Annotated in this window: 53 protein-coding genes (1 of these 53 only partly in view); 27 read left to right on the top strand and 26 right to left on the bottom strand. The window is 60.0% G+C overall.

Annotated elements, in window-relative coordinates:
• The 7 genes from KFS80_RS13035 to KFS80_RS13065 form a co-directional block, all read left to right on the top strand.
• Positions 1-139, top strand: partial view of a 3'-5' exonuclease gene (locus KFS80_RS13035; protein ID WP_212545018.1) — the end only. 569 nt of this gene lie to the left of the window's left edge; the window shows 139 of its 708 coding nt (coding positions 570-708); its start codon lies beyond the left edge, outside the window; its stop codon occupies positions 137-139.
• Between the two features lie 332 nt (positions 140-471).
• Positions 472-948: an RNA polymerase sigma factor gene (locus KFS80_RS13040; RefSeq protein ID WP_218959295.1), complete on the top strand. Its 477-nt coding sequence runs from the start codon at positions 472-474 to the stop codon at positions 946-948.
• Entirely contained in the window at positions 945-1,919 is a 975-nt protein-coding gene (locus KFS80_RS13045; protein WP_212545019.1) for a FecR domain-containing protein, read from the top strand. Before KFS80_RS13040 ends, KFS80_RS13045 begins: the two co-directional genes overlap by 4 nt.
• Positions 1,920-2,127: 208 nt before the next feature.
• Positions 2,128-4,554, top strand: a complete 2,427-nt coding sequence (locus KFS80_RS13050; protein WP_159815409.1) for a TonB-dependent siderophore receptor — start codon at positions 2,128-2,130, stop codon at positions 4,552-4,554.
• Positions 4,555-4,628: 74 nt separating this feature from the next.
• On the top strand, positions 4,629-5,759 hold the full coding sequence (locus KFS80_RS13055) for a PepSY-associated TM helix domain-containing protein (protein ID WP_212545020.1): 1,131 nt from the start codon (positions 4,629-4,631) through the stop codon (positions 5,757-5,759).
• A complete protein-coding gene (locus KFS80_RS13060) occupies positions 5,756-5,935 on the top strand; it encodes a hypothetical protein (protein WP_159815411.1) in 180 nt (59 codons plus the stop codon). Before KFS80_RS13055 ends, KFS80_RS13060 begins: the two co-directional genes overlap by 4 nt.
• Positions 5,936-6,111: 176 nt before the next feature.
• Positions 6,112-6,741 (top strand): glutathione S-transferase, encoded by a 630-nt coding sequence (locus KFS80_RS13065; protein WP_212545021.1) that lies wholly within the window; start codon positions 6,112-6,114, stop codon positions 6,739-6,741.
• Positions 6,742-6,922: 181 nt separating this feature from the next.
• On the opposite strand, the gene creD is transcribed toward KFS80_RS13065, so the two are convergent.
• The 4 genes from creD to rloA2 all read right to left on the bottom strand — a co-directional run bounded on the left by creD (position 6,923) and on the right by rloA2 (position 11,136).
• Entirely contained in the window at positions 6,923-8,290 is a 1,368-nt protein-coding gene (creD, locus tag KFS80_RS13070; protein WP_212545022.1) for a cell envelope integrity protein CreD, read from the bottom strand.
• Between the two features lie 176 nt (positions 8,291-8,466).
• Positions 8,467-9,885, bottom strand: coding sequence for a two-component system sensor histidine kinase CreC (gene creC, locus KFS80_RS13075; protein WP_212545023.1), 1,419 nt, complete (start codon positions 9,883-9,885; stop codon positions 8,467-8,469).
• Positions 9,885-10,565, bottom strand: a complete 681-nt coding sequence (gene creB / locus KFS80_RS13080; protein WP_212545024.1) for a two-component system response regulator CreB — start codon at positions 10,563-10,565, stop codon at positions 9,885-9,887. The genes creC and creB overlap by 1 nt, the downstream gene beginning before the upstream one ends.
• Positions 10,566-10,632: 67 nt before the next feature.
• Complete coding sequence (rloA2, locus tag KFS80_RS13085) at positions 10,633-11,136, bottom strand: retropepsin-like aspartic peptidase RloA2 (RefSeq protein WP_053124525.1); 504 nt, start codon at positions 11,134-11,136, stop codon at positions 10,633-10,635.
• A gap of 257 nt (positions 11,137-11,393) precedes the next feature.
• On the opposite strand from rloA2, the gene KFS80_RS13090 reads away from it, so the two are divergent.
• The gene (locus tag KFS80_RS13090; protein ID WP_212545025.1) at positions 11,394-12,281 is read left to right on the top strand and encodes an acyltransferase; all 888 of its coding nucleotides are present in this window, start codon (positions 11,394-11,396) and stop codon (positions 12,279-12,281) included.
• Between the two features lies 1 nt (position 12,282).
• Here KFS80_RS13090 and KFS80_RS13095 read toward each other — a convergent pair whose 3' ends face one another.
• A complete protein-coding gene (locus KFS80_RS13095; RefSeq protein WP_212545026.1) occupies positions 12,283-12,840 on the bottom strand; it encodes a DUF2780 domain-containing protein in 558 nt (185 codons plus the stop codon).
• A 148-nt stretch (positions 12,841-12,988) separates the two neighbouring features.
• On the opposite strand from KFS80_RS13095, the gene KFS80_RS13100 reads away from it, so the two are divergent.
• Positions 12,989-13,624, top strand: coding sequence for a sigma-70 family RNA polymerase sigma factor (locus tag KFS80_RS13100; protein ID WP_212545027.1), 636 nt, complete (start codon positions 12,989-12,991; stop codon positions 13,622-13,624).
• Positions 13,621-14,295 carry an anti-sigma factor gene (locus KFS80_RS13105; RefSeq protein WP_212545028.1) on the top strand — a complete coding sequence of 225 codons (675 nt, stop codon included), beginning with the start codon at positions 13,621-13,623 and terminating at the stop codon, positions 14,293-14,295. The genes KFS80_RS13100 and KFS80_RS13105 overlap by 4 nt, the downstream gene beginning before the upstream one ends.
• 254 nt (positions 14,296-14,549) lie before the next feature.
• Here KFS80_RS13105 and fdhA read toward each other — a convergent pair whose 3' ends face one another.
• From fdhA to KFS80_RS13145, 8 genes are all read right to left on the bottom strand, one after another.
• Positions 14,550-15,749 (bottom strand): formaldehyde dehydrogenase, glutathione-independent, encoded by a 1,200-nt coding sequence (gene fdhA / locus KFS80_RS13110; RefSeq protein WP_008086916.1) that lies wholly within the window; start codon positions 15,747-15,749, stop codon positions 14,550-14,552.
• A 187-nt stretch (positions 15,750-15,936) separates the two neighbouring features.
• Positions 15,937-16,794 (bottom strand): formyltetrahydrofolate deformylase, encoded by an 858-nt coding sequence (gene purU, locus KFS80_RS13115; RefSeq protein WP_008086918.1) that lies wholly within the window; start codon positions 16,792-16,794, stop codon positions 15,937-15,939.
• A 217-nt stretch (positions 16,795-17,011) separates the two neighbouring features.
• Entirely contained in the window at positions 17,012-17,644 is a 633-nt protein-coding gene (locus KFS80_RS13120) for a sarcosine oxidase subunit gamma (protein ID WP_053124537.1), read from the bottom strand.
• A gap of 132 nt (positions 17,645-17,776) precedes the next feature.
• Positions 17,777-20,794 carry a sarcosine oxidase subunit alpha gene (locus tag KFS80_RS13125; protein WP_212545029.1) on the bottom strand — a complete coding sequence of 1,006 codons (3,018 nt, stop codon included), beginning with the start codon at positions 20,792-20,794 and terminating at the stop codon, positions 17,777-17,779.
• Positions 20,791-21,120: a sarcosine oxidase subunit delta gene (locus tag KFS80_RS13130; RefSeq protein WP_007913119.1), complete on the bottom strand. Its 330-nt coding sequence runs from the start codon at positions 21,118-21,120 to the stop codon at positions 20,791-20,793. Before KFS80_RS13130 ends, KFS80_RS13125 begins: the two co-directional genes overlap by 4 nt.
• Positions 21,121-21,134: 14 nt before the next feature.
• The gene (locus KFS80_RS13135) at positions 21,135-22,385 is read right to left on the bottom strand and encodes a sarcosine oxidase subunit beta (RefSeq protein WP_003206307.1); all 1,251 of its coding nucleotides are present in this window, start codon (positions 22,383-22,385) and stop codon (positions 21,135-21,137) included.
• A gap of 20 nt (positions 22,386-22,405) precedes the next feature.
• Positions 22,406-23,659 (bottom strand): serine hydroxymethyltransferase, encoded by a 1,254-nt coding sequence (locus tag KFS80_RS13140; RefSeq protein WP_008086924.1) that lies wholly within the window; start codon positions 23,657-23,659, stop codon positions 22,406-22,408.
• Between the two features lie 257 nt (positions 23,660-23,916).
• Positions 23,917-24,627, bottom strand: a complete 711-nt coding sequence (locus KFS80_RS13145; RefSeq protein ID WP_212545030.1) for a TraX family protein — start codon at positions 24,625-24,627, stop codon at positions 23,917-23,919.
• Positions 24,628-24,753: 126 nt separating this feature from the next.
• On the opposite strand from KFS80_RS13145, the gene KFS80_RS13150 reads away from it, so the two are divergent.
• The 3 genes from KFS80_RS13150 (at position 24,754) to KFS80_RS13160 (ending at position 27,757) form a co-directional block, all read left to right on the top strand.
• Entirely contained in the window at positions 24,754-25,794 is a 1,041-nt protein-coding gene (locus KFS80_RS13150) for a threonine aldolase family protein (RefSeq protein ID WP_008084160.1), read from the top strand.
• Positions 25,795-26,098: 304 nt separating this feature from the next.
• Positions 26,099-26,632 carry an REP-associated tyrosine transposase gene (locus KFS80_RS13155; RefSeq protein WP_212545031.1) on the top strand — a complete coding sequence of 178 codons (534 nt, stop codon included), beginning with the start codon at positions 26,099-26,101 and terminating at the stop codon, positions 26,630-26,632.
• A gap of 300 nt (positions 26,633-26,932) precedes the next feature.
• A complete protein-coding gene (locus KFS80_RS13160; protein ID WP_212545032.1) occupies positions 26,933-27,757 on the top strand; it encodes an SDR family oxidoreductase in 825 nt (274 codons plus the stop codon).
• A gap of 211 nt (positions 27,758-27,968) precedes the next feature.
• Here the strand turns inward: KFS80_RS13160 and gbcB are convergent, their stop codons facing one another.
• A complete protein-coding gene (gene gbcB / locus KFS80_RS13165) occupies positions 27,969-29,069 on the bottom strand; it encodes a glycine-betaine demethylase subunit GbcB (protein ID WP_053124547.1) in 1,101 nt (366 codons plus the stop codon).
• A 294-nt stretch (positions 29,070-29,363) separates the two neighbouring features.
• Between gbcB and gbcA the strand changes: the two genes are divergently transcribed.
• Positions 29,364-30,659: an aromatic ring-hydroxylating oxygenase subunit alpha gene (gene gbcA, locus KFS80_RS13170; RefSeq protein WP_212545033.1), complete on the top strand. Its 1,296-nt coding sequence runs from the start codon at positions 29,364-29,366 to the stop codon at positions 30,657-30,659.
• Positions 30,660-31,417: 758 nt separating this feature from the next.
• On the opposite strand, the gene KFS80_RS13175 is transcribed toward gbcA, so the two are convergent.
• From KFS80_RS13175 to KFS80_RS13205, 7 genes are all read right to left on the bottom strand, one after another.
• Entirely contained in the window at positions 31,418-31,984 is a 567-nt protein-coding gene (locus tag KFS80_RS13175) for a GNAT family N-acetyltransferase (RefSeq protein ID WP_212545034.1), read from the bottom strand.
• 202 nt (positions 31,985-32,186) lie between these two features.
• On the bottom strand, positions 32,187-32,957 hold the full coding sequence (gene etfB / locus KFS80_RS13180) for an electron transfer flavoprotein subunit beta (protein WP_212545035.1): 771 nt from the start codon (positions 32,955-32,957) through the stop codon (positions 32,187-32,189).
• A gap of 9 nt (positions 32,958-32,966) precedes the next feature.
• Positions 32,967-34,187 (bottom strand): electron transfer flavoprotein subunit alpha, encoded by a 1,221-nt coding sequence (etfA, locus tag KFS80_RS13185; protein ID WP_212545036.1) that lies wholly within the window; start codon positions 34,185-34,187, stop codon positions 32,967-32,969.
• On the bottom strand, positions 34,187-36,136 hold the full coding sequence (dgcB, locus tag KFS80_RS13190; protein ID WP_212545037.1) for a (Fe-S)-binding protein: 1,950 nt from the start codon (positions 36,134-36,136) through the stop codon (positions 34,187-34,189). The genes etfA and dgcB overlap by 1 nt, the downstream gene beginning before the upstream one ends.
• A gap of 162 nt (positions 36,137-36,298) precedes the next feature.
• The gene (gene dgcA / locus KFS80_RS13195; protein WP_212545038.1) at positions 36,299-38,359 is read right to left on the bottom strand and encodes an NADH:flavin oxidoreductase; all 2,061 of its coding nucleotides are present in this window, start codon (positions 38,357-38,359) and stop codon (positions 36,299-36,301) included.
• Between the two features lie 15 nt (positions 38,360-38,374).
• Complete coding sequence (locus KFS80_RS13200; RefSeq protein ID WP_053124559.1) at positions 38,375-38,905, bottom strand: DUF5943 domain-containing protein; 531 nt, start codon at positions 38,903-38,905, stop codon at positions 38,375-38,377.
• A gap of 107 nt (positions 38,906-39,012) precedes the next feature.
• Positions 39,013-39,990 carry a dipeptidase gene (locus KFS80_RS13205; RefSeq protein ID WP_008083166.1) on the bottom strand — a complete coding sequence of 326 codons (978 nt, stop codon included), beginning with the start codon at positions 39,988-39,990 and terminating at the stop codon, positions 39,013-39,015.
• A gap of 234 nt (positions 39,991-40,224) precedes the next feature.
• Between KFS80_RS13205 and KFS80_RS13210 the strand changes: the two genes are divergently transcribed.
• The 4 genes from KFS80_RS13210 (at position 40,225) to KFS80_RS13225 (ending at position 41,714) form a co-directional block, all read left to right on the top strand.
• A complete protein-coding gene (locus KFS80_RS13210) occupies positions 40,225-40,626 on the top strand; it encodes a lysozyme inhibitor LprI family protein (protein ID WP_008083168.1) in 402 nt (133 codons plus the stop codon).
• A gap of 102 nt (positions 40,627-40,728) precedes the next feature.
• Entirely contained in the window at positions 40,729-41,052 is a 324-nt protein-coding gene (locus KFS80_RS13215; RefSeq protein ID WP_212545039.1) for a helix-turn-helix domain-containing protein, read from the top strand.
• A 29-nt stretch (positions 41,053-41,081) separates the two neighbouring features.
• Positions 41,082-41,498, top strand: a complete 417-nt coding sequence (locus tag KFS80_RS13220; protein WP_158959954.1) for a DUF3010 family protein — start codon at positions 41,082-41,084, stop codon at positions 41,496-41,498.
• A gap of 15 nt (positions 41,499-41,513) precedes the next feature.
• Positions 41,514-41,714 (top strand): DUF3010 family protein, encoded by a 201-nt coding sequence (locus KFS80_RS13225; RefSeq protein WP_338109602.1) that lies wholly within the window; start codon positions 41,514-41,516, stop codon positions 41,712-41,714.
• Positions 41,715-41,798: 84 nt separating this feature from the next.
• On the opposite strand, the gene KFS80_RS13230 is transcribed toward KFS80_RS13225, so the two are convergent.
• Positions 41,799-42,743, bottom strand: coding sequence for a GlxA family transcriptional regulator (locus tag KFS80_RS13230; RefSeq protein WP_212545040.1), 945 nt, complete (start codon positions 42,741-42,743; stop codon positions 41,799-41,801).
• Positions 42,744-42,949: 206 nt separating this feature from the next.
• On the opposite strand from KFS80_RS13230, the gene KFS80_RS13235 reads away from it, so the two are divergent.
• The 6 genes from KFS80_RS13235 (at position 42,950) to KFS80_RS13260 (ending at position 48,437) form a co-directional block, all read left to right on the top strand.
• Positions 42,950-43,894 carry a choline ABC transporter substrate-binding protein gene (locus KFS80_RS13235; protein ID WP_053124565.1) on the top strand — a complete coding sequence of 315 codons (945 nt, stop codon included), beginning with the start codon at positions 42,950-42,952 and terminating at the stop codon, positions 43,892-43,894.
• Positions 43,895-44,003: 109 nt separating this feature from the next.
• Positions 44,004-44,891, top strand: coding sequence for a 3-dehydrocarnitine:acetyl-CoA trimethylamine transferase CdhC (gene cdhC / locus KFS80_RS13240; RefSeq protein ID WP_053124567.1), 888 nt, complete (start codon positions 44,004-44,006; stop codon positions 44,889-44,891).
• A gap of 173 nt (positions 44,892-45,064) precedes the next feature.
• Positions 45,065-46,030, top strand: coding sequence for an L-carnitine dehydrogenase (locus KFS80_RS13245; protein WP_011336297.1), 966 nt, complete (start codon positions 45,065-45,067; stop codon positions 46,028-46,030).
• Positions 46,031-46,163: 133 nt separating this feature from the next.
• Positions 46,164-46,640, top strand: coding sequence for a thioesterase family protein (locus KFS80_RS13250; RefSeq protein WP_212545041.1), 477 nt, complete (start codon positions 46,164-46,166; stop codon positions 46,638-46,640).
• A 24-nt stretch (positions 46,641-46,664) separates the two neighbouring features.
• The gene (locus KFS80_RS13255; RefSeq protein WP_212545042.1) at positions 46,665-47,828 is read left to right on the top strand and encodes a gamma-butyrobetaine dioxygenase; all 1,164 of its coding nucleotides are present in this window, start codon (positions 46,665-46,667) and stop codon (positions 47,826-47,828) included.
• 345 nt (positions 47,829-48,173) lie between these two features.
• On the top strand, positions 48,174-48,437 hold the full coding sequence (locus KFS80_RS13260) for a hypothetical protein (RefSeq protein ID WP_007962640.1): 264 nt from the start codon (positions 48,174-48,176) through the stop codon (positions 48,435-48,437).
• A 163-nt stretch (positions 48,438-48,600) separates the two neighbouring features.
• Here KFS80_RS13260 and gbdR read toward each other — a convergent pair whose 3' ends face one another.
• The 3 genes from gbdR to KFS80_RS13275 all read right to left on the bottom strand — a co-directional run bounded on the left by gbdR (position 48,601) and on the right by KFS80_RS13275 (position 51,840).
• Entirely contained in the window at positions 48,601-49,704 is a 1,104-nt protein-coding gene (gene gbdR, locus KFS80_RS13265; RefSeq protein ID WP_007949927.1) for a choline metabolism transcriptional regulator GbdR, read from the bottom strand.
• 514 nt (positions 49,705-50,218) lie between these two features.
• The gene (locus KFS80_RS13270; RefSeq protein WP_212545043.1) at positions 50,219-51,595 is read right to left on the bottom strand and encodes an L-serine ammonia-lyase; all 1,377 of its coding nucleotides are present in this window, start codon (positions 51,593-51,595) and stop codon (positions 50,219-50,221) included.
• Between the two features lie 65 nt (positions 51,596-51,660).
• Complete coding sequence (locus KFS80_RS13275; RefSeq protein ID WP_053124581.1) at positions 51,661-51,840, bottom strand: hypothetical protein; 180 nt, start codon at positions 51,838-51,840, stop codon at positions 51,661-51,663.
• Positions 51,841-52,031: 191 nt separating this feature from the next.
• On the opposite strand from KFS80_RS13275, the gene KFS80_RS13280 reads away from it, so the two are divergent.
• From KFS80_RS13280 to choV, 3 genes are all read left to right on the top strand, one after another.
• Positions 52,032-52,979 carry a choline ABC transporter substrate-binding protein gene (locus KFS80_RS13280; RefSeq protein WP_212545044.1) on the top strand — a complete coding sequence of 316 codons (948 nt, stop codon included), beginning with the start codon at positions 52,032-52,034 and terminating at the stop codon, positions 52,977-52,979.
• A gap of 66 nt (positions 52,980-53,045) precedes the next feature.
• Positions 53,046-53,891, top strand: coding sequence for a choline ABC transporter permease subunit (gene choW / locus KFS80_RS13285; RefSeq protein WP_008085763.1), 846 nt, complete (start codon positions 53,046-53,048; stop codon positions 53,889-53,891).
• Positions 53,888-55,066, top strand: coding sequence for a choline ABC transporter ATP-binding protein (gene choV, locus KFS80_RS13290; RefSeq protein WP_053124583.1), 1,179 nt, complete (start codon positions 53,888-53,890; stop codon positions 55,064-55,066). Before choW ends, choV begins: the two co-directional genes overlap by 4 nt.
• A 190-nt stretch (positions 55,067-55,256) precedes the next feature.
• Here the strand turns inward: choV and betT are convergent, their stop codons facing one another.
• Complete coding sequence (gene betT, locus KFS80_RS13295) at positions 55,257-57,254, bottom strand: choline BCCT transporter BetT (RefSeq protein WP_053124585.1); 1,998 nt, start codon at positions 57,252-57,254, stop codon at positions 55,257-55,259.
• Positions 57,255-57,427 lie beyond the last annotated feature (173 nt).

Here is a 57,427-nt window from a genome sequence, read left to right on the forward strand (position 1 = left end):
GAGCGCCGATGCGCTGGCCACGGCGGAGTTGGCGTTGATTCTGTTTAGCCGGGCGCGGGGGCAGCAGATTCATAGTCCGTTGAATTTGCAGCAGCGGTTGAGCCAGTGGAAGCGTCGCCAGCAAGCTCCATCGTTTTAAAAGCACCCTCACCCCAGCCCTCTCCCGGAGGGAGAGGGGGCCGACCGAGGTGTTCGAAGCTTTGCATCGACCTGAGGGATCCAGTCGATTATGGATTCAGCAGACATCGTTCACGTCGGCGTATTGCGTCAATATCCCCCAATCAGTCCCCTCTCCCCCCGGGAGAGGGTTAGGGTGAGGGGAGCCCTTCAGCGGCCCACCCGACCAGTGGCCAATTGCTAACCATTCCCACCTCTGCGAGAATCGCGAACAATTCGCGTTAGTTAATATTTCCCAATCGGTGATATTCGGTGCCTGCAGCCCAAAGCCCTCACAGTGAACTCGTTGGTGCGATGTATCGCGACCATCGCGGTTGGCTATTGACGTGGCTGCGGCGCAATGTGGCCTGTCCGCAACGTGCCGAAGACTTGAGTCAGGACACCTTCGTACGCCTGCTCGGTCGTGATGAGTTGCTGACACCCCGCGAACCGCGCGCCTTTCTGGTGGCGATCGCCAAAGGCCTGCTGTTCGATTACTTCCGCCGCGCCGCGCTGGAACAGGCCTACCTCACCGAACTAATGCTGATCCCCGAAGGCGAACAACCGTCGGTGGAAGAACAGCAACTGATCCTCGAAGACCTCAAGGCCATCGACCGCTTGCTCGGCAAACTGTCGACCAAGGCTCGTGCCGCCTTCCTTTATAACCGCCTCGACGGCCTCGGCCATGCCGAGATCGCCGAGAAGCTCGGCGTTTCGGTGCCGCGTGTGCGCCAGTACCTCGCGCAAGGTATCCGTCAGTGCTACATCGCCCTGTACGGTGAGCCGACGTGAGCCCGGCCAGTTCCAGACCGGTTCAGGCCCACGTGCTGGACGCGGCGATTGCCTGGCAGTTGACCCTCGATTCAAGCAGTCCGCTGGAGCGCGAAGAATTCGCCAAATGGCACGCGGCCAATGAAGAACACGCCCGGGCCTGGCGCCAGTTGGGCATGCTTGATCAGCGTTTCAGCGTGGCCAAAGGCCCGGCCCGCAGCGCTCTGCTGCAATCCCGGGAAAGCATCCGTCGCCGGGTGCGCAAGTTGGGCAGTGGTCTGGCGAGCGTTGTGGTGGTTGTCGGCGTGGCATTGTTTGCTGGCGAACGTTATCTGCCGCTGGATTACTGGCTCGCCGATCAGCGCACCGCCACCGGTGAACAGCGCATCGTGCGTCTGTCCGATGGCACCGTGCTCAATCTCAATACCCACAGTGCGGTGGACGTGCGTTTCGATGACAAGCGCCGACTGATCGTTCTGCAGGAAGGCGAAATCCTCGTGGAAACCGGTCACGGCGATGCGCGGCCCTTCATCGTCGAAACCCGTGAAGGCAGCATGCGCGCGTTGGGCACGCGGTTTTTGGTCAAGCGAGAAGACGAAGGTACACGTCTGAGTGTGTTGCAGTCGGCTGTCGCGGCGCATCCGCAATCGAATCCTCAGGAGCAGATCCTGCACGAAGGCCAGCAGGTGTTCATGCGCAGTGACGGGCTCGACGCGATTGTCGCCCTCACTCCCGGCGCCGACGCCTGGACGCGCGGCATGTTGGTGGTCGACAACGCACGGCTGGGCGATCTGGTGCATGAGCTTGGGCGTTATCGTCGCGGGCATCTGGGTGTGGCGCCGGAAGTGGCGGATTTGCGCATTACTGGCAGCTTTCCGCTGCATGACACCGATAAGGCCTTGAGCGCGCTGCTACCGACGTTGCCGGTGCAGATTGAGCAGCACACGCCTTATTGGGTGACCGTCGCGAAGGCAGATTCCAAGCCTGAGTGATGTGGTGCCCGAGCTATGGCTATCGCGAGCAGGCTCACTCCTACAGTTGAAATGCGTTCCCCTGTAGGAGTGAGCCTGCTCGCGATGGCGTCATCCGCCACAACGCTATTTCCCGCAAATCGAAATTATTTTCATCCAGCCCTATCACTTTTTGATTTTCATCCGGCAAGCAGGCAATTGAGAAATATTTCCATTCAGGAGCCGCCGTATGTCCCGTTCGCTAGACACCTTGTTGCGCCCCAGTCTGCTGGCCGTCGCCATTGCCCTCAGCACCCCGCTGATCAGCAGCCCGTTGCTCGCCGCTGAACAAGCGTCCAGCGTTCGCGCTTACAACCTGCCGGCGGCGCCTCTGTCGACCACCCTGAACCAGATCGCCAGCCAGGGCGGCCTCGCGCTGTCGCTGAACCCGTCGCTGGCCGCAGGCAAGACTTCGGCACCGGTCAAAGGTCAGTACGACGCGGCCGGCGCGCTGCGTGCAGCCTTGAGCGGCACCGGTCTGCAACTCGAACAAAGTACTTCCGGCACTTACAGCCTGGTCGCCGTACCTGAAGGCGTGATGGCCCTGCCGGAAACCGCGATCATCGGCGTGGAGAATCTGGAAACCGCGTGGAGCCCGGTCGAAGGCTACACCGCCACCCGCACCGCCGCCGGCACCAAGACCGACACCGCGCTGGTCGAAGCGCCGCGCTCGATCTCGGTGGCGACCCGTCAGCAAATGGACGACCGCAGCGTGCACAGCCTCGATGACGCCGTGCGCTACATGCCGGGCATCACCGCCAGCAGTTTCGGCAGTGACACCCGCGCCGACTGGTTGCGTGTACGCGGTTTTGAACCGACCCAGTTCCTCGACGGCTTGCCGCTGCCAAAAGGCGTGTACGCCAACCCGAAACAGGAAACCTGGAACCTCGACCGCCTCGCCCTGCTGCGCGGCCCAGCGTCGTCGGTGTACGGCCAGACGCCTCCGGGCGGCTTGCTGGACATGGTCAGCCGCCGTCCAAGTGCCGAAGCCAGCAGCGAAATTCAGCTGCAATACGGCAGCGACAACCATCGCCAGATCAACTTCGCCAGCACCGGCAAGATCGATGAGGCTGGTCAGTTTCTCTACAGTCTCAGCGGCGTCGTGCGCGACAGCGGCACCCAAATCGACCACGTCGACAACAAGCGTTACAACATCGCGCCGAGCGTGACCTGGAACATCGACGACGATACCAAGTTCACCCTGCTGACCCAGTTCACCCGCGACGATACCGGCATCACCAGCCAGTTCCTGCCGATTCAGGGCACCAAGATCGACATGCCGTTCGGTGACGTTTCTCACCACAAGAACCTTGGCGATCCGGATTGGGAATATTACGACCGCACTTACTACGCGCTGGGTTATGCCTTTGAACATCGTCTGAACGATGTGTGGCAGTTCAAGCAGAACTTGCGTTATACCAAGTCCGATCTGGCATTCCAGGCGCTGACTCCAGGCTCTTATCCGTTCACGATGGTGGATGATCAAGGCAACGTCGGTCGCACTTCCACGGTTGTCGATGAGGACATCAGCCAGTTCGCCGTGGACAACAATTTCCAGGCTGACTTCGCTACCGGCGATATCCGCCACACCCTGCTGCTGGGCCTGGATCACCAGCGCAGCAACACCAATTACACCTCGATTTTCGGCGATGGCTTGACCACCAACGTCGTCAATCCGATCTACGGGCAACCGATCGTACGTCCACCGCGCTCTACCGCGTTTTATGACTACGACCAGAAGACCTACCAGACCGGCCTGTACGTGCAGGATCAAATGGCTCTCGACCAGTGGCGTCTGACCCTCGGTGGCCGTGAAGACTGGGTACACACCAGCACCCAGTTCATCAACAAGGGCGATGCCACCAACACGCAGCGCGACAAAAACTTCAGCGGCAACGCGGCAATCAGCTATGTCTTCGATTCGGGCTTTGTGCCGTACCTGTCGTACGCCGAGTCCTTCCAGCCAACCGCTGGTGCCGACGCGACGTCCACCGATTCGCTCAAGCCAACCGAAGGCAAGCAGTGGGAACTGGGCATCAAGTACCAGCCACCGGGCAGCAAAACCCTGCTGACCGCTGCGGTGTATGACCTGACCCAGAAAAACGTTTCCGTAAACACCAACGTCAATGGCGTTTCGATCACCAGCCAGACCGGCGAAGTGAAAGTCAAAGGCCTGGAACTGGAAGCCGTTTCGGACGTGACCGATAACCTCAAGGTCATCGCCGCCTATACCCTGGCCAAGTCCGAAGTGCAGAAAGGCGTCGACAAGGGCAATCGTCTGCAACTGATGCCGAACCAGCAAGCCTCGCTGTGGACTGACTACACCTGGCACACCGGCGTGCTCGACGGTTTCGGCGTGGGTGCTGGCGTGCGTTACACCGGCAACACCTACGGCGACAAAGGCAACACCTGGCTGGGCAAGGCGGATGCCTATACCGTGTTCGACGCGAGCGTGCATTACGACCTCGGCCGTCTCGACAACAGCCTCAAAGGCGCGTCGCTGGCACTGAATGCGACCAACCTGTTCGACAAGGACTACATTTCCACCTGCGACGGTTTCTATTGCTACTACGGCGACCAACGCAGCGTCGTCGCCAGCGCCACTTACAAGTGGTAAGCGACTGAGCTGAAACAGGCCCTGTTACCAGGCCGTCCCTCGTGGACGGCTTTGGTGTTTTTGAAGGTCATGAAATGAAAAGTAAAACAATTCGTCGCTGGTCGTTTATCCACACCTGGACCAGCCTGATCTGCACCGTGTTTTTGCTGATGCTGGCATTGACCGGTTTGCCGTTGATTTTCAGCCATGAGATCGATCATCTGCTGGGCAATGCCCCCGAGTTGCGAGAGATGCCGGCCGACACGCCGCAACTCAATCTGCAACAACTGGTGGATGCCGCGCAGAAACATCGGCCGGGCGAGGTCATGCAATACTTCGGTTACGACGACGAAGAGCCAAACGCTGCGTTTGCGATCATGGCAAAAACCGCCGACACCGAACCGAACTCCTCGCACACCTTCATGCTCGACGCGCGCACCGGTGAAGCACTGGAAACCCCTTCGGCCAACGGCGGTTTGATGCTGTTTATCCTGCGCCTGCACGTCGACATGTTTGCCGGGTTGCCGGGCAAACTGCTGCTGGCGTTTATGGGTTTATTGTTTGTCGTGGCGATTGTTTCGGGCACGGTGTTGTACTTGCCGTTCATGCGTCGGCTGAAGTTCGGCACGGTGCGTCAGGACAAATCCACGCGGCTGCGCTGGCTCGACCTGCATAACCTGATTGGCGTCGTAACGCTGACCTGGGCCTTGGTCGTCGGCGTGACTGGCGTGATCAGTGCCTGCGCCGATCTGCTGATCGCCGCATGGCGCAACGAGGCCCTGACCGCGTTGATCGAACCTTACCGCGACGCGCCACCGCTGACACAACTGGCGCCCGCCACGCGTTTGCTCGACATTGCCGGCGAAGCTGCGCCGGGCATGAAACCGGATTTCATTGCCTTCCCCGGCACGCGCTTCTCCAGCGAACACCATTACTCGGTGTTCATGAAGGGTGGCACGCACCTGACGTCGCATCTGCTGACGCCGGTGCTGATCGACGCCACCACGCTGAAGGTCACCGCTGTCGCGGAACGACCGTGGTACATGGACGCGATGGGCATGTCGCAACCGCTGCACTTCGGTGATTACGGCGGCATGCCGATGAAGATCCTTTGGGCCACGCTCGATGTGCTGACCATCATCGTTCTCGGCAGCGGCGTGTATCTGTGGGTGGTGCGGCGCAAGGCGGCCAAGCCTGTGCTGGAAACGACGGAGGCGACGGTATGAAGCCGCGTCAGTCGAATTTCTGGAAAGTCTTCAGCACGCCGTTGGTGATTGGTCTTCTGAGTGCGGCGGGACTGTTTGCGGCGTTGCTGGGGGACGGGATCTGGGATGCGCTGAGCTGGGTCGGGCTAGGTGTGCCGGCCTTCCTGGCCCTTAAAGGATTACTGCTGCGAAGCTGAGAAACCACTGTAGGAGTGAGCCTGCTCGCGATAGCGCAATCACATTCAACATCAGCGTTGACTGAACCACCGCTATCGCGAGCAGGCTCACTCCTACACTTGCTTCAGCGCAAGGCTTGAGCTCGCATCCTGACAGGCTATGCTGCCCGTTCACCATTCTGATCGAGACCCTGCCAATGTCCGCCCCCAGCATGACCCTGTACCACAACACCCTCTCCCCGTTCGTGCGCAAAGTGATGGTGCTGCTCCACGAAACCGGTCAGCAGGATCGCGTTGCCCTGCAAGACTGCGTGCTCTCCCCGGTCAGCCCGAGCGCCGAGCTCAACGCCGACAACCCGTTGGGCAAGATCCCGGCCCTGCGCCTGGCCGACGGCACGGTCATCCATGACAGCCGCGTGATCCTCGAATACCTCGACCACCAGCACGTCGGCAACCCGTTGATCCCGCGCGAAGGCTCGGCCCGCTGGCGCCGTCTGACCCTCGCCTCGCTGGCCGACGGGATCATGGACGCCTCGGTGATGGTGCGTTATGAACAAGTCCTGCGCGCCCCGGAAAAACACTGGGATGAATGGCTCGAGGCACAACGCGAGAAGATCCGTCGCGCGCTGAATCTGTTGGAGCACGATGCGATTGCCGAGCTGACCAGCCACTTCGATGTGGCCGCGATCAGCGTCGCCAGTGCGTTGGGTTACCTGGATCTGCGCTTCCCCGACCTGGGCTGGCGTGAAGCTAATCCGCAACTGGCTAACTGGTTTTTTGAAGTGAGTCAGCGACCGTCCATGATTGCGACGATGCCCAAGCCTTAGTTTTTGGGTGCCTGTTCCGGCCTCTTCGCGAGCAGGCTCACTCCTACAGTTGACCGCATTTCCCTGTAGGAGTGAGCCTGCTCGCGATGGCGGCAACTCGCTTCCACAGGCAAATAGCCGATAATCCGCGTCACCAACCCATCCTTCCACAGCTGATCCTCGCGCAACCCCAGCGACCGGCTCATTCCACCACCCCGATATCAAACTCCAACGGCTTGGCCGGCTTCTGCCCGATCCCGTACCAATCCAGTTTGCGCGTCAGCACCATAAACACGCCGAGCAAGCCGAACAGCAGCAACGAGCCCATCAACAACGCGTAATCCTCCGCGCTCAACAGCCCATAAAGCAGCCCATACAACGCCGCCAACCCCGCCGAAAAACTCAAGCCATGGCGCACGCTGCGCAGCACGTGGCAGACGTAGAACCCGATCAACAACACACAAGCACTGGCCGACAGCAGATACGCCAGGGCAAAACCGATGTGCTCCGACAACGACAGCAGCAACAGATAGAAAAACGCCAACGCGACACCGACCAGCGCGTATTGCACCGGGTGCACCGCGAGACTTTTCAGTACTTCGAAGAGAAAGAAACCGGCAAACGTCAGGACGATAAACAGCAACGCATATTTGATCGCCCGGTCACTCTTCAGGTACTGATCCACCGGGTCGATAAAACTCACGCCAAAGCTGCGGCTGTTGAATGCCTCGCAATCGCCCCTCACGCAGCGATGCATTGCTTCCTGCAGGTTGGTGGAGAAAAACGAGGTCTGCCAATCGGCCTTGAAACCCTGATCGTTGATCTCGCGTTTGGCCGGCAGGAAGTTACCGATGAAGCTCGGATGCGGCCAATTCGCGCCGAGGCTGACACTGCTGGTCTTGCCCACCGGTAGCACGCGCAGCGAACCGGTGCCTTGTAGTTGAAGATCGAAGGCGAACGCCAGCTCGGTGGTTTTGCTGGTATCCAGCGTCGGCAGCGTGACCCGCACCCCCTCACCGAGCCAGGCCACTTCCGTGCCCGGAACAAAGTCCAGACGCTGACCATCAAGCTCCAGTTTCAACGCGTTTTCGATGCCGCGAATGTCGCTGATGCCGACGGCGAGAAACGGCGCGTCAAACTGGTAGTCCGCGAAATCTTCCTTGATGCCCAACTGCGCCGGCAGCGAGAAATGCCCATTGATGCGATTGTCGGCATGGAACAGTCGCGCCTCGTAGATCCCGCGTTTACGCAGTTCGGTCTGCACCTGGCCGTCGAGCTCAAAACGCTCGGGCAGAAAGTACAAACGCCCGCGCTCTTCGCCGATTTCCTGGTAACGCTTGTTGGTTTTTTCGTTGGTTTTCCAGGTGCGCACCACTTTGCGATACGGCACCACCATCACCGGGCCGCTGACCTGCTGGCTGTAACTGGAACTGCGGGCGATGTCTTCGAGCACGCCGTCGCGCAGCTGTTGGCGCTCGTCGATGACGCCATCGATCATCAACAGCGGGATCAGCAATAGCAGGATCAGCAGCGCGATGGCGCCGAGCTTGATGGTCAGATTTTTGTTCATGGGACTCTCCCTGTTTTGATGGGGGGAGTCTGGTGATGGGGTGTGGGGGGTTTGTGGGGGGAATGTGGAGATTGTGTGGAGACTTCAATGCCCCCATCGCGAGCAGGCTCACTCCTACAGTTGATCGCATTCCAATCTGTAGGAGTGAGCCTGCTCGCGATGGCCGCGCCTCGGTCTCAAGACAAGCGCAATGTCACCTCAACGCCGCCCTCAACGTTGCGAATGCTCATCGAACCACCATGCAACTTCACCACTTCTTCAACAAAATTAAGCCCAAGCCCCGTGCTCTTGCGGCCGCTGTCCGGGCGCGGCAGCGAGTAAAAACGCTCGGTCAATCGCGGCAGCGCGTAACCGGGAATCGCCGCTGTTTCATTGAACAAACGAAATTCAATCTGCTCACCAACCCGCTCGGCACTGAAACGCAAAAGCCCCTGCTTCGGGGTGAAATCCAGCGCATTCTCCAACAGATTACCCAGCGCCTGACGCAACAGAAACGGCTCGCACATCAACAACAGATCCGCCGCAATCGTCTGCTCGATTCGCAACTGCTTCCCTTCAATCCGCGCCGCCTGCGCCTGCAACAGTTCATCCACCAACACCGCCAACGGCACCGCCACCCGCTCTTCCAGGCCTTGCCGTTGTTCGACCTGCGCCAGGTTCAACAGCCGCTCAATCAACTGCTGCATCCGCGCACTTTCGCTGTCGATGTTGCCGACAAAACGCAGGCGCTGGATCGGCGGCATGTCGCCTTGCAGCAATTCCGCCGCGCCACGAATCGCCGCCAGCGGACTTTTCAGTTCATGGGTCAACGTATGCACGTAACGCTCGACGTAGGCCTTGCCTTCCAGTTGCGTGCGCATCTGTTCCACGGCGGTGGCGAGTTGCTCCAGTTCGCCACCGCGATAGTGCGGTACTTCAACACGGCGCCCTTCGCTCACGGCTTGGGCATAACCGGTCAAGCGGTGCAGCGCGCGACTCAGCCACCACGACAGCAGCGCGCCAAACAACAGGCCGAGGCCGATCAAACCGGCGCCGTAAAACAGCAAACGTCGCTCGGTGCGATCAACGTAAGGCTGCAATGAGCTGTTGGGTTTGGCCACGGTGACCACGCCGATGATTTTGCCGTTGTCGCGGATCGGCGCGCCGACATGCATCACCGAGGAGCTCGCGTCGTTCGGATCGCTGCGGGTCGAACGTGCGCCGTATTCTCCGCGCAAGGTCAGGTAGACGTCGTTCCAGCGCGAGTAATCCTGACCCACCGCAACGCCGCTGGAATCGAGCACAACGATGCCTTTGGCGTCGGTCACATAGATACGGTGATTGACCTGGTTTTTCGGCAAGCCCCAGATCGTCGCTTGCGGCTGGCGATCACCATAAGCGCGGAGCAATTCGGGCCAACGATTTTCGCTGAGGGTGCCGGCCTTAAAATCGTCACGAAGTATTTCCGCCATCAAGTTCGCGGTATCAACCAGGGTTTCTTCGGTGGACTGGCGCACGCCGGGGCGGATTTCTTCCATCACCGTGTTGAGCACGAAATAACCGGTCAGGCCGATAAACAGCACGTACACCAGAAAAATCCGCAGCCCCAACGACATCAGCTGTGCCCCGGGCTGTAGCTGTAACCGAGGCCGCGATGGGTCTGGATCGGTTCGGCTTCGGCGCGCACCAGCCGCAGTTTGGCGCGCACGCTTTTGATATGGCTGTCGATGCTGCGTTCGTAACCGGCATCGGCCGCGACGCCCAGCGCATCGAGCAATTGCTCGCGGCTGAACACCCGTTCGGGTTGTTCGAGCAGGCATTGCAGCAGACGGAATTCGTGGCGGGTCAGGCTTAACGTCTGGCCGCGATAGCTGATTTGTACGCGCTCGGGGTCGATACGAAACAGCGCCGAGGTGGATTCAATCGGCGGACGCGGCGCCATGCGTTTGAGGATGGCTTTGACCCGTGCCGCCACTTCCCGAGGGCTGAACGGCTTGACCACATAGTCGTCGGCGCCGATCTCCAGCCCGACCACGCGATCAATCTCGGCATCACGAGCGCTGAGGAACAGCACCGGCACTTCGCTGAAACGCCGCAGCTGTTTGCAGGTCTCGAAGCCGCTGATGTCCGGCAGGCCGATGTCGAGGATGATCAGATCGGCTGGCGTCTGCCGCTGATGTTCCAGCGCTGCCGCGCCAAGGCTCAGCCACGTGGTGCTGAACCCCTCGCCTTGCAAGGCGAAAATCAGCGTGTCGGCAATCGCCGCTTCGTCTTCGACAATCAGGATATGAGGCATGGCGTCCGAGCCCGTGGTTGAGTGCGCGAACGGTGCCCCAAGCCTGACGTTACGTCAATGAGACCACTTAGCAGTCCGGCTTGTCGGCGGTGAAGCGACGCGCCGGATTCACGGCTGCGCCGAATTCACGCAAGGCTTTGGCACCGATCAGCAACGGGTAATTGAAGTTGCTGCGGTCGGTCAGGTTGACCTCAACGGTACGCTTGACGTCGCCCAGGCACAGCTCCAGATCGACCACCGGGCGTTTGGCGACTTCGGTGCTTTCACCCTCGTCCTCTTCATCCGAGCGGCTCTTGATCTTGCTGATCCGTGCGACTTTGTGTTCGTAGACTTTGTTGCTGGCGTCTTTGGTGCCGAGGCGGAAGCGCACCCAGTCTTCGCCGTCGCGGGTGAAGGTTTCGATGTCCTTGGCCGACAGCGAGGCGGTCAGCGCGCCGGTGTCCATCTTGGCCTTGAGCACTTCACCGCCGATTTCCGGCAGCGCGATGTATTCGTAGCGGCCGTACAGGGTCGGCTCGGCGGCCATGACCGGCAGGGCGACGAGGGCAAACAGTGCAAGGAGGGATTTCACGTAAGGGGCTTCCTTGGGGAGTTGGGCAACGGGATTTTAGACCGTTGCGCGCTTGATCGTTCCCACGCTCTGCGTGGGCATGCATCCAGTGACGCTCTGCGTCACAGGGACGCGGAGCGTCCCGGGCGGCGTTACCACGCAGAGCGTGGGAACGATCAGGTTAACGCGACTGAAGTGAAACATTCGTCAGCGCCGATTTGGCCTGCCGCGCGAAGCTGCTTATCATGACGCGCCCAACCCACGTCATAGAGTTGCTTATGCGCCGCCTGCTCACCGGCTGTTTCGTCACCCTGCTGCTGTTGCTCAACACCCTGATCCTGATCGGGCCGTTGCTGGTGTTTGCCCTGCTCAAACTGGTCGCGCCGGGCCGTTGGCGCGACTACGCGTCGGGGGCGGTGATGTGGATCGCCGAGACCTGGGCCGAAATCGACAAGCTGATTTTCCGCCTGTGCATCCCCACCCAATGGGACATTCGCGGCGGCGAAGGCCTGCGCGGCGACACGTCTTATCTGGTGATCAGCAACCACCAATCGTGGGTCGACATTCCGGCGCTGATCCAGACACTGAACCGGCGCACGCCGTTCTTCAAATTCTTCCTCAAGAAAGAACTGATCTGGGTACCGTTTCTGGGACTGGCGTGGTGGGCGCTGGATTACCCGTTCATGAAGCGCTACACCAAGGCGTTTCTGGCGAAGAACCCGGAGCTGGCGGGCAAGGATCTGGAAATCACCAAACAGGCCTGCGAGCTGTTCAAGCGTCAGCCGGTGACGGTGGTGAATTATCTGGAAGGCACGCGCTACACGGCGGCGAAAAGCACCGAACAGCAATCACCGTTCAACCACTTGCTCAAACCCAAGGCGGGCGGCGTGGCGTTTGTGTTGGCGGCGATGGGTGAACAGCTGGATGCGATCCTCGACGTGACGGTGGTTTATCCACAGGCACGGATTCCAGGATTCTGGGATTTGATCAGCGGCAACGTGCCGAGAGTCATCATCGACATCAAGACCCGCGAACTCGACCCGGCGCTGTGGCAGGGCGATTACGAAAACGATCCAGCGTTTCGCCAGACCGTCCAGAGCTGGGTCAATCAGCTCTGGAACGAGAAGGATCAGCGCATCGCCGAACTGCGCGACGAGCGGCGCTGACTCAGCTACCGGTGCCAACGCCCCAGATGCTGCCCAGGCTGGTCAGCAGCGAACCGCCGACGCCTTGGTCACCCAGGTACTTGAGCAGCACCGGGGCAAACTGGCCGACCATGCCGCTGTCCATGCCCAACGCACCGAACGCGTTGTTCAGGTCATTGGTGTCCTTGACGTTACCGAGGGCGTTCTCCAGACCGGCGGATTTGCCGGACTGACCCAGCAACCCGCTCAACGCCGCCAGGTTGCCGCTACCGCCCGACAGCTTGTCGATGCCCGGCACTTCTTTGGCCAACTGCGAATAATCAGTGCTGCTCAATTGGTTTTTCGCCAGACCCAACATGGCGCTGGTGCCGCCGACGGCTTGTTGTGGCGTAACCCCCAGACCGGTGACGGCTTGCAGCAAACCGGCCGTTTCCGAGGTCGGCGCTGCGGCAGTGGCAGCGTTGCCGCCCTGCATGCTGGCAGCGGCCTTGGTGACGTCGTCCAGACTGAAACCGGCAAACGCCGGGCTCGCCGCCAGGGTCATGAGTGATGCCAAGGCAAAACCGCGTGAAATCTTCATTCAGACATCCTCTTGCGCTGTGAAAACTACCCGTCAATGGGCAGCGAAACTGCCGGTTTGACCGAGGATACGCCGGCATGTTCCGGTGCAGAGCATCCATTTTCCCCCGTCTCACGTATATGAATCGTGAAACCCTGGAATTGTCGCGATGAATGGCACAACCGCTGTCGCTGAACTAGCCTGTGAACAGCCCGAGTCTAGCCCTCGTCGCCCATCCATTGCCTGGAGAGTCGTTATTTCCACCGCCGAGACCGATCAGCTAAGGCAGCTGTTGGCCCAGTGTTCACTGGGTGATCGGCGCGCCTTCGAAACCTTGTACCGCAGCGTCGGCCCGCGCCTGCACGGCGTGGCCCTGCGTTTCATGGGTCGCGCGGATCTGGCCGAAGAAGTGTTGCAGGAAGCCTTCGTACGGATCTGGAACAACGCCTCGCGCTACGAATCGCATCTGTCGGCGCCGATGACCTGGATGATCAACATCACCCGCAATCAGGCCATCGACCAGTTGCGCAAACACCGCGACCGGCCGCTGACCGACCTCGAACAGGACGCCCTGCAGGACGAAAGCCCCTCGGCCCACGATCAATTGAGCAGCGCCCGTGAGGCTCACGCCCTCAACCGTTGCCTGGAAACCCTCGAAGGCATGCAGCGCCAATCGATCACCGTCGCCTACTTTCACGGCTTGTCCTGCTCGGAACTCGCCGAACATTTGGCCGCGCCGCTGGGCTCGGTGAAATCGTGGATCCGCCGAGGCATGGAACGCCTGCGCCGGTGCCTTGAATCATGAACTACCAGACCCCTGCCCTGCGCCGCGCGCTCGCAGCCGATTACGCGATCGGTCTGATGTCAGCGCCTGCGCGGCGACGCTTTGAGCAGCTGCTGCTGGACGACGCGGCGTTGCGAGCGGAAGTGGCGCAATGGCAGGAAACGCTGGTGAGCCTCACCGAATCCCTGCCGGAACATCCGGTGCCCGATCGCGTGTGGCAAGGCATCACCGCGCGCATCGAACCGCAAGTGCTGCATGTGCCCGAGAAGCGTCCGTTCTGGAACTGGCTTCGCGTTATGGCGGCGGTCTGTTCAATTGTTGTGCTGGTGTTTCTCGGTTCGCTGTACAACCGTGATGATGCTCGGTACACCGCGACGCTGTTGACGGCCAGTGCGCAACCGGCGCTGAAGGTCGAGGCGCATGAAGATTATCTGCAGGTCGAGCCGCTGACGCTGGCGGCGGTTGATGCGGATCGCAGTCTGGAACTGTGGGCGATTCCGGCGGATGGCAAGCCGATTTCGCTGGGGGTGATTCCGGCGGGGGGTAAAGGCAAGGTTGAGTTGAGCGAGGCGCAGCGGGGGTTGATTGGGCAGCCGATTGCGTTGGCGGTGAGTCTGGAGCCTAAGGGTGGTTCGCCGACCGGGCAGCCGACTGGGCCGGTGTTGTATCAAGGGGCGTTGGCAGAGTTGTAAAGCAAAGCCCCTCACCCTAGCCCTCTCCCGGAGGGAGAGGGGACTGATTGGGGGATATTGACGCAATACGCCGACGTGAAAGATTTCTGCTGAATCCATAATCGACTGGATTCCTCAGGTCGATGCAAAACTTAGAACACCTCGGTCGGCCCCCTCTCCCTCCGGGAGAGGGCTGGGGTGAGGGTAACTTCTGACCTTGCCTTCCAACAAAAAACGGCGACCTTGAGGTCGCCGTTTTGAATTGCGCTTAAGCCCTACGCCGCACTGAACAACTTATGCGGATCAATCACAAACTTCTTCGGCACGCCCGCATCGAACTCGCCGTACCCTTCCGGCGCCTGATCCAGGCTGATCACCTGCACACCCACCACTTCGGCAATGTTGATGCGATCCCACATGATCGCCTGCATCAGTTGACGGTTGTACTTCATCACTGGGGTTTGCCCGGTGTGGAAGCTGTGGGATTTCGCCCAGCCCAGACCGAAGCGAATGCTCAGGCTGCCCATTTTCGCGGCGGCGTCGACGGCACCCGGATCCTCGGTGACGTAAAGGCCCGGAATACCGATCTTGCCGGCAACACGCACCACGCCCATCAGCGAGTTGAGTACGGTGGCCGGGGCTTCCGATTTCGCGCCGTCATGGCCGTGACCGCGTGCTTCGAAACCGACGCAGTCCACCGCGCAATCCACTTCCGGCTCGCCGAGCAGCGCGGCGATTTGTTCGTGCAGCGGCGCGTCTTTCGACAGGTCGACGATTTCAAAACCTTGCGCCTTGGCGTGGGCCAAACGGATGGTGTTGACGTCGCCGATGATCACCACCGCAGCACCGAGCAGACGTGCAGAAGCGGCAGCGGCCAGACCGACCGGGCCAGCGCCAGCGATGTAAACGGTGCTGCCCGGGCCGACGCCGGCAGTGACCGCGCCGTGGTAACCGGTCGGGAGAATGTCGGAGAGGCAGGTCAGGTCGCGGATTTTCTCCATGGCCTTGTCGCGATCCGGCAGTTTCAGCAGGTTGAAGTCGGCGTACGGCACCAGCACGTATTCGGCCTGGCCGCCGGTCCAGTCGCCCATGTCGACGTAACCGTAAGCGCCGCCGGCACGGGCCGGGTTGACGGTCAGGCAGACGCCGGTGTGTTGCTCTTTGCAGGAACGGCAGCGCCCGCATGCAACGTTGAACGGTACGGAGACCAGATCACCGATTTTCAGGTTTTCGACGTCGGAGCCTTTTTCGATCACCTCGCCGGTGATTTCGTGGCCCAGCACCAGACCGGTCTGCGCCGTGGTACGGCCGCGCACCATGTGTTGGTCGGAGCCGCAGATGTTGGTGGAAACCACTTTGAGAATGACCCCGTGCTCGATCTTGCGACCGCGCGGGTCCTGCATTTTCGGATAGTCGATTTTCTGTACTTCGACCTTGCCCGCGCCGAGATACACCACACCACGATTGCCAGACATGCTTTCACCTCGCTGTTGTTTTTATGGAACCGCGTTGCCCAGGCAGGCAGCGCGTTAAGTGCTCGGGTACAGATGCTGTTTCTTGTGTTGCTTGTGGGGACGTCTTCGCGGGCAAGCCTTGCTCCTACAGGTGCTCACTTGTAGGAGCAAGGCTTGCCCGCGATGGGTTGCGAAGCAGCCCCAAAATCTAAAGAACGACCGTGCGATTGGCGTTCAAAAACACTCTTCTTTCGATGTGATATCCAACGGCCCGCGCCAGTGTCAGGCCTTCAATATCGCGCCCCTTGGCGATCAGATCCTCAGGGTAATGACTGTGATCCACCGCCTCGACACCCTGGGCAATGATCGGCCCTTCATCCAGATCGTTATTGATGTAATGCGCCGTCGCGCCGACCAGTTTCACGCCTTTGTTGTAGGCCTGGTGATACGGCTTGGCGCCCTTGAAACCCGGCAGCAGCGAGTGATGAATATTGATCGCTTTACCATCGAGCTTGCGGCACAACTCCGGCGACAACACCTGCATGTAGCGGGCGAGGATCACCAGTTCAGCGCCGGATTCCTCGATCACCTGCCACACCTGACGCTCCTGCGACGGCTTGTCGTTGGGGTCGAGGGGGAAATGGTAGTAGGGAATCTGGTGCCAGTCGGCCAGCGGTTTCAAATCCGGGTGGTTGGAGACGACGGCAGCAACGTCCATCGACAACTGGCCGATGCGCTGGCGGTAGAGCAAGTCGTTGAGGCAGTGATCGGCCTTGGAAACCATGATCACTACTTTTGGCCGGTAATTCGGCGCGGTCAGCTCGAAGATCATGCCGAAGGCCTGGCCGCGTTCGGCTAAGCCGGCGCGGAAGGATTGCTCGTCGAAGCCGTCGGGCTGGCGGAATTCCACGCGAATGAAAAAACGCCCGGAGAGGCGGTCATCGAACGAATGGTGCTCGGTGACGTAGCAACCCTGCTCGAACAGAAAACGCGTGACCGCGTCCACGGTGCCGAGGACGCTGGGGCAGTCGGCGGTCAGAATCCATGTGTCTGGGGCGCGGCTCATGGTGCGGTGACTCCTGTTCTTGTGCGGGGTGTCAGGTTTTTCCCTCACCCTAGCCCTCTCCCAGAGGGAGAGGGGACTGACCGAGGTGTTCTTTCGAGCTACGCCGACCTGAAAATATGAAGGTGACTGCAGATCGCAAAAACACCCGAGATCGGCTCCCTTTCCCCCTCTCCCCCCTGGGGGAGAGGGCTGGGGTGAGGGGGTGGCTCTTGATCTATCAGGCCTGAACGCTCAACCCGTACTCAGCCGAAGCATCCTGCAACCACAACCACCAGTAATCCGAAAAACTACGACGAATCAGCAATTCCCAAGTGTCCTCAGCCGTATGCCGAATCATCAGCTGCGACTTGGCGAATACCGTGCCCACCGCTTTACCCACCGGGAAGTTATTCGGATGCACGTCATAACTGGTCGACTTCATCAGCACCTGACGCACGTTCGGCCCGCTCAGTTCGAGCACTTGCTGGCCGCCGCTGACGTTGACGATCGCAACGTGCAAATCGCCCAGCGCTTCACGCAGTTTCTGTTCGGCGGCGAATTCTTCACCGCTCGGCACGATCAGCAGCCACTCGTCCGGGCCCATCCATTGCAAGCTGGTTTCGCCTTTGACGATGACGCTCAGCGCGCCGGGCAGTTCGATGCCCAGGGCCTTGTGGACACCGGCGGCGAACGCGGCATCGTGGCCATCGCCACGGATGGTCAGGTGACCGAGGAGTTTCTTTTCACGCACGATTACGCCGGCGTTTTTGCGGCCCTTGCCGACCAGGCTGGCGAGGTCGGCATGGTGCAGCGACGACTCGGCCTTGGCCCCGGTGGTTGGGCGTTGTTGGTACACATTGGCTGTGGTCATAAAGCACCTTCCTGAATTCTTGATCGTTCCCACGCTCTGCGTGGGAATGCCGCCATGGACGCTCTGCGTCCGCTCTTGGGACGCAGAGCGTCCCGGGATGCATTCCCACGCAGAGCGTGGGAACGATCAGTGTCAGATGTTCTGGCGATCCCCCTTCGGATCGAAGAACACCGAAGAAACGATTTCCGCCTCGATCACGCTGCCATCGGCCAGCGGCGCAAACACCCGCTCACCGAGGCGCTTCAGACCGCCCTTGACCACACCCATGGCAAACGAATAACCGAGGGAGTTGTGCGCGTAACTGGAGGTCACGTGGCCAACCATGGTCATCGGGATCGCCTGCTTGGTGTTGAACACCAACTGCGCACCTTCCGGCAGCCACACGTTCGGATCGATAGGCTTCAGACCGACCAGTTGCTTACGCTGATCCTTCACGCAGTCTTCACGGTTCATGCCACGCTGGCCGATCCACGAGAACGGTTTGGTGCGACCCACGCACCAGCCCATGTTCAAGTCGTCCGGGGTCATCGAACCGTCAGTGTCCTGGCCAACGATGATGAAACCCTTCTCGGCACGCAGAACGTGCATGGTTTCAGTGCCGTACGGCGTCAGGTTGTACTGCTTGCCGGCCTCGACGATTTTCTCCAGCACGCCCATCGCATAGTCGGCCTGCACGTTGACTTCGTACGACAGCTCACCGGTGAACGAAATGCGGAACACCCGCGCCGGCACGCCGCCGACCAGACCTTCTTTCCAGGTCATGAACGGGAAGGCTTCGTTGCTCAGATCAATGTCAGTCACGGCGCTGAGCAGCTGGCGGCTGTTCGGCCCGGACAGGGTCATGGTCGCCCAGTGGTCGGTGACGGAGGTGAAGTAAACCTTCATGTCCGGCCATTCGGTCTGGTGGTAAAGCTCCAGCCATTGCAGCACGCGAGCCGCGCCGCCGGTGGTGGTGGTCATGACGAAATGGTTGTCGGCCAGGCACGCCGTGACACCGTCGTCGAAGACCATGCCGTCTTCTTTGCACATCAGACCGTAGCGAGCCTTGCCAACGTCGAGTTTGGTCCAGGCGTTGGTGTACACGCGGTTAAGAAACTCGCGGGCATCCGGGCCTTGAATGTCGATCTTGCCGAGGGTCGAGGCGTCGAGCAGGCCGACGCTGTCGCGCACGGCTTTGCATTCACGCTTCACGGCGGTGTGCAGGTCTTCACCGTTTTTCGGGAAGTACCATGGACGCTTCCACTGACCGACGTCTTCAAACTCTGCGCCATTTTTCACATGCCAGGCATGCAGCGCGGTGTGACGCACCGGCTCGAAGATGTGCCCACAGTGACGACCGGCGACGGCGCCGAAAGTTACCGGCGTGTAGTTCGGGCGGAACATCGTGGTGCCCATCTGCGGGATGGTCACGTTCAGCGAACGCGCGGCGATGGCCAGACCGTTGACGTTGCCGAGCTTGCCCTGATCGGTGCCGAAGCCCAGCGCGGTGTAGCGTTTGACGTGCTCGACCGACTCGAAACCTTCGCGAGTTGCCAGCTCAATAGCAGCAGCGGTGACGTCGTTCTGCAGGTCGACGAATTGCTTCGGCGCCCGTGCGGTGTTCTTTTCATGCGGCACCTGAAACAGCGCCAGCGTCGGTTCTTCATGACGGCTGAGGGCTTTCGGCAAGGTGCCTTCGACCGCAGCGAAACCGGCTTCACTGGCAGCGCGCACGCCACCTTCAAAACCGTCAGCCAACGAATCGCCGAGACCGTAAACACCGTTGATACCACCGACGCACACACGCTTCTGCGGTGCTTCGCCCGGTACGAAACCGAGGATGTCTTCACGCCAGGTCGGCTTGCCACCGAGGTGCGAAGCCAAGTGGACGACAGGGCTGTAACCGCCGGAACTGGCAACCACATCGCAATCAAGCCATTCGCCTGGACTGGTCACGGCGTGCGCTTTGACATCGATCGCAGCAACGCGAGCAGCGGTGACGCGCTTGCTGCCACGGGCCTCGATCACGGCGCTGCCAGTGAGAATCCGAATGCCTTTGGCACGCGCCTCTTCCACCAGCGCACCACGCGGATTGCTGCGCGCATCGGCGATGGCGACCACTTGCAGACTGGCGTCGAGCCAATCCAGCGCGACGCGATAAGCGTGATCGTTGTTGGTCGACAGCACCAGTTTCTTGCCCGGTGCCACGCCATAACGGCGCACGTAAGTCGACACCGCACCGGCAAGCATGTTGCCCGGCACATCGTTGTTGCCGTAAACCAGCGGACGCTCGCAGGCACCGGTCGCCAGCACCACTCGCTTGGCGCGAACCCGGTGAATACGCTGACGCACCTGACCAATTGGCGCGCGGTCACTGAGGTGATCGGTAAGGCGTTCGTGAATGGTCAGGAAGTTGTGGTCGTGGTAACCGTTGACCGTGGCGCGCGGCAACAGCAGCACGTCCGGGGTGTTCTTCAGTTCAGTGATAACGCTGGCGACCCAGTCCATCGCCGGTTTGCCGTCGAGGCTTTCACGCGAGTCGAGCAGGCTGCCGCCGAACTCTTCCTGCTCGTCCGCCAGAATCACTCGGGCACCGCTGCGCGCTGCTGCCAGTGCAGCGGCGAGACCGGCCGGGCCAGCGCCGACGATCAGCACGTCGCAGTGCTGGTTCATGTAGTCGTAGGTGTCCGGATCGACTTCGGTCGGCGAGCGGCCAAGACCGGCAGCCTTGCGAATGTACTTCTCGTAGGTCATCCAGAACGATTGCGGGTACATGAAGGTTTTGTAGTAGAAACCCGGCGGCATCAGCTTGCCGCCGACCTTGCCGAGAATGCCCATCATGTCGTTGTTGACGCTCGGCCAGCCGTTGGTGCTGGTCGCGACCAGACCTTGATACAGCGCCTGTTGCGTGGCGCGCACGTTGGGGATTTGCGTGGCTTCGGTAGCGCCGATCTGCAGCACCGCGTTCGGTTCTTCGGCACCGGCAGCAAAGATGCCGCGAGGACGCGAATACTTGAAACTGCGGCCGATGATGTCGACGCCGTTGGCGATCAGCGCGGCGGCCAGCGAGTCACCCTCGAAGCCCTTGTAGCTCTGACCGTTGAAGGTAAAGCTCAGCACTTTGTTGCGGTCGATCCGTCCACCGTTGGACAGGCGATTGGTCTGGCTCATACCTTCTCTCCCAGCGCCGTCGTGGCTGTTTTCGCCGAATCAGCCTTGTCGGTGAATTGCGGCTTGGTGCCGATCTTGTAGGTTTCGAGAATCTCGTAGGTCACGGTGTCGCGGGTGACGTTGAAGTACTGGCGGCAACCGGCGACGTGATCCCACAACTCGTGGTGCAGACCGCGCGGGTTATCGCGGAAGAACATGTAGTCGCCCCACTCCTCGTCGGTGCAGGCGCCAGGGTCGAGCGGGCGCGGAATGTGCGCCTGACCGGATGCGTGGAATTCCTCTTCGGAGCGCAGTTCGCCGCAGTGAGGACAGAAGATATGCAACATGGGGATTTCTCCTGTTAGTGGGCAACCGCAGCAGCGCCGTGTTCGTCGATGAGTGCGCCGTTGTGGAAACGGTCGATGGAAAACGGTGCGGCCAACGGGTGCATTTCACCCTTGGCCAGACTCGCGGCAAACACGTTGCCCGAGCCAGGTGTGGCCTTGAAGCCACCGGTGCCCCAACCGCAGTTGAAGAACATGTTCGGTACCGGGGTTTTCGAAATGATCGGGCACGCGTCCGGCGTGGTGTCGACGATGCCGCCCCACTGGCGGTTCATGCGTACGCGCGACAACACCGGGAACATCTCGACGATGGCCTGAATGGTGTGCTCGATCACCGGGTACGAACCGCGCTGGCCGTAGCCGTTGTAGCCGTCGATACCGGCGCCGATCACCAGGTCGCCCTTGTCGGACTGGCTGATGTAACCGTGCACGGCGTTGGACATGATCACGCTGTCGATAATCGGCTTGATCGGCTCGGACACCAGCGCTTGCAGCGGGTGGGATTCGATCGGCAGACGGAAACCGGCGAGCTTGGCCATGTGCCCGGAGTTACCAGCGGTGACCACGCCAACACGTTTGGCGCCGATGAAACCCTTATTGGTTTCAACACCGATGCACACGCCGTTTTCCTTGCGGAAACCGATCACTTCGGTCTGCTGAATCAAGTCCACGCCCAAGGCGTCGGCGGCACGGGCAAAGCCCCAGGCCACGGCATCGTGACGGGCGACGCCGCCGCGACGCTGAACGGTGGCGCCCATCACTGGATACCGAGTGTTTTTCGAGCAGTCGAGGTACGGAATCTCGTCAGCGACTTGCTTGGCGTTGAGCAGCTCACCGTCGACGCCATTGAGGCGGTTGGCGCTGACCCGACGCTCGGAATCACGGATGTCCTGCAGGGTGTGGCACAGGTTGTAAACGCCACGCTGGGAGAACATCACGTTGTAATTGAGATCCTGCGACAGGCCTTCCCATAATTTCATCGCGTGTTCGTAAAGATGCGCCGACTCGTCCCACAGGTAGTTGGAGCGCACGATGGTGGTGTTGCGCGCGGTGTTACCGCCGCCCAGCCAGCCCTTCTCGACCACGGCGACGTTGGTGATGCCGTGCTCTTTGGCCAGATAGTAGGCAGTCGCCAGACCGTGCCCGCCGCCGCCGACGATGACCACGTCGTAGACCTTTTTCGGCGTCGGCGTGCGCCACATGCGCTGCCAGTTTTCGTGGTGGCTGAGGGAGTGTTTGAAGAGGCCGAAGCCCGAATAGCGTTGCATAGTCAGTTACTCCAGAACACTCAGCGATAAACCGGGAAGTCTGCGCACAGGGCCGACACTTGCTGGGCAACATTGGCCTCGACATCGGCATCACCGAGGTTGTCGAGGATGTCGCAAATCCAGCCGGCCAACACTTCGCACTGGGTCACCTTGAAACCGCGCGTAGTGACGGCCGGGGTGCCGATGCGCAGGCCCGAGGTCACGAACGGCGATTGCGGATCGTTCGGTACGGCGTTCTTGTTGACGGTGATGTGCGCACGGCCGAGGGCGGCGTCGGCGTCTTTGCCGGTCAGGCCCTGACGGATCAGGCTGACCAGGAACAAATGGTTGTCGGTACCGCCGGACACTACATCGTAGCCACGTTTGATAAACACGCTGGCCATCGCCTGAGCGTTGTCGATCACTTGTTGCTGATAAGCCTTGAAGCCTGGCTCCAGCGCTTCCTTGAAGCACACGGCTTTACCGGCGATGACGTGCATCAGCGGGCCGCCCTGAGCGCCGGGGAATACGGCGGCGTTGAGCTTTTTCTCGATCTCTTCGTTGGACTTGGCCAGGATCAGCCCGCCACGTGGGCCGCGCAGGGTTTTGTGCGTGGTGGTGGTGACCACGTCGGCGTACGGCAGCGGATTTGGGTACAGACCGGCAGCGACCAGACCGGCGACGTGGGCCATGTCGACGAAGAGCAGCGCGCCGACCTTGTCAGCGATCTGGCGGAAGCGTGGGAAGTCGAGGGTCTTCGAGTAGGCAGAGAAACCGGCGACGATCATTTTCGGCTTGGATTCGACGGCGAGACGCTCGACTTCGTCGTAATCGATCAGCCCGGTGTCGGTGTTGATGCCGTACTGCACAGCGTTGTAGAGCTTGCCCGAGGACGACACTTTGGCGCCGTGGGTCAGGTGACCGCCGTGAGCGAGGCTCATGCCGAGGATGGTGTCGCCCGGCTGGATCAGCGCGAGGTAGACGGCGCTGTTGGCCGACGAACCGGAGTGCGGCTGAACGTTAGCGTAATCGGCGCCGAACAGTTGCTTGGCGCGTTCGATGGCCAGTGCTTCGACTTTATCCACATGCTCGCAGCCACCGTAGTAGCGCTTGCCCGGGTAGCCTTCGGCGTATTTGTTGGTGAGGCCGCTGCCTTGCGCTTCCATCACGCGTTTGCTGGTGTAGTTCTCTGACGCGATCAGCTCGATGTGATCTTCCTGACGTTGCTCCTCGGCATTCATCGCCGCCAGCAGTGCATCGTCGTAACCCTGGATCTGGTCTTGCTTGCTGAACATCGCGTCTCTCCCAGCGGCATCTGTGCGCCATTCGTCTCGGTAAGGCACCGGCAATCACGGCAGTGCCCTTTGATGCCGATGGTATGACCGGCGCAGACAGCTCAAATGCCTGCGGACGCCACGCAAAGGTGCGTTTACGACATGGCTGGAAATGACCCAAAGAATGCATCCCCCTGTAGGAGCTGCCGAAGGCTGCGATCTTTTGACTTTGATTTTCAAGATCAAAAGATCGCAGCCTTCGGCAGCTCCTACAGGGGTTAGGCGAGCAACTGGCGGACGGCGAGCAATAGGAGGAAATGCGCGGGATAGAGTGCGTAGGCCCAGCGACGCATCGGCGGCGGCTGCAGATGTCGCCCATGTCGCAACAGGAACATTCCGAGCACTGGCGCAAACAGACACGCGGCAATCCCAAGAATGGCCACGCTACTGCCGAACCTCGCCGAGTCGTAAAGCACTTGCCATTGATTCGCTGCGAGGCATACCAATCCCGGCAAAAGACTGAAATACCAGGGCCCGCGAAACACCAGCAGCATCGCCAGCGGCAACAAAACACCGAAGAACCCGAACATCAGCCGCTCCGGGAAAACCATCGCCAGCACCAACGCAGCAACACCGAGCAATCGCGACATCACCGAGGGATCCTGCCAGCCCCGCGCCACCAGCAGCCCCAGCGCCAGCGTCGGCATTACATTCAACGTATCCGGCTCGGGAATGTACAACCGATACGGAATCTCACTCACCGCACTGAACAGCAACAACCACCCCAGATAGCGCCATTCCATCTTCCGCGAACCATCGCGCGAAAGATTCGCCGCCATCGCCAGGCAAAACCATGGAAACGCCAGCCGCCCCGGCACATAAAGCCAATCGGCGGAGAAGCCCACGTATCGCAGGTGATCGAGCAACATGCTCAGCAGCGCCAGCCACTTGAGCAGATCCAGCGCGCCGTCGCGTTTTCTCAGGTGCATAATCGGCCTGCATCCTTGTAATGTTCAGACAGCGACATCTCGTGTGCTCCCCGGAAGATCTTCGGTAAAGTGCGCACCATCATTGACCACGAGCCTTCACAAGAGTCTCGACCACGGAAGCCGGCCATGACCGACAAGAGCCAACAATTCGCCAGCGACAACTATTCCGGTATCTGCCCTGAAGCCTGGGCTGCCATGGAACAGGCCAACCACGGCCACCAGCGCGCTTATGGCGACGATGAATGGACCGCGCGCGCGTCCGACCATTTCCGCCAATTGTTTGAAACCGACTGCGAAGTGTTCTTCGCCTTCAACGGCACCGCCGCCAACTCGCTGGCCCTGTCGTCGCTGTGCCAGAGTTACCACAGCGTGATCTGCTCGGAAACCGCCCACGTCGAAACCGACGAATGCGGCGCCCCGGAATTCTTCTCCAACGGCTCGAAACTGCTGATCGCCGGCACTGAAAACGGCAAAATCACCCCGCAGTCGATCCGCGAAGTCGCGCTCAAGCGCCAGGACATCCACTACCCGAAACCGCGCGTGGTCACCCTGACCCAAGCCACCGAAGTCGGCAGCGTCTACACCCCGGAAGAAGTTCGCGCCATCAGCGCCACTTGCAAGGAACTGGGCCTGCACCTGCACATGGACGGCGCGCGCTTCTCCAACGCCTGCGCCTTCCTCGGCTGCTCGCCAGCGGATCTGACCTGGAAGGCGGGTGTCGATGTGCTGTGCTTCGGCGGCACCAAGAACGGCATGGCCGTGGGTGAAGCGATTCTGTTCTTCAACCACAAACTGGCGGAAGACTTCGACTATCGCTGCAAACAGGCCGGTCAGTTGGCGTCGAAAATGCGCTTCCTCTCGGCCCCGTGGGTCGGCATCCTCGAAACCGACGCCTGGCTGAAATATGCGCGCCACGCCAACCACTGCGCGCAATTGCTCGCAGAACTGGTCAGCGACATTCCGGGCGTCGAACTGATGTTCCCGGTGCAGGCCAACGGCGTGTTCCTGCAACTGTCGGAACCGGCCATCGCCGCCCTGACCGCAAAGAACTGGCGTTTCTACACCTTCATCGGCAAGGGCGGCGCACGCTTCATGTGCTCGTGGGACACCGAAGAAGAACGCGTCCGCGAGCTCGCCCGCGACATCCGCGAAGTCATGTCCGCCTGACCTGACTCCAGCGCACTGATCGTTCCCACGCTCCGCGTGGGAATGCCTCCCGGGACGCTCCGCGTTCCATCCCCAGACGCTAAACACCGCTATGACGCAGAGCGTCAATGGCTGCATTCCCACGCAGAGCGTGGGAACGATCTTCGGCCGAGGATGACTTTTCCCACCGTAATACCAGACTTCTCTTCTAGCGCGATCATCCCACCCGCCTCACCCTGATCGTTCCCACGCTCTGCGTGGAAACGCCTCCCGGGACGCTCCGCGCTCCATTCCCGTCGCACCGCAAGATTCAAGGAAGAATCCCATGGGCCGAAGCCGCTACACCATTACTGAAACCGACAAACCGCATTTCCTGACTTGCACGATCATGGAGTGGTTGCCGTTATTCATCCGCCCGTACATCGTCGACCACCTGCTCAACTGCTGGCGTTATCAACAGACCCACCATGACTTGAAGCTGTACGGCTACGTGATTCTGGAAAACCATCTTCACTTCCTCGCTCAGGCGCCCGACCTGAGTAAATGCCTCAGCCAATTCAAATCTTTCACCGCGCGACAAATCATCAATGATCTGCAAAGCAAAGGTGCCGACAAAGCCCTGAAACGTCTGCGCTTTAGCAAACGCGCGCATAAGCAGGATCGGGTGTACCAGTTGTGGCAGGAAGGTTCACACGCAGAAATGGTTTACAGCGAATCGGTGATGCGTCAGAAGCTTGAATACATCCACGACAATCCAGTGAAACGTGGATATGTGGACTTGCCGGAGCATTGGCGTTATTCGAGTGCCAGGGACTACGCGGGAATGCCGGGGCTGATTGAGGTTCAGTGCTGGTATTGATGGGACGCAGAGCGTCCCGGGCTGCATTCCCACGCGGAGCATGGGAACGAGCAAATTGAGTCCGCCCGACCTCCGCACTGATCGTTCCCACGCTCCGCGTGGGAATGCCTCTCGGGACGCTCCGCGTTCCAGCCTCACCATAGACGTAAAGCTGAGCACCGCTATGACGCGGAGCGTCAATGGCTGCATTCCCACGCGGAGCGTGGGAACGATCATGGCGGAGACAGCGTTACCTGATCTGCTTGGTCTACATTGTCTGTCGAGCCCTTCGCTCATATAACAATAAGCAGGAGCATCGGCATGTCGTTACAAGGCAAAACCCTGTTCATCACCGGCGCCAGCCGTGGCATTGGCCGTGAGATTGCGCTGCGTGCCGCGAGGGACGGGGCCAATATCGTGATTGCGGCGAAGAGCGCCGAACCCCACGCCAAACTGCCCGGCACCATCCACAGCGTCGCCGCCGAAGTCGAAGCGGCGGGTGGCAAGGCGTTGGCGTTGCAGGTGGATGTGCGTGATGAGGATGGCGTGCGCCAAGCACTGGCCCAGGCCAACGAACATTTCGGCGGCATCGATGCGCTGGTGAACAACGCCGGAGCGATCAAGTTGACCGGTGTGCAACACGTCGAACTCAAACGCTTCGACCTGATGCACCAGATCAACACCCGCGCGGTGCTGCTGTGCAGCCAGGCCGCCCTGCCCTATCTGAAGAAATCCGCCGGACACATTCTTAACCTGTCGCCACCGCTGAATCTGGCGAACAAGTGGTTTGCACAGTTCAGCCCGTACACGGTGACCAAGTACGGCATGAGCATGCTGACGCTGGGGATGAGTGAGGAGTTTGCCGCGTACGGAATCAGCGTGAATTCGTTATGGCCGCAGACGATGATTGCCACGGCGGCGATTGAGTTTCAGTTGGGGAACCGGGGGTCGTTCAAGCAAGCGCGAACGCCAGCGATCATGGCGGATGCGGCGCATGTGATTCTGGATAGCCGCGATCGGCAGATCACCGGGCGGCTATTGATTGATGAAGAAATTTTGCGCGAGAGCGGTGTGACTGAGTTCAATCACTACCGGTTTGATCGGGAAAGCGAGGCGGCGTTGATGCCGGATTTGTTTGTTGACTGAAAAAGCCCCCTCACCCTAGCCCTCTCCCAAAGGGAGAGGGGACGGATTGGGGGATATTTGAGGATTTCGCCGACATGAAACTGCTTTGCCGAATCCACAATCGAAAAGGTCTTTCAGGTCGATGTAGAGCGCCAGACACCTCGGTCGCCCCCCTCTCCCTCTGGGAGAGGGCTGGGGTGAGGGGCAAGCCGTACGCAAAAATTCGCCCCCCTCAAAACTCGATACGCACATCACCTTTAGGCACACTGCAGCAAGACAAAATAAACCCCTCCGCCTCGTCGTCCTCGGTAATCCCGCCGTTGTGCTCCATCTCCACCTCGCCACCCAGCTTCAGCACCTTGCACGTCCCGCAAATCCCCATCCCGCAGGCTTTCGGAATCATCAACCCAAGTTTGGCCGCCGCCGCATGCACGGTCTCGCCCGGTGCCACACGGATGCTCTTGCCGGACGAGGTGAACTCGACCTGATGCAGATCGGCGATATCGATTTCCGGTGCATCCGCAGCTTGCTCCGCCTGTTCCACCGCATCGGCACGGGCCTCGGGCGGCGTGGCACCGAACGATTCCTCGTGATAACGCGACATGTCGTAACCAGCCACTTCCAGCAACCGCTTGACCGCATTCATGTACGGCGTCGGCCCGCAGCAGAACACTTCGCGCTCAAGGAAGTCCGGCACCATCAGTTCCAGCATCTTGTGGTTCAGGTAACCGCGATACCCGGCCCACGGCTCACCCAAACCGTGCTTCTCACAAATCAGGTGCAGGCTGAAGTTATCGATCCGCGACGCCATGTGCTCCAGCTCGCGGTGGTAAATGATGTCTTTCGGCGAGCGCGCGCTGTGGATAAAGGTCATGTCGACGTTGGCGTTGGTGTCGTAAAACCAGCGCGCCATCGACATGCACGGCGTGATACCGACGCCGCCGCTGAGATAGAGGACTTTCGGGCTCGGGAAGTCGATGGCGTTGAACAGCCCGACCGGCCCGTGCACCGCCAGCTCTTGCCCTTCATGCAGCGTGTCGTGCAACCAGTTCGAGACCTTGCCGCCCGGCACGCGCTTGATCGTCACCGAAAAGCTGTACGGCACCGACGGCGAACTGGAAATGGTGTACGAACGCATGATCGGCTGGCCTTCGATTTCCAGCTCCAGGGTCACGAACTGCCCGGGCTTGAAGAAGAACAGGATCGGCTGGTCGGCCATGAAACAGAAGGTGCGCACGTCCCAGGTTTCCTGGATGACTTTGACGCAACGGACGATGTGTCGGCCATTGGCCCAGGTCTGGGTGGTGACCGGATTCAGGAAGCTGTTGGACATGCTGTTCTCCACGGCCGACTGTCGGCCTCATGTCGGCGATTCTGCGTATAGCGCGAACCGCCCGTTTACCTATTCGCGACATCGGCATACTTATCGCGACCAGCCCCCAACCACCGGGTGTTGCGCGTCGGGAACAGATTGCATCATGTCGCCCATGGATAAGGTTGCGCCCCGCGCCGGGCCCACACTCGCCCCAACACCAAGACAGATTCTTTACACCTTGCGTAGCCACTTTGCAGCACCCCTGATTCGCCACATTCGCCGGCCACGTAGAGGGCCATGAGGATCACATCGATGGACGTCACCGCAAAAATCAGCCTGGGCGATCCGCTGGAACCCGCACGCAAGGCCACCGCGCAAATGCTCCAAGAGCGCGAGCGCACCTTTTCGCTGCCACAACCGTTCTACAGCGATGAACGACTCTTCGATATCGACATGCAGGAGATCTTCCAGAAAGAGTGGTTGATTGCCGGCATGACCTGCGAGATCCCGGCCAAAGGCAACTATCTGACCCTGCAGATCGGCAAGAACCCGATCATCGTCATTCGTGGCACCGAAGGCGTTGTGCATGCGTTCCACAACGTCTGCCGCCACCGTGGCTCGCGTCTGTGCACCAGCGAGAAGGGCAAAGTCGCCAAACTGGTCTGCCACTACCACCAGTGGACGTACGAGCTGGACGGTCGCCTGTTGTTCGCCGGCACCGAAATGGGCGCCGACTTCGACATGAAGCAGTACGGCCTCAAACCAGTCAACGTGAAGACCGCCGGCGGCTACATCTTTATCAGCCTGGCGGAGAATCCACCGGCCATTGATGACTTCCTGTCGACGCTGAACCATTACATGGAACCGTACGACATGGAGAACACCAAGGTGGCGATCACCACTACCTTGATGGAAAAGGCCAACTGGAAACTGGTGCTGGAAAACAACCGCGAGTGCTACCACTGCAACGCGTCGCACCCGGAACTTCTGAAAACCCTGCTGGAATGGGACGACGTCACCGACCCGCGCGCCGATCAGGCGTTCAAGGATCACGTCGCCGCCTCCGCCGCAGCCTGGGAAGCCGAGAAGATTCCTTACGCCCACGCCAGTTTCGGCCTGCGCAACCGCATCGTGCGTATGCCACTGCTCAAAGGCACCGTGTCGATGACCCTCGACGGCAAACAGGGCTGCGCGAAACTGATGGGCCGGATCAAGAACCCGGATCTCGGCTCGATGCGCATCCTGCACCTGCCGCATTCGTGGAACCACTGCATGGGCGATCACATCATCGTCTTCACCGTGTGGCCGATCAGCGCGCAGGAAACCATGGTTACTACCAAGTGGATTGTGCACAAGGATGCGGTTGAGGGTGTGGATTACGATGTTGATCGCATGCGCCAGGTGTGGGATGCGACCAATGATCAGGATCGGCGTCTGGCTGAGGAGAACCAGCGCGGGATCAACTCGACGGCGTATCAGCCTGGGCCTTATTCGAAGACCTATGAATTTGGCGTGGTGAATTTTGTTGATTGGTACAGCGAGCGCTTGCTGAACAACCTTGGGGCTGAACCTGCGCCTTACCTCAAAGGTGTGCCTGTGCAGGGCTAAGATCTAAAGCAAAAGCTTCGCGAGCAAGCCCGCTCCCACATTTGGAATGCGTTCCACCTGTGGGAGCGGGCTTGCTCGCGAAGGCGTCCTCACAAACACCACATCCCTAAAACCAGATTGCACAATTTCTGATCAACCACCCCACACCCCATACCCACCAAGCCCCCCAGCCTTCCGCAAACAAGTTATCCACACACCCACCCACAGCAAATGGGGACAACTGTGGATGACTCGAAAAATATCCCACTGATTTGCAAAGAAAAACCGTGACTTATCCAGAAGTACGGTTTTGAAAATACATTGATCGTTTTTTGATCAATAGCCTGCAAGCCACGCCATTCGTGGCGCACAGCGGATGGCGAACACCTTATCCACAGAAGCACCAACAGAGATCGGGGGTAACTTTATGCCTGCTGTGGAAAAGCCCTGAAGAATGCGAAATATCAGGCTCTACGGGCAATTCATCGAGTCAAAAGCGCGAATTGATCAGTTATTGACCAACTCTCTGAAAGCCGCGTTATATATAGCTCTCAGGGGTTAGCGAACATCTTATCCACAGATGCGCCAACAGAGATCGGGGGTAACTTACGCAGTTATCCCGCAGAAAAATCCTGTAAAAACCGTAACTTAAGCTGGTTGTTTTTTGATCTGCGGCCCGCAAGCCACGGCAGACATGACTTGCAGCGAAGGGTGAACACGTTATCCACAGACTGACCAACAGGGATTGTGTGTAAACCCTCGTCAGTGGATAACCGAGTTCATGCTCGGTGCATCAGATAGGCCTCGCCCATCACCCGGATCATCGGATGCGGAACCACTTGGCAGGTTTTGACGATGCCGAAGCCATGTCGCTCATAGAAGCGGCGGGCGCCGGTGTTGGCGGCGTAGTCGATCAGGCTCAGACCTTTGAGCGCGAGCTGATCGGCGCGGGCCTGGGCATGCTGGAGGAAGCGCACGCCCAACCCTTGATTGCGCCAACCTTCGTGCAGCGCGAGGCTGGAGATGTACAGCGTGTCCGCCACTTCCATGTCGGCGTATGGCGCCAGCACGGGATCGGTGGGCGGGGTCGGGTCTGGATCTTCGCGCGTGACGTAGCTGTGCATCATGCCAACCACGCGGCCATCGGCCTCAGCGATCAGGCAGTTCTGCCAGGAAAAATCCACGTCGTCGCGGGCATAGCGCCGCTCACCGACATCCAGCAATGCCTCACCCGGCTCGGCCAATTGGCTCCAGATGTAATCCGAAGCACCCTCCGAAGAGATCTGAAACAAACGCGCAATATCGCGCGCATCCGTGCGCCGGGCAGGTCGAAACTCAACGGTCATTCACTTGACTCCTCGGGGGTTTGAGCGGGTGTTTTAACCTGTGGTTGAAGCTGATCGCAAAGGAATGCCGGGGATTTTTCATGTCAACAAATGACTTGTAGGAGCTGAGCTTGCTCGCCAAAGCGGTGTTTCAGTCGACACATCCGCCGACTGACACACCGTCTTCGCGAGCAAGCTCAGCTCCTACAGAGGATCAGCGGTGTCAGCGGACGACGCCTTCTTCGATGAGGAGTTTGAGGATGGCTTCGGCACCGGCCTGTGGGGTAACGCCTTTGAGCACTTGCCCACCGCCGCCGCTGGCTTTCGCCGTAGCGGCTTTCATCCGGTCAGCACCGCTTTTCGCTTTGATCACTTTCAGGCGTTTTGGACGTGGTTTGGCCGGTTGCAGGGTCGCGACGGACAGAAGTTCATCATCGATAACTTCAACGTCGTCAGCCTCCAGTACCCCTCGCCGCGCCGGGCCGTAAGCACTCTGCCGAGGTTTCGGCGCAGCGTTATCCACAGTCGCCAGAAACGGCAGTTTCACCTTCAAGCGACGTCGTTGCCCACGCGGCAAAGCCTGCAGCACCAACGCCGATCCATCATTGATCGACTCCACCTGCGCCAACCCGACCACCAGCGGCCAGCCCAAACCTTCGGCGAGCAGAAACGGCAACATCCCCGAGCCTTCACCGGTTTCGGCCTGGCTGCCGGTCAGCACCACTTGCGCCCCCGCATCGCGCAGATACGCGGTCAGCGCCGGCAACGCGTCAGCACCTGTCGGTTGCTCAAGCACATGCATCTGTTCCAGGCCCATGCCCAGATAGGCGCGCAACGCCGGTTCGGCAACATCGCCGGCATGCAGCACTTGCAGGTTATCCCCAGCGAGTTGCAGGCCCAACTCCACAGCGCGGGCATCTTGCTCGGCGCGACGTGGCCGGCCGGAGGTCGGGTGAGCGCCGATTGAAACCAGACTGATAACTTTCGTGTTCATAGCGTTTCCTTAAGCCGCATCGCGCTTGGCGTCGTTGCGGTAAGCCGCCACCGCCGCGATCAAGGCTTGAAGAATCTCTGCGCTTTCGCCGATCACCGAGAGATCGGCGCGTTTGATCATGTCGCAACCGGGATCGAGGTTGATCGCCACGACCTTGTCGCAGGCGCCAATGCCCTGCAAATGCTGGATCGCCCCGGAGATACCCACAGCGACATACACCCGCGCGGTGACCCAGGTACCGGACGCGCCGACCTGGCGATCACGCGCCATAAAGCCATCGTCCACCGCCACCCGCGATGCGCCTTCGGTGGCGCCGAGTGCGGCAGCCGTTTCGTGGAACAGCGCCCAGTCCTTGACGCCGTTACCGCCGGAGAAAATGAACTCCGCTTCGGCCATCGGAATCGCTGCCGGGTCGACCGCCACTGCGCCAAGATCTTCGATCCGCGACAGGCTGCGCGCGACGCCTGTGGATAACTCCACTGGTAACGCTTCATGACGGGTTTCGCTGACCGGCTCGGCACATTCCGCTGACGCCAGAATCAACCGCGCGAGCGGACGTGCAAGATCCTGCAAGCCAGCACCGGCGCGGCCGATGCACTCTTGATCCTTGACCTGCCAGACCCGCGTCGCCGGGCGTTCGCCCAGTGCTGCGGCAAAGCGTCGACCGAGTTCACCGCCACCGCTGCGACTGTCCGGTAGCAGCCAGTGACGCGGATTGAACTGGTTATCCACAGCACGCAAACCTTGCACGCGTTGCTCCGGTGCATAACCGCTGAAGGCTTCACTTTCGAGCACCAACAAACGATCCACGCCAGCAGTGGCGAACGCGTTTTCCTTATGTTCACCAAAAACCACCGCCAACACCGCGCCGTCCTTGCCGGCCAGTTGATGGGCGAGGCCAAGCAAATCGCGGTCATGGCTACTTAAGCGGCCACCGACCATGTCCGGCACCACGCTGATGTAGAACGCCGGGGCCGGCACTTGATGCAGCGGCAATTGCACTTCAACAGTCGCCGAACATTTAACCGCCCCGCCCTGTTGCGCGCCGCTGCGGTCGATCCGTTTGATGCCGTTAGGGCCGATAAAACCCATGCCGTGCAGGTTCTTGCGGATAACGCCGTTCGGCCCCATCCAGCTGTGCTGCGCCGGTTGCATCGCCGCGTGCAGCGGGTGCAGGCGGTTACGGGCAATCCATTCGGCGCGCGGGTCGCGGCGGATAATATCGCTCATCAGTGGGCCTCCGCAGGTTCACGTTTGGCCGGGGGGGCAGGCTTGCTTGGCGCGGCGTCTTCGAGCAGCGCGTCGGCCACCAGTTCGGCAATGTCCTTGATCAGCGGACGCGGTTCGACCACGCCTTCGAGCATCGCTGTGCACTGTGGACAACCCACGGCTACCAGTTCGGCGCCGGTCTCGCGGATGTCCTCCATGCGCATGTCGGGAATCCGCTGCTTGCCCGGAATGTCGGTGATCGGCGCCCCGCCGCCACCGCCGCAGCAGCGTGAGCGGAAGCCGGAACGCTGCATCTCTTTCACTTCGATGCCGAGCGCGCGCAGCACTTCACGCGGCGCCTCGTACTCGCCGTTGTAGCGGCCGAGGTAGCACGGGTCGTGATAGGTCACGCTGTTGCCTTTGTGCTGCCCGAGATTGAGCGCGCCGGCCTGAATGATTTCCGCCATGTAGGTGCTGTGGTGCTGCACCAGGTAGTTGCCGTCGAACGCGCCGTATTCGTTTTTCAGCACATGGAAGCTGTGCGGATCGCAGGTGACGATGCGGTTGAAGCTGTATTTGCCCAGGGTCTGGATGTTGCGTTTGGCGAGTAACTGGAAGGTTGCTTCGTCGCCCAAACGGCGCGCCACGTCACCGCTGTCACGCTCTTCAAGACCGAGTACGGCGAAGTCGATTTTCGCCGCTTTCAGCACTTTGACGAACGCGCGCAGAGTGCGTTGGTTGCGCATGTCGAACGCACCGTCGCCGACCCAGAACAGCACGTCGGTGGATTTCTTTTCGCTGAGCAGATTGAGGTTCAAGTCCGCCGCCCAGTTCATCCGCCCGCCCGGGGCGAAACCGCCGGGGTTGTCGGTGGCGATGAGGTTTTCGAGGACTTCGGCGCCCTTGTTCGGGGTCGCGCCTTTTTCCAGGGTCAGATGGCGGCGCATGTCGACGATGGCGTCGACGTGCTCGATCATCATCGGGCATTCCTCGACGCAGGCGCGGCAAGTGGTGCACGACCAGAGGGTTTCGGCGTCGACCAGACCGTTGACGATGGGTTGATGCGGATTGCCGCTGTGTTCGCCAATGGGTTTGCCGGGATAAGGGCTGCCGGCGAATTTCGCATCGGTACCGCCAGCGAGGCCGACGACCATGTCCTGAATCAGTTTTTTCGGGTTCAGTGGCTGACCAGCGGCGAACGCCGGGCATGCGGCTTCGCATTTACCGCACTGCACGCAGGCGTCGAATCCGAGCAACTGATTCCAGGTGAAATCTACGGGTTTCTCAACACCCAACGGTGCTGACGGATCATTGAGATCCAAAGGTTTCAGGCCCGTGGAACGACCGCCGCCAAAACGCTCAGCGCGACGGTGCCAAGCCAAATGCAAAGCGCCGGCAAAGGCGTGTTTCATCGGCCCGCCCCAAGTCATGCCGAAGAACAGTTCCGACACGCCCCACAGCACACCAATTCCCAAGATGACCGCGAGTACCCAGCCACCGAAGTTCTCCGGCAGAATTCCAGCCACCGGCAGAGTCAGCAGAAAGAACGACGCCGAGAATGCCAGCAAGCTTTTCGGCAGGCGCATCCACGGGCCTTTCGACAGCCGCGCTGGGGGGTTGCGCCGACGCAGATAAACGAAGATCGCGCCGACGAACATCACCGCCGTCATCAGCAGCAAGGCGTAACCGAGAATGCGGTTATGCAGGCCAAAACCGTGCACCAGCAGCGCCAGCACAATCGACGCCACCGCACCGCCGGCGGTGGCCACGTGGGTGTTGGCGATGTATTTGTCCCGCGCGACGACATGGTGCAAATCGACCATGTAACGCTTGGGCATGGCGAGCAGGCCGCCGATCAGGTCGACCTTCGAGGCCCGGCCCCGACGCCACATGGCCACCCGCCGCAACGCGCCAAGGACACCAAGGCCCAGAGCTGCGAACAACAGGATTGGAAGAAGGGTGTTCAACATGGTGAAGCTCCCACCAGTACAACCTGGAGAAACACGGCGTTCAATGATCGTTCCCACGCTCTGCGTGGGAATGCATCCCGGGACGCTCCGCGTCCCAAAGCGGACGCGGAGCGTCCATTGCGGCATTCCCACGCGGAGCGTGGGAACGATCGTTCGCGAGGCTTAGAAGTCTTTGCACAACCGCAACGCGTCGTAGATGGCGGCGTGGGTATTGCGCTGCGCCACGCAGTCGCCGATGCGGAACAGCAAGTAGCCGTCGCCCGTGGTGCTCAACGAAGGCTGCGGTTTGATCGCGAACAAGGCATCGATATCGATCTGGCCCTTGTTGCGCGAACCGTCCTTGAGCCCGTAATACAACTCTTCGTCGGGGCGCACGCCGTTCTCCACTACCACCTGATCGACCACCCGCTCCTCTTTGGCGCCGGTGTATTCGTTCTCCAGCACCGCGATCAGTTTGTCGCCTTCGCGGTAAACCTTCTCGAGCATCATGTCGCCGGTCATGATCACTTCTTTCGGGTACATGCTGCGGTAGTAGGTCGGGAACGACGTACCGCCGATGGCCACGCCCGGCTTGATGTCGTCGGTGACGATCTCGACCTGGCTGCCCTTGTCAGCAAGGAAGTCGGCAACCGACATCCCGGTGAACTCGCAAATGGTGTCGTAGACCAGCACGTTCTTGCCCGGCGCGACCTTGCCATCCAGCACGTCCCAGCTGCTGACGACCAAACCTTCAGCGGCGCCCCAGTGTTCGTTCTGCTCCAGGAACGGATGACCGCCCACCGCCAGCACCACCACGTCCGGACGCAAATCCATGATGGTCGCAACGTCAGCTGCCGTGCCCAGACGCAGATCGACTTTCAACCGCGCCAGCTCCAACTGGAACCAGCGGGTGATACCAGCAATCTGGTCACGCTGCGGCGCTTTCGATGCCGTGGTGATCTGCCCGCCGATAAATTCTTTCTTCTCGAACAAGGTCACGTCGTGGCCACGTTCAGCCGACACGCGAGCGGCTTCCATCCCCGCAGGCCCGGCACCAACGATGACCACTTTGCGTTTGACGCCGGTGGATTTTTCGATGATGTGCGGCACGCCCATGTATTCACGGGAGGTCGCGGCGTTCTGGATGCACAGCACGTCCAAACCTTGGTACTGACGGTCGATGCAATAGTTGGCGCCGACGCACTGTTTGATCTGATCGATCTGGCCCATTTTGATCTTGGCGATCAGGTGCGGGTCAGCGATGTGCGCGCGGGTCATGCCGACCATGTCGACGTAACCGCCTTCGAGAATGCGTGTGGCCTGATTCGGATCCTTGATGTTCTGCGCGTGCAAAACCGGCGCCTTCACCACTTCTTTGATGCCCGCAGCCAGGTGCAGAAACGGCTCCGGTGGATAACTCATGTTGGGGATAACGTTGGCCAGGGTGTTGTGGGTGTCGCAACCCGAACCGACCACACCGATGAAGTCGAGCATGCCGGTGTCGTCGTAATACTTGGCGATCTGTTTCATGTCCTCGTGGGACAAACCGTCCGGGTGGAACTCGTCACCGCACAGACGGATGCCGACGCAGAAATCGTCGCCGACTTCCTTGCGCACAGCCTTGAGCACTTCGAGGCCGAAACGCATGCGGTTCTCGAAGCTGCCGCCCCACTCGTCCGTACGTTTGTTGACGCGCGGGCTCCAGAACTGGTCGATCATGTGCTGGTGCACGGCGGACAGTTCGACACCGTCGAGACCGCCGGCCTTGGCCCGCGCCGCAGCGGTGGCGTAGTTGCCGATCACCCGCCAGATTTCTTCCGGCTCGATGGTTTTGCAGGTCGCGCGATGCACCGGTTCGCGGATGCCCGACGGCGATAGCAGCGTCGGCCAGTGCTCGCCATCCCAGCGCGAACGACGGCCCATGTGGGTAATCTGAATCATGATCTTGGCGCCATGCTTGTGCATCGCGTCCGCCAGATTCTGGAAGTGCGGAATGATCCGGTCGTCCGCCAGGTTCACCGATTTCCACCAGCCTTGCGGGCTGTCGATGGCCACACTGGAAGAACCGCCGCAAATCGCCAGGCCGATGCCGCCCTTGGCTTTCTCTTCGTAGTATTTGACGTAGCGGTCGGTGGTCATGCCGCCGTCCGTTGCGTAGACCTCAGCGTGCGCGGTACTGAGCACGCGGTTGCGGATGGTCAGTTTGCCGATCTGGATCGGCTGGAACATTGCTTCGAAAGCCATGGCGGGTTCCTCGACTTACAACGGCTTGACGGTGAACAAGCCGTCTTCGTGGCCTTCTTCGGAGCCACCGTAAACTTGCTCGGCAACCGTGCGAATCTTGCTGCCGCGGGCTTCAAGGATCTGATCCATCGCACCGGCAAACCAACCGGTGAACATATAGTCGACCTTGCGCCCGACCTTGCCGTAGACGTAGACGAATGCCGAGTGTTCGAGCTTGACGCTGGCAGTGCCTTTGTCGAGGTCGATGTCCTGAATCTTGAACAGGCCCCAGCCGCGTTGCGACAGGCGTTTCATGTAGTGCTCGAATACGGCGACGCCTTCCAGGCCGTGGCATTCAGCTTCTTTTTCGCACCAGTGCCAGGCGGATTTGTAGCCGGCCTTGTAGAGGATTTCGGCGTAGGCGTCGGCGCCCAAGACTTCTTCGATGCCCATGTGGTTATTGACGAAGAAATGCCGTGGCACGTAGAGCATCGGCAGGGCGTCGGAGGTCCAGACACCGGTCTCGCTGTCGACTTCGATTGGCAATTGCGGGGCGATCTTGGCCATGGAAAGTTAACTCCAGAAAAAATAGTGGATTCAGTGGTGACCGCTGCCCTCACCCCAGCCCTCTCCCACAGAAGAGGGGGCAGTGCGGCGGCGGTCTTGAGTCAGCGTTACTCGCCCCAGACGTCTTTCAAGACGTTGACCCAGTTCTCGCCCATGATCTTGCGCACGACGCGCTCGGGATGGCCGCGCTTGAGCAGGGTTTCGGTCAGGTTCGGGAACTCGCCGACGGTGCGGATGCCCAGCGGGTTGATGATCTTGCCGAAGCTGGTCAGACGGCGGGCGTAACCCTTGTCGTGGGTCAAGTATTCGAAGAAGTCCTGGCCGTGGCCCTGGGTGAAGTCGGTGCCGATGCCGATGGCGTCTTCGCCGACGATGTTCATCACGTACTCGATCGCTTCGGCGTAGTCGTCGATGGTCGAATCGATGCCCTTGGCGAGGAACGGCGCGAACATGGTCACGCCGACAAAACCGCCGTGGTCAGCAATGAACTTCAGCTCTTCATCGGACTTGTTGCGCGGGTGCTCTTTGAGCCCCGACGGCAGGCAGTGGGAATAGCAGACCGGTTTTTTCGATTCGAGGATGACTTCTTCAGAAGTCTTGGAACCGACGTGAGACAGGTCGCACATGACGCCGACGCGGTTCATCTCGGCAACGATCTCGCGACCGAAACCCGAGAGGCCGCCGTCACGCTCATAGCAGCCGGTGCCGACCAGATTCTGGGTGTTGTAGCACATCTGCACGATGCCGACGCCGAGCTGCTTGAACACCTCGACATAGCCGATCTGGTCTTCAAAGGCGTGGGCATTCTGGAAGCCGAAGAGGATGCCGGTTTTGCCCTGCTCCTTGGCTTTGCGGATGTCGGCGGTGGTGCGCACCGGCATCACCAGGTCGCTGTTGTCGCGGATCAGCTTCTGGCTGGCGGCAATATTGTTCACGGTCGCCTGAAAGCCTTCCCACACCGACACAGTGCAGTTGGCCGCCGTCAGACCGCCCTTGCGCATGTCTTCAAACAGCTCGCGGTTCCATTTGGCAATGATCAGACCGTCGATAACGATGCTGTCGGCGTGTAATTCGGCTGGGCTCATCAGGCGTCCCCTTATTGGCGATTCATGCGCCGAATCGTCTGCCGGCGCTTTGGGGCCAGCATATGCCTCGGTGCCGGGGCGACCGGGTGCAAAAACGACAGGGGAATTGCCGAAAGCGTCAATCCGCGACAAAGGGTCATCCGCCGCCCCGACCGGCCACCTTTCCAAGCCCGCACGCTTGAGCCAGAATCACCGGCATCTTGCAAACACCACTGGATTAGAGCGGCGACAACAATGAAATCGATCTTCCTGGCCCTGGCACTGATTGCGACCGGCGTACACGCCGCCGAAGAGTCCGACAACAACCCGTGCGACGCAGTCGAAAACGACGTCCAGACCCTGGAATGCTCGACCTACAGCCGCACCACCGCCGAAGACCTGCTCAAAGACAACTACGCCAGCCTGACCGAACGCATGCAGACCGCATACGGCAAAAACGCCACGCAACTGGCGGATATCACCGCCAAACTCAAAACTGCTCAACAGCAGTGGCTGAAGACGCGGGATGCGGATTGCGCGGTTGAGGCATTCCCGGCGACGGCGGGGAGCAAGGCTTTTACCATTGCGCAGAATGATTGCGTGGCGCGGATGAGTGATGAGCGGTCGGAGTTTTTGGAGTCGATTGGGCAGGAGTGATCCTGATTACTCGCAACATGCCGTCAAACGTTGCTGGTTGGTCTCGCGAGAAATATAAGCAAAGATCCTCGAATCTTATAAAAGACTTATATTTCTCCGAACATGAAATTGTCCAAAGACATCCAAATCATCAACGACGCCGAGGGCAAACCGGCCTTCGTGGTCATTCTCTATGCGCAATACGTCGCACAGAAAATACAACCAAATCTGATTCCCCATGAGGTGGTTAGCCGCATGGTCGACGGGGCGACACCGATTCGGGCCTGGCGCGAATATCTCAACCTGACGCAAGAAGAAGTCGCCAACCGCATGGGCATTTCGCAACCGGCGTTTGCTCAACAGGAAGCGGTTTCCAAGCCTCGTAAAGCGACACGCGAGAAAATTGCAGCGGCATTCGGCATCACCGCCAGTCAGCTTGAGTTGTAAGCTGTCCTCTTCACTTCAAGGAATTCCCCATGAACATCTGCGGCATTGAAATCAAAGGCAGCGAAGCGATCATCGCCGTGGCCGCTCTCGACGGTTCGACCCTGAGCCACATTCCCCTCGCCACCAAGAAAATCGCCCTCGACGAAGATGACGAAGCGGCGAACGTGAAGCTGTTCGCGGCGCAAGTGGCGTCGTTTGTGCGTGAGAATTCGGTTGACCGGATTGCGATCAAGAAGCGCAGCAAGAAAGGTGAGTTTGCCGGTGGGCCGACGACGTTCAAGATTGAAGGGATTTTGCAGTTGCTCGATGGCTGTGAGGTGACGCTGTTGTCGCCGCAGACGATCAATGCGCAGGCGAAGAAGCATAATTTCGAGCTGCCGGGGACGCTGAACAAGTATCAGCATGAGGCTTATAAAGCGGCGTGTTCGGCGTTGGTGAAGAAGTAAGCGTTTCTTCAGCCGATGAAGATCAAAAAATGTGGGAGCGGGCTTGGACGGATTGAAGGGATTTTGCAGTTGCTCGACGGCTGTGAAGTGACGCTGTTGTCGCCGCAGACGATCAATGCGCAGGCGAAGAAGCATAATTTCGAGCTGCCGGGGACGCTGAACAAGTATCAGCATGAGGCTTATAAAGCGGCGTGTTCGGCGTTGGTGAAAAAGTAAGATCAAAAGATCGCAGCCTTCGGCAGCTCCTACATTGGAATGCAATCAACTGTAGGAGCTGCCGAAGGCTGCGATCTTTTGATTTCAGGCTTGGGCGGTACGCCGGTCTTCGCGCGGGCAGCGGGCGAATTTTGCTCGATAGCTGCGGGTGAAGTAGGACGGTGATTCGAAGCCGCAGGCGATGCTGACTTCGAGCACGCTCATGTCGGTCTGGCGCAGTAGCTGCCGGGCCTTTTCCAGGCGTAGGCGCAGGTAAAAGTTACTCGGCGTATCGTTCAGATGCAGCCGAAACAACCGTTCCAGTTGCCGCCGCGTGACTTTGATCGATTCCGCCAATTGCAGCGTGGTCAGCGGCGGTTCGCTGTGCTGCTCCATCTCGCCAATCACCTGCACCAGTTTCTTGTTATTGATGCCATAACGCGTGGCAACTTCCATGCGTTGGTGGTCTTTTCGCGGGCGAATCCGCCCCAGCACAAACTGCTCACTGACCTCAATCGCCAGCTGCGGCCCATGGGCCTGGGCGATCAGATCGAGCATCAGATCGATGGACGCGGTGCCGCCCGCCGAGGTGATGCGCCGACGGTCGATCTCGAACAGCTCCTGAGTGACGCTGAGCTGTGGATAAGACTCCTTGAACGCATCGATCGCTTCCCAGTGCAGGGTCAGGCGATGGCCCTCAAGCAACCCGGCTTCGGCAAGGACAAAGCTGCCCGTGTCGATGGCGCCCAGCGTCACGCCATCGTTATCCAGCCGCCGCAGCCAATGTTCCAGCACCGGCGTGGCAAACTTCAGCGGCTCAAACCCGGCCACCACCAACAACGTCGCACCTTTCTTCAGGGGTTCCAGCGCGGCATCGGCGTTGACCGACATGCCGTTGCTCGCCAGCACCGCCCCGCCATCGGCGCTGAGTACGTGCCAGCGGTACAGCTCGCCACGAAAGCGGTTGGCGACGCGCAGCGGTTCGATGGCGGAGATAAAGCCGATGGCGGAGAAGCCCGGCATCAGCAAGAAATAGAAATCCTGAGACATGTGCGCACTCGATTCGCGGGTAACGAGAGGGAGGGTAGCGTGGATCGTTGATACGCCGATTGTCGTCAGCGTTCAAGCGTGCAGGTCGCTACAGTGCAAATGCCCGTCGCCGTAGTGCGCTTTCACGGGTGCATTGCTGCGTAACTTTGCATCACCGGCGCATCAGATGCCGGGAACCACAATAACGACCTGCCGAGGAACCCGACATGAAACGACTGATCAGCAGCTGTGTTCTTGCACTCAGCGGTACCGCTTTCTTGAGCGCCAGCGTCATGGCGGCCGAACCTGCGTCATGCCAGAACGTGCGCATGGGCGTGGTGAACTGGACCGACGTGATCGCCACCAGTGCGATGACCCAGGTATTGCTCGACGGCCTCGGCTACAACACCAAACAAACCAGCGCGTCCCAACAAATCATCTTCGCCGGGATTCGCGATCAGCGTCTGGACTTGTTCCTCGGTTACTGGAACCCGTTGATGACGCAAACCATTACGCCGTTTGTCGACGCCAATCAGGTCAAAGTCCTTGAAGCACCGAGCCTGAAGGACGCCCGCGCCACCCTCGCGGTACCGACCTATCTGGCGGATAAAGGCCTGAAAACCTTTGCCGACATCGCCAAGTTCGAAAAGGAACTCGGCGGCAAGATCTACGGCATCGAGCCAGGCTCAGGCGCCAATACGCAGATCAAGGCAATGATCGCCAAGAACCAGTTCGGCCTCGGCAAGTTCCAGTTGGTCGAGTCGAGCGAGGCCGGCATGCTCGCCGCCGTCGATCGCGCCGTGCGCCGCAAAGAGGCCGTGGTGTTCTTCGGCTGGGCGCCGCACCCGATGAACGTTAACGTGAAGATGACCTATCTCACCGGCAGTGAAGACGCCCTCGGCCCGAATGAAGGCATGGCGACGGTGTGGACAGTGACCGCGCCGAAATACGCCGAGCAATGCCCGAACATCGGTCGCCTGCTGAGTAATCTGACCTACACCGCCGAAGACGAGAGCCGGATGATGCAGCCGCTGCTCGATCACAAAGATGCTTTCGAATCCGCCAAGCAATGGCTCAAGGATCACCCGGAAGACAAGCAGCGCTGGCTCGACGGTGTGACCACGTTCGATGGCAAACCAGCGGCTGAAAATCTCCAGCTGACCAGCAAATAACCCTCTCAATTTAAAGCCCCTCTCCCTGACCGGAGAGAGGACTGAACCACGCTTCGCAGCCCCGAAAAGGGCTGCGGACAGACCCATCACGCCTGAAGGAAACCGCACCATGAACCACGACGTCATCATCACCTGCGCACTCACCGGTGCTGGCGACACGACCGCCAGAAGTCCTCATGTGCCGGTCACCCCGAAACAAATCGCTGCGGCGGCCGTTGAAGCCGCCAAGGCTGGCGCCACCGTCGTGCACTGCCACGTGCGTGATCCGCAAACCGGCAAGTTCAGCCGCGACGTCGCGCTGTACCGCGAAGTGATGGAGCGCATCCGCGAGGCCGACGTCGACATCATCGTCAACCTCACCGCCGGCATGGGCGGCGACCTGGAAATCGGCGCGGGCGAGAACCCGATGGAGTTCGGCCCGAACACCGATCTGGTCGGCCCGTTGACCCGTCTGGCGCACGTAGAAGAATTGCTCCCGGAAATCTGCACCCTCGATTGCGGCACCCTGAATTTTGGCGATGGCGACACCATTTACGTGTCCACTCCGGCGCAACTGCGCGCCGGCGCCAAGCGCATTACCGAGCTGGGCGTGAAGGCCGAGCTGGAAATTTTCGACACCGGGCATCTGTGGTTTGCCAAGCAGATGATCAAGGAAGGTTTGCTGGATAACCCGCTGTTCCAGCTGTGCCTGGGCATTCCATGGGGCGCGCCGGCGGATACCACGACGATGAAAGCCATGGTCGATAACTTGCCCGCCGATGCAGTGTGGGCCGGGTTCGGCATTGGCCGGATGCAGATGCCGATGGCGGCGCAAGCGGTGCTGCTTGGCGGCAACGTGCGGGTCGGGCTGGAAGACAACCTGTGGCTGGACAAAGGCGTGCTGGCGACCAACGGCCAATTGGTCGAACGCGCCAGCGAAATCCTCAGCCGCCTCGGCGCCCGCGTGCTGACCCCGGCGGAAGGTCGCAAGAAAATGGGCCTGACCCAGCGCGGCTAAGCCCTACACCTATTCCCGTTTGGAACCGGATTTGTGGCGAGGGGATTTATCCCCGTTCGGCTGCGCAGCAGTCGCAAAATCTTGGGGCCGCTGCGCGACCCAACGGGGATAAATCCCCTCGCCACAAGGGCCGTTTTCACAAGGGATCACCGAACACATTCAGGAATGTCGCCATGAGCTTTATCACCGAAATCAAAACCTTCGCCGCGCTGGGCAGCGGTGTCATCGGCAGTGGCTGGGTCGCCCGTGCCCTCGCCCATGGCCTCGACGTCGTGGCCTGGGATCCGGCGCCCGGCGCTGAAGCGGCGCTGCGCAAACGCGTCGCCAATGCCTGGGGGGCGCTGGAGAAAAACGGACTGGCGCCGGGTGCTTCGCAGGATCGTCTGCGCTTTGTCGCGACCATCGAAGAATGCGTGCGCGATGCCGATTTCATTCAGGAAAGCGCTCCGGAACGTCTGGAGCTGAAACTCGATCTGCACAGCAAAATCAGCGCAGCGGCCAAGCCGAATGCATTGATTGGTTCGAGCACTTCGGGGCTGTTGCCGAGTGAGTTTTACGAGAGTTCGACGCATCCGGAACGTTGCGTGGTTGGCCACCCGTTCAACCCGGTTTATCTGCTGCCACTGGTGGAAGTGGTTGGTGGCAAAAACACCGCGCCGGAAGCCGTGCAAGCGGCGATGAAAGTCTACGAATCCCTCGGCATGCGCCCGTTGCACGTGCGCAAGGAAGTGCCAGGATTCATCGCCGACCGCTTGCTCGAAGCGTTGTGGCGTGAGGCGCTGCACCTGGTCAACGACGGTGTCGCGACCACGGGCGAGATCGACGATGCGATCCGTTTTGGCGCTGGATTGCGCTGGTCGTTTATGGGGACTTTCCTGACTTACACCTTGGCCGGCGGCGATGCGGGCATGCGCCACTTCATGTCGCAATTCGGCCCGGCGTTGCAGTTGCCGTGGACGTATCTGCCGGCGCCGGAACTGACTGACAAGTTGATTGATGATGTGGTCGATGGCACCAGTGATCAGCTCGGTCGTCACAGCATTTCGGCGCTGGAGCGCTATCGTGATGATTGCTTGCTGGCGGTGCTGGAGGCGGTGAAGACCACCAAGGAAAAGCACGGGATGAGTTTCAGCGAATAGGCCGTTTAATGATCGTTCCCACGCTCGGCGTGGGAATGCAGCCCGGGACGCTCCGCGTCCCAGAATCGTGACGCAGAGCGTCACAGGAGGCGTTCCCACGCAGAGCGTGGGGACGATCGCGCCAGGAGAAAACATGCCCACCCTCACCACCTACCAAACCAAAATCATCCCCGACTGGGTCGACTACAACGGCCACCTGCGCGATGCCTTTTACCTGCTGATTTTCAGCTACGCCACCGATGCCCTGATGGATCGCCTCGGCATGGACAGCAACAACCGCGAAGCCAGCGGCCACTCGCTGTTCACCCTCGAGCTGCACCTCAACTATCTGCACGAAGTGAAGCTCGATACCGAGGTTGAAGTGCGCACACAAATCATCGGCCACGACAGCAAACGCCTGCACCTCTATCACAGCCTGCACAAGGTCGGTGACGATCAGGAACTGGCCGGCAACGAACAAATGCTCCTCCACGTCGACCTCGCCGGGCCACGTTCGGCACCGTTCAGCGCCGACACCTTGAGCCGTCTGCAAGCCATCGTCACCGAGCAGAAAGACCTGCCCGCTCCCGCTTACATCGGCCGCGTCATCGCGCTGCCACCCGCCCGGTAATGCCATCGATCGCAAGGAGCCGCCATGAACACCGCTGCCGCTGTTGCCGACTTCCGTACTTATCCGTTGATCAGCGCGCTAAGCGGCGTGCAGAGTCTGGCGGATCGTGTTGCCATCGAGTGGGCTGACGGCCGCGTCAGCCCGTTTCACCATGTCTGGTTACGGGACAATTGCCCGTGTCAGCAATGCGTTTACAACGTTACGCGCGAACAGGTTTTCGAGATCGTCGATGCCGCTGAAGAGTTGAAACCAACAGCCGCACACATCGACAGCGATGGCTGCTTACGCATCGATTGGCAGGACGGCCACCTCAGCCGTTTCGATCCGGGCTGGCTACGCGCTCACGCCTACGACGATGAGTCCCGCGCGGAACGCCTGGAAGCCAAACCCAAGCCCTACCTGTGGCACAGCGATTTGCAGTTGCCGGTGTTCGAGTACGCGGCGCTGATGAACGACAACGCCGCCCTCCTGCAATGGATGCTCGCCATTCGCGACATCGGCCTGACCCAAGTACGCGGCGTACCCACCGAACCCGGTTCGCTGAAGCTCATCGCCCAGCGGATTTCATTCATCCGCGAAAGCAATTTCGGCGTGCTGTTCAATGTGCAATCCAAGGCCGATGCCGACAGCAATGCCTACACCGCTTTCAACCTGCCGTTGCACACGGACCTGCCGACTCGCGAGCTGCAACCGGGGCTGCAATTTCTGCATTGTCTGGTGAATGACGCCGAGGGTGGCGAGAGTATTTTTGTCGATGGCTTTGCTATCGCCGATGCGTTGCGCAGCGAAGACCCGGCGTCGTTTCAGGCCCTGTGTGAAATACCGGTAGAGTTTCGCAATAAGGATCGGCACAGCGACTATCGCTGCCTGGCGCCGATCATTGCTTTGGATGCGCTAGGACGCGTGGCGGAGATTCGCATGGCGAACTTCTTGCGCGGGGCGTTTGATACGTCGGTGGAACAGATGCCGTTGTTGTATCGGGCGTATCGGCGATTTATCGCGATGACCCGCGAGCCACGGTTTCGGTTGATGCAGCGGCTGAATCCGGGCGAGCTGTGGTGCTTTGATAATCGCCGCACGTTGCATGCGCGCAATGCGTTCGACCCGGCCACCGGGGCGCGGCATTTTCAGGGCTGCTATATCGACCGGGATGAGTTGTTGTCGCGGATCCTCGTGTTACAGCGTTAGACCGTAAAAAGATCGCAGCCTTCGGCAGCTCCTACATTGGAATGCGTTCACTGTAGGAGCTGCCGAAGGCTGCGATCTTTGCTTTTATAAGCAGGCAAAAAAAGCCCCGATACCAGCCGTGACCGGATCGGGGCTCAAGCTACTGTTGAGGAGCTGCCGTGCGAGGGTGACCAAACCTTCGTGAAGCGAGCTTGCGCCAGTGTGCCCACTCCCCTGTCTGTCGAGTTAGCCGAAAACGACCTGTTCATAGTCGTCGCAGCCACACAGACAAAACGCCCTTGCCGTCCCCGTCCCGGCCTTACAGAATCAAGCCAAGACCTCCGTTGCCACAGAAGGATTTGCGTGATGATGTACGCCGATTTGATTGACCAGGAAGACCTGCTGGGACAGCTCAAGGCCTTGGGTTTTCAGGTGCCGAGCGGCTCAACAGCCGAGCAGGCCTGCGAGTGTGCGGTGCGGGGTCTGGATAATGTTCGCGCGTTTGAACTGCGCAAGATGGTCAAGGACATGTACACCAGCGGCGCCAGTATTCAGCCGGCAGTGCGGCAGGCGATTGACAAGCAGTTGTTGCCAGCATTGGCGGACTATCAGCAAAGCCATAGCGCCTGACAGCAGATCAAAAGATCGCAGCCTTCGGCAGCTCCTACATTGGAATGCATGATCGTTCCCACGCTCTGCGTGGGAATGCCTCAACGGACGCTCCGCGTTCGGCCCTTTGGGACGCAGAGCGTCCCGGTCTGCGTTCGCACGCAGAGCGTGGGAACGATCCTTATCAGAGCCTTACGCTGGCAAACGTCGATTCATTGCGCGCCTGACTCAACGCCGACATCGGCCCCGACAGCGGCGACATCACAATCGCTTGAGGCAGCGGCAGCATCGCCACTTGTTGGGTGGTGTTGGAACCTACGCGCTCGTCACGCGGCGGAATGCCGAAGTATTCGCGATAGCACTTGGAGAAGTGCGGCGTCGATACAAACCCACACACCGACGCCACTTCGATGATCGACATCGGCGTTTGCTTGAGCAGTTGCCGCGCGCGGATCAGGCGCAGCTTCAAGTAGTAACGCGACGGCGAACAGTGCAGGTATTTCTGGAACAGCCGCTCCAGCTGTCGACGCGACACGGCGACGTACACCGCCAGTTCATCCAGATCGATTGGCTCTTCCAGATTGGCTTCCATCAGCGCAACGATTTCCTGCAACTTCGGCTGATTGGTGCCGAGCATGTGCTTGAGCGGCACGCGCTGGTGATCCTGCTCGTTGCGGATGCGTTCGTAGACGAACATTTCCGAGATCGCGGCGGACAGTTCACGGCCGTGATCGCGGCTGATCAGGTGCAGCATCATGTCCAGCGGCGCGGTGCCGCCGGAGCTGGTGAAACGGTTGCGATCGAGGGTGAACAAACGGGTGCTCATGGCCACGCGCGGGAACGCTTCCTGCATCGCCGCCAGGCATTCCCAGTGCACGCTGCAATCGAAACCGTCGAGCAACCCGGCGCAGGCCAGTGCCCAACTGCCGGTGCACACGGCGCCGAGGCGCTTGGACTGACGCGCCTGGCTTTGCAGCCACGAGACGTGTTCACGGGTAACGGTGCGTTGAATGCCGATGCCGCCGCAGACGATCACGGTGTCCAGTGGCGGGGCTTTGTGCATGGAGGCGTCGGGAGTGATTTGCAGACCGTCACTGGCCCACACCTGGCCGCCATCGACGGTGAGGGTGCTCCAGCGATACAGCTCGCGACCGGACAATTGGTTGGCCATGCGCAGGGGTTCTACTGCGGAGGCCAGAGAAATCAGCGTGAAATTGTCCAGCAGCAGAAAGCCGATGGATTGAGGCGCACGGTTCTGGGGTTGGGCCCCGGAGTTGAACGACGTCATCGCGGTATCTCCTCACACAAAGCGGGTGATGGCCTCAGGCGGAGGCTCTTGTTATGGCCATCGTTCTCGCGTGGGAGACGGGCTTTGTTATGACAGAGCAATTGCCATGCCTAAAGTTGGATGGCCGTTCAATAACTCCTGAAAACGACCTGCTGAAGTGTCTATACAAGCCGTGCGACGGAAGATGTTTCGAAGTGCCATCAGGGCGGGTGATAGCCCTGCGCAAAGGATCGTGAGCAAATCGGTAGCACTTGTGGGAACAGGGCTGAGCGCATTTGTATCGGAGTGTCACCACAGGCACGGGTGACGGGCGGTAGGGGTGGTCGTTGGGCGGTGTGGCTGAGAAAGACGCTTATCTGATTGCGACGCGCTAAAAGGTGGCGTGTTTGATTGGGTGTGTTCACTTGCTGAGCAGTTTTGACTGGTCAGGCCCCTTCGCGAGCAAGCTCACTCCTACAAGGGAACTCATTCCAATTGTAGGAGTGAGCCTGCTCGCGATAGAGGCGACTCGGTCTCAGCACTCAACCGCACTAACCGCCAACCCACCCCGCGAGGTCTCTTTATATTTGTCATGCATGTCGGCCCCGGTATCGCGCATGGTGCGGATCACCCGATCCAGCGAGATAAAGTGCTGACCATCCCCGCGCAACGCCATTTGCGCCGCATTGATCGCCTTCACCGCCGCAATCGCATTGCGCTCGATGCACGGCACTTGCACCAGTCCGCCGACCGGATCGCAGGTCAGCCCAAGGTTGTGTTCCAGGCCAATCTCCGCCGCGTTGCACAACTGCTCCGGCGTAGCACCGAGAATCTCCGCCAGCCCCGCCGCCGCCATTGCGCACGCCGAACCCACTTCGCCCTGACAGCCGACTTCGGCACCCGAGATCGAAGCATTCTTCTTGCACAGAATCCCCACCGCCGCCGCACTCAGGAAGTAGTCGACCACGTTGGCATCCGTCACCGCCTCGCTGAACTTCATAAAGTAGTGCAGCACCGCCGGAATGATCCCCGCCGCGCCATTGGTCGGCGCCGTCACCATGCGCCCGCCCGCCGCGTTCTCTTCATTCACCGCCAGCGCAAACAGGTTGACCCACTCCATCGCGCTCAACGTTGAGCCGATTACATTAGGCTTACCCAACTCCTGCAGACTGCGATGCAACTTCGCCGCACGCCGCCGCACATTCAAACCGCCGGGCAGGATGCCTTCGTGTTTCAGTCCCTGCTCGACGCAATCCTGCATCGCCCGCCATAGCTTCATCAGGCCGGCGCGAATCTCTTCTTCACTGCGCCAGACCTTTTCGTTAGCCATCATCAATTCAGCGACGCGCAGGTTGTTCTTCTTGCACAGATCCAGCAGTTCCACCGCGCTGGAAAAGTCATAAGGCAATTCAGTGCGATCCAGATCGACGACACCGCTGGACGCCTGCGCTTCATCCACGACAAAACCGCCGCCAACCGAATAGTAGGTGTCGCGATGCAATTCACCGTGATCGCCTTCAGCAACAATGGTCATCGCATTGGGATGGAACGGCAGGTTTTCATCGATCAGGCGCATGTCCCGCGCCCAGACAAACGGCACCGATAAACGACCGTCCAATAAAAGCGTGTGAGTTTCACGCAGTGCCTGAATGCGCGGGCCAATCTGCGCCGGGTCGATTGAGTCCGGCCACTCACCCATCAACCCCATGATCACCGCGTTGTCGCTGCCGTGACCGATACCGGTCGCCGACAGCGAACCGAACAGTTGCACCTCGATCCGCCGCACCTGTTCCAGCTGATGCTTGCCCCGCAGCGACTCGACAAACAACGCCGCCGCGCGCATCGGCCCGACAGTGTGGGAACTGGACGGGCCGATGCCGATTTTGAACAGGTCGAAAACGCTGATAGCCATTGCTGCAGAGCTCCTGAGGATGCCGGTCCGGGACGCAAAAGCGCCCGCTGGCGGAGCTGCTACGCTCAAGCTGCGATCCGCCAGAATGCCCGCATCATCAGGCTTTTGTCGGGACGCACGACGTCTGGCACCGACGCACTCATGTCCACCAGCGCCGCGCCGTTTTCGCCCCGGTTTTCGCCATTTTTGTGCGGTTCAGATGGCTGATCGGGGCAGAAAAAAGCTGTAAACGACGTCACCGACACTAGATACGACCATCCCTGTACTGGATACGACCCCCCCTGTAGGCGTCAGATTTTCACTGGTACATGATCGTTATGACTCGATTGCAAGGCGCCGTGGTAGAGCTGTCTCCAGAACGCCATCCAACCGCAACCTATAAGTGCGGTGGTCCACAGTCGGAACACTGCCAAAAAAAACACCAAGGAGTCCATCCATGAAAGGTTCCCCGTCGTTGTTATTGGCCGCCATGCTGAGTCTGCCGTTACTGGCGCAAGCTGCAGAACCGGCGCAGTGCAGTACCGTGAATTTCTCCGATGTCGGCTGGACTGACATCACCGCGACCACCGCGACCACCTCCGTTGTTCTCAACGCCCTCGGCTACAAAACCAAGACCACCATGATTTCCGTGCCCGTGACCTACAAGTCGCTGGCCGACGGCAAGAACATGGACGTGTTCCTCGGTAACTGGATGCCGACCATGGAGAACGACATCAAGGCCTACCGCGACGCCGGTACCGTGGAAACCGTGCGCACCAACCTCAAGGGCGCCAAGTACACCCTCGCCGTGCCGCAAGCCCTGTATGACAAAGGTCTGCACGACTTCGCCGACATCGCCAAATTCAAGAAAGAACTCGACGGCAAGATCTACGGCATCGAGCCTGGCAACGACGGCAACCGTCTGATCCAGAGCATGATCGAGAAGGACGCTTTCGGCCTGAAAACCGCCGGTTTCAAAGTCGTTGAATCGTCGGAAGCGGGCATGCTCTCGCAGGTTGATCGCGCGCAAAAACGCGACACCGCCGTGGTCTTCCTCGGCTGGGCGCCGCACCCGATGAACAAACGCTTCAAGATTCAATACCTGACTGGTGGCGATGATTTCTTCGGCCCCGATTTCGGTGCGGCAACCGTGGCGACCAACACCCGCAAGGGTTACGCCGAGGAATGCAGCAACGTCGGTCAGTTGCTGAAAAACCTGGAGTTCAACGTCGACATGGAAAGCGAACTGATGGGCAACATCCTCGACGACAAGATGAAGCCTGACGCGGCCGCCAAGGCCTGGCTGAAAAAGAATCCACAGGTGCTCGATACCTGGCTCGCTGGCGTGACCACCATTGACGGTAAACCTGGCCTGGAGGCCGTGAAAGCCAAGCTGAATCAGTAATCGCTTATGCCGGGGGAGCTTGCTCCCTCGGGCTGTTTATTTCCTCGCATGCGGACGTTCACTACCATGCTGATTGATCAGAAAATACCTTTAGGCCAGTACATCGCGGGCTTCGTTGAATGGTTGACGCAACACGGCGCCAACACCTTCGACGCAATCGCCGTGACACTGGAAACGATGATCCACGGCGTGACGTTTGCGCTCACCTGGTTCAACCCTTTTGTCTTGATCGGCCTCATCGCCCTGCTCGCGCATTTCATCCAGCGCAAATGGGGATTGACCGTTTTCGTCATCGCTTCCTTTCTGCTGATCCTCAATCTGGGGTACTGGCAGGAAACCATGGAAACCCTCGCCCAGGTGCTGTTCGCGACCCTGGTCTGCGTGGTCATCGGCGTGCCGTTGGGCATCGTCGCCGCGCACAAACCGATGTTCTACACGTTAATGCGTCCGGTACTCGATCTGATGCAGACCGTACCGACCTTCGTTTACCTCATTCCTACCCTGACCCTCTTCGGGCTGGGTGTGGTGCCGGGCCTGATCTCCACGGTGGTGTTCGCCATCGCTGCGCCGATCCGCCTGACCTACCTGGGCATCCGCGATGTCCCGCAAGAACTGATGGACGCCGGCAAGGCCTTCGGCTGCTCGCGTCGCCAATTGCTCTCACGGATCGAACTGCCTCACGCCATGCCGAGCATCGCTGCCGGCATCACCCAGTGCATCATGCTGTCGCTGTCGATGGTGGTGATCGCCGCACTGGTAGGCGCCGACGGACTCGGCAAACCGGTGGTCAACGCACTGAACACTGCTGATATCGCCCTGGGCTTCGAAGCAGGCCTGGCGATCGTACTGCTGGCGATCATGCTCGACCGTATCTGCAAACAACCCGACGCCAAAGTAGGGGGTGACGCATGAGCATAATTCGCTTCGAAGACGTAGACGTAATCTTCTCCAAGGATCCACGCGAGGCGCTCAAGCTGCTCGATCAGGGCATGACCCGTAACGAGATCCTGAAGAAAACCGGGCAAATCGTCGGCGTGGAAAAAGCCACGCTGGACGTCAACAAGGGCGAAATCTGCGTGCTGATGGGCCTGTCCGGTTCGGGCAAGTCGAGCCTGCTGCGCTGCATCAACGGCCTCAACACCGTGAGCCGTGGCAAGCTGTTCGTCGAGCATGAAGGCAAGCAGATCGACATCGCTTCCTGCACCCCGGCCGAGCTGAAAATGATGCGCACCCAACGCATCGCCATGGTCTTCCAGAAGTTCGCGCTGATGCCGTGGCTGACGGTGCGCGAAAACATCAGTTTCGGTCTGGAAATGCAGGGCCGTCCGGAGAAAGAACGGCGCAAACTGGTCGACGACAAACTCGAACTGGTCGGCCTGACGCAATGGCGCAACAAGAAACCTGACGAACTCTCTGGTGGTATGCAGCAACGTGTTGGTCTGGCGCGGGCACTGGCGATGGACGCCGATATTTTGCTGATGGACGAACCGTTCTCGGCACTCGACCCGTTGATCCGTCAGGGTCTGCAAGATGAGTTGTTGGAGCTGCAACGCAAGCTGAGCAAGACCATTGTGTTCGTGAGTCACGACCTTGATGAAGCACTGAAACTCGGCAGCCGCATCGCGATCATGAAAGACGGCCGGATCATTCAGTACAGCGTGCCGGAAGAGATCGTGCTCAACCCGGCGGACGACTATGTGCGCACGTTTGTCGCGCACACCAATCCGCTCAACGTGCTCTGCGGCCGCAGCCTGATGCGCACGCTGGACAACTGCAAACGCATCAATGGTTCGGTGTGCCTGGATCCGGGCGGCGATTCGTGGCTGGATCTGGCTGAGGGCAACACCATCAAGGGTGCGCGGCAGAACGGTTCGGTGCTGAATTTGCAGAACTGGGCGCCGGGGCAAGCGGTGGAAGGGCTGGAGCGTAAGCCGACGCTGGTGGATTCGAACATCGGCATGCGCGATGCGTTGCAGATTCGTTATCAGACCGGCAACAAACTGGTGCTGCACGATAACAATCATGTGGTGGGGATCCTGGGCGACAGCGAGTTGTATCACGCGTTGCTGGGCAAGAACCTGGGCTAAGAACCCCGGAGACAAAAACGCCGCGAGAGGATCGCGGCGTGATCGTTCCCACGCTCTGCGTGGGAATGCAGCCCGGGACGCTCCGCGTCCCACAACAGCGGACGCGGAGCGTCCATTGATGCATTCCCACGCGGAGCGTGGGAACGATCATGCAAAAGGGGCTCAATCGAGCCCCTTTTGTTTTAGCGGTTTAGCTATACACCCGGCCAAGGAGCTGCCGATGGCTTTCAAACTGATCGAGCACATCCCGCGTGATCTGATCCTGCGTGAAGCCCATCAGGTCGTAATCCTGGCTGCCGTTGTGCAAATACACTTCAGCACGGTAGTAACGCTGGCGCGCTTCATCGGACTGCGCCGATTCAGTCGGCGTCGCCAGATAACCGTCCAGGCTGACTTCGTAAACGAAGGGGTTGCCCTCTTCCATCTCGACGCGCACGCCCATGCAACGCTTGGATTTACCCAGCAGCGTCTGCACTGTCAGACCCTGCGCACGCATCTGCGCGGTGGCATCTTCCAGCGCCGGGCTGACTTGTTTGTCCATGAAACGCTGCACCACCGATTGGCTCGGCTGCAGATCAAGTTGCGTCAGACGCTCGCTGAAACCGCGACGACCACGCTCCGCCAGTTGCGCTTGCTCCTGTTCGATCTGCACGTCCTGGCGCATCGCCTTGTGCAGGCCGAACATGAAGAACACCAGCACCACCGAGAACGGCAGACCGGCCAGCACGACCATGGTTTGCATGGCTTCGAAGTTACCGGCGAACAGCAGGCCGATGGTCACCAGGGTGATCACGGCCGACCAGAAAATCCGCAGCCAGTGCGGCGCATCTTCATCAACGTTGCCGCCCTTGCAGGACAGGTTCGCCATCATCACCGCGCCAGAGTCGGCCGGGGTCAGGAACAGCACGAAGCCAACAAAGATCGACACACCGATGACGATTTTCGACGCCGGGTAATGCTCAAGCATTTGGTAGATCGCCATCGATGGCTGTTCCAGCGCCGTCTTGCCGAGCTCCACCGCCCCTTGGTTGATCACCAGATCCAGCGCCGAGTTACCGAAGATCGACAGCCAGGCCAAAGTGAAGCCCAGCGGAATCAGCAGTACGCCAGCCACCAGTTCACGCACGGTGCGACCACGGGAAATACGCGCGATGAACATGCCGACGAATGGCGCCCAGGAAATCCACCAGGCCCAGTAGAACAGTGTCCACAGGCCCATCCAGCGTTCGGTTTTCTCGGCGCTGCCTTCGTACACATACAGGTCGAAGGTTTTCAGCACGATGCCGTTGAGGTAATCGCCGATGTTCTGCACGAAGCCGTTGAGCAGGTGCAAGGTCGGGCCGAACAACAGCACGAAAATCAGCAGACCGCTGAACAGCACGATGTTCAGGTTGGACAGACGACGAATGCCGTTTTCCACGCCGGACACCGCAGCGATGGTCGCCACGGTGCTCATCACGATGATCACGATCAGCAGGTTGGTGTTGCTGTGCTCCATGCCGAACAGGTTTTCCAGGCCCGACGACACTTGCAGCGAACCAATCCCCAGGTTCGTCACCAGACCCAGCAGCGTTACGAACATGCCGAAGCCGTCCACCGCGTGACCGGCCGCGCCTTTGACCCAACGCTCGCCGACCAGCGGATACAGCGCCGAACGCAACGCCAGCGGCTGGTTATGACGGTAAGCAAAGTACGCCACGGCCAGACCGACCAGTGCATAAATCGCCCAGCCGTGCAGGCCCCAATGCAGGAACGTCAGTTGCACCGCCTGACGCGCGGCCATGTTGGTGGCCGAGGCGCCTTCTGGCGGATTGAAATAGTGATCCAGCGGCTCGGACGCGCCGAAGTACAGCAGCGAAATACCGATACCCGACGAGAACAGCATCCCCGCCCAGGCGCCGTAACTGAAATCCGGGGTGTCGTCCTTGCTGCCCAGTTTGAGTTTGCCGTACGAGGAAAACGCCAGACCGACGACAAAGACCAGATAGGCGGCGATCACCACCATGTAGTACCAGCCGAAGCTGCGCGACAACCAGGCCTGAGCGATACCCAACAGTCTGCCGGCCTCTTGCGGGGCGATAATCAGAATGGCGGTCAACAACAGAATCAGCGCGGTAGAGGTGTAAAACACCCAACCGTTGACCGTCACCTTCTCGGGCGGGGTCTTTATTAGCGAGGCAGAACTCATGGCACAAATGCTCCAGGCAGTGCGAGAGAAGAACACAAGGCAACACGGCACCCGGCTAATCGGTTAGTTGGCAGCCGACCGACGGGTGATATAAAGACACCCCGAAAAAAGCCCGAACCCTGAGAGCGCCGTGGCGTATAGGGTTCGAGCGGTTTTGGATGTCAGTTTTTGCG

Origin of the sequence: Pseudomonas rustica, assembly GCF_018336155.1 — a bacterium.
In the GTDB taxonomy this organism is placed as follows: domain Bacteria; phylum Pseudomonadota; class Gammaproteobacteria; order Pseudomonadales; family Pseudomonadaceae; genus Aquipseudomonas; species Aquipseudomonas rustica.

Bases quoted from the DNA above. Each gene is read 5' to 3' on its own strand.
- KFS80_RS13040 (WP_218959295.1), top strand. From the start codon at position 472: ATGTATCGCGACCATCGCGGTTGGCTATTGACGTGGCTGCGGCGCAAT.
- KFS80_RS13050 (WP_159815409.1), top strand. From the start codon at position 2,128: ATGTCCCGTTCGCTAGACACCTTGTTGCGCCCCAGTCTGCTGGCCGTC.
- KFS80_RS13055 (WP_212545020.1), top strand. From the start codon at position 4,629: ATGAAAAGTAAAACAATTCGTCGCTGGTCGTTTATCCACACCTGGACC.
- KFS80_RS13060 (WP_159815411.1), top strand. From the start codon at position 5,756: ATGAAGCCGCGTCAGTCGAATTTCTGGAAAGTCTTCAGCACGCCGTTG.
- KFS80_RS13065 (WP_212545021.1), top strand. From the start codon at position 6,112: ATGTCCGCCCCCAGCATGACCCTGTACCACAACACCCTCTCCCCGTTC.
- creD (WP_212545022.1), bottom strand. From the start codon at position 8,290: ATGAACAAAAATCTGACCATCAAGCTCGGCGCCATCGCGCTGCTGATC.
- creC (WP_212545023.1), bottom strand. From the start codon at position 9,885: ATGTCGTTGGGGCTGCGGATTTTTCTGGTGTACGTGCTGTTTATCGGC.
- creB (WP_212545024.1), bottom strand. From the start codon at position 10,565: ATGCCTCATATCCTGATTGTCGAAGACGAAGCGGCGATTGCCGACACG.
- KFS80_RS13090 (WP_212545025.1), top strand. From the start codon at position 11,394: ATGCGCCGCCTGCTCACCGGCTGTTTCGTCACCCTGCTGCTGTTGCTC.
- KFS80_RS13095 (WP_212545026.1), bottom strand. From the start codon at position 12,840: ATGAAGATTTCACGCGGTTTTGCCTTGGCATCACTCATGACCCTGGCG.
- KFS80_RS13100 (WP_212545027.1), top strand. From the start codon at position 12,989: ATGAATGGCACAACCGCTGTCGCTGAACTAGCCTGTGAACAGCCCGAG.
- KFS80_RS13105 (WP_212545028.1), top strand. From the start codon at position 13,621: ATGAACTACCAGACCCCTGCCCTGCGCCGCGCGCTCGCAGCCGATTAC.
- fdhA (WP_008086916.1), bottom strand. From the start codon at position 15,749: ATGTCTGGCAATCGTGGTGTGGTGTATCTCGGCGCGGGCAAGGTCGAA.
- purU (WP_008086918.1), bottom strand. From the start codon at position 16,794: ATGAGCCGCGCCCCAGACACATGGATTCTGACCGCCGACTGCCCCAGC.
- KFS80_RS13120 (WP_053124537.1), bottom strand. From the start codon at position 17,644: ATGACCACAGCCAATGTGTACCAACAACGCCCAACCACCGGGGCCAAG.
- KFS80_RS13125 (WP_212545029.1), bottom strand. From the start codon at position 20,794: ATGAGCCAGACCAATCGCCTGTCCAACGGTGGACGGATCGACCGCAAC.
- KFS80_RS13130 (WP_007913119.1), bottom strand. From the start codon at position 21,120: ATGTTGCATATCTTCTGTCCTCACTGCGGCGAACTGCGCTCCGAAGAG.
- KFS80_RS13135 (WP_003206307.1), bottom strand. From the start codon at position 22,385: ATGCAACGCTATTCGGGCTTCGGCCTCTTCAAACACTCCCTCAGCCAC.
- KFS80_RS13140 (WP_008086924.1), bottom strand. From the start codon at position 23,659: ATGTTCAGCAAGCAAGACCAGATCCAGGGTTACGACGATGCACTGCTG.
- KFS80_RS13145 (WP_212545030.1), bottom strand. From the start codon at position 24,627: ATGCACCTGAGAAAACGCGACGGCGCGCTGGATCTGCTCAAGTGGCTG.
- KFS80_RS13150 (WP_008084160.1), top strand. From the start codon at position 24,754: ATGACCGACAAGAGCCAACAATTCGCCAGCGACAACTATTCCGGTATC.
- KFS80_RS13155 (WP_212545031.1), top strand. From the start codon at position 26,099: ATGGGCCGAAGCCGCTACACCATTACTGAAACCGACAAACCGCATTTC.
- KFS80_RS13160 (WP_212545032.1), top strand. From the start codon at position 26,933: ATGTCGTTACAAGGCAAAACCCTGTTCATCACCGGCGCCAGCCGTGGC.
- gbcB (WP_053124547.1), bottom strand. From the start codon at position 29,069: ATGTCCAACAGCTTCCTGAATCCGGTCACCACCCAGACCTGGGCCAAT.
- gbcA (WP_212545033.1), top strand. From the start codon at position 29,364: ATGGACGTCACCGCAAAAATCAGCCTGGGCGATCCGCTGGAACCCGCA.
- KFS80_RS13175 (WP_212545034.1), bottom strand. From the start codon at position 31,984: ATGACCGTTGAGTTTCGACCTGCCCGGCGCACGGATGCGCGCGATATT.
- etfB (WP_212545035.1), bottom strand. From the start codon at position 32,957: ATGAACACGAAAGTTATCAGTCTGGTTTCAATCGGCGCTCACCCGACC.
- etfA (WP_212545036.1), bottom strand. From the start codon at position 34,187: ATGAGCGATATTATCCGCCGCGACCCGCGCGCCGAATGGATTGCCCGT.
- dgcB (WP_212545037.1), bottom strand. From the start codon at position 36,136: ATGTTGAACACCCTTCTTCCAATCCTGTTGTTCGCAGCTCTGGGCCTT.
- dgcA (WP_212545038.1), bottom strand. From the start codon at position 38,359: ATGGCTTTCGAAGCAATGTTCCAGCCGATCCAGATCGGCAAACTGACC.
- KFS80_RS13200 (WP_053124559.1), bottom strand. From the start codon at position 38,905: ATGGCCAAGATCGCCCCGCAATTGCCAATCGAAGTCGACAGCGAGACC.
- KFS80_RS13205 (WP_008083166.1), bottom strand. From the start codon at position 39,990: ATGAGCCCAGCCGAATTACACGCCGACAGCATCGTTATCGACGGTCTG.
- KFS80_RS13210 (WP_008083168.1), top strand. From the start codon at position 40,225: ATGAAATCGATCTTCCTGGCCCTGGCACTGATTGCGACCGGCGTACAC.
- KFS80_RS13215 (WP_212545039.1), top strand. From the start codon at position 40,729: ATGAAATTGTCCAAAGACATCCAAATCATCAACGACGCCGAGGGCAAA.
- KFS80_RS13220 (WP_158959954.1), top strand. From the start codon at position 41,082: ATGAACATCTGCGGCATTGAAATCAAAGGCAGCGAAGCGATCATCGCC.
- KFS80_RS13225 (WP_338109602.1), top strand. From the start codon at position 41,514: ATGAAGATCAAAAAATGTGGGAGCGGGCTTGGACGGATTGAAGGGATT.
- KFS80_RS13230 (WP_212545040.1), bottom strand. From the start codon at position 42,743: ATGTCTCAGGATTTCTATTTCTTGCTGATGCCGGGCTTCTCCGCCATC.
- KFS80_RS13235 (WP_053124565.1), top strand. From the start codon at position 42,950: ATGAAACGACTGATCAGCAGCTGTGTTCTTGCACTCAGCGGTACCGCT.
- cdhC (WP_053124567.1), top strand. From the start codon at position 44,004: ATGAACCACGACGTCATCATCACCTGCGCACTCACCGGTGCTGGCGAC.
- KFS80_RS13245 (WP_011336297.1), top strand. From the start codon at position 45,065: ATGAGCTTTATCACCGAAATCAAAACCTTCGCCGCGCTGGGCAGCGGT.
- KFS80_RS13250 (WP_212545041.1), top strand. From the start codon at position 46,164: ATGCCCACCCTCACCACCTACCAAACCAAAATCATCCCCGACTGGGTC.
- KFS80_RS13255 (WP_212545042.1), top strand. From the start codon at position 46,665: ATGAACACCGCTGCCGCTGTTGCCGACTTCCGTACTTATCCGTTGATC.
- KFS80_RS13260 (WP_007962640.1), top strand. From the start codon at position 48,174: ATGATGTACGCCGATTTGATTGACCAGGAAGACCTGCTGGGACAGCTC.
- gbdR (WP_007949927.1), bottom strand. From the start codon at position 49,704: ATGACGTCGTTCAACTCCGGGGCCCAACCCCAGAACCGTGCGCCTCAA.
- KFS80_RS13270 (WP_212545043.1), bottom strand. From the start codon at position 51,595: ATGGCTATCAGCGTTTTCGACCTGTTCAAAATCGGCATCGGCCCGTCC.
- KFS80_RS13280 (WP_212545044.1), top strand. From the start codon at position 52,032: ATGAAAGGTTCCCCGTCGTTGTTATTGGCCGCCATGCTGAGTCTGCCG.
- choW (WP_008085763.1), top strand. From the start codon at position 53,046: ATGCTGATTGATCAGAAAATACCTTTAGGCCAGTACATCGCGGGCTTC.
- choV (WP_053124583.1), top strand. From the start codon at position 53,888: ATGAGCATAATTCGCTTCGAAGACGTAGACGTAATCTTCTCCAAGGAT.
- betT (WP_053124585.1), bottom strand. From the start codon at position 57,254: ATGAGTTCTGCCTCGCTAATAAAGACCCCGCCCGAGAAGGTGACGGTC.